Here is a 57,671-nt window from a genome sequence, read left to right on the forward strand (position 1 = left end):
CCATCACATCTGGCAATTAGAAATAACCTTTTCCGAGTGGTAGGCGCGCCAAAGTCACAGGCCCGAAGTTCTTTCCAGGCGATTTCATATCCGTGTTTCCTAAACTGTTTCACGAATGATTTGAATGTGTATCCTTTTCGATCTGGATCTGGCTTACCATCTTTAAGTGGTCCCCACGTTTTAAACTCTTCTACGTTTTCCAAAATGATGACTCTTGGCTTGACGGTGGCCGCCCACCTGAGCGCCACCCAAGCAAGCCCTCTGATTGTCTTATCAACAGGCTTTCCGCCCTTCGCTTTAGAAAAGTGTTTGCAATCAGGAGAGAGCCAGCACAAGCCGACCTTCCTCCCCTTCACCACCTCAACTGGATCAACATCCCATACTGACTCACAATAATGTTCGGTATGCGGGTGATTAGCCTTGTGCATGGCAATGGCGGCCGGATCGTGATTAATTGCTACATCGACATTTAACCCTGTAGCCATCTCAATCCCCGTACTGGCACCGCCACCTCCTGCAAAGTTGTCTACTATGATTTCTCTAAATAAATCCAACTGCATGTATCAGGCTCCTCTCTTCGACGTGGAATGTTCGGAATGCGATTTATTTAGGCTCAATAACTAAAGAAAAATTTCTAAAGTTGTTTTCTTTTATTGTCTTATCAGCAAAGCTCTTAGCCTGTGATTTACTCTTAAATTCCTTTGCGCTTCCTCTGACAAGCGTACGTCCTGGATCACCCTCCCAAGGTGCAATCCAGCAATCTGAATTAGCAAATTTCAAAATGAACATATTTTCAACTCTCCTTTATTTCGCTTGTTTTTCGGAATGTGCAGCCATCAGAATAGTGACAGCTGCTTGGTTTCAAAATTCATGATTAATAGTTCCTCGGCCGGACCGCCTACATTTTGACCGCCAACCGCTTGCTTGAATGCACCATGCCTTTCAATGTTCCAGGTTCCATATAGTTCATCGATCAGTGGATCGTCATAGTATGAAATGATGACTTTCCCTGAAACCTTCGATAGCAGCATTGCCAAGTCCCGATGATCGCTTAATGTAAATCCGCCGGCATAAAACTTCTCCCGGCCAATGTATGGAGGATCAATATAAAACAACGCTTCAGGTGAATCATATTTTTCAATTATTGTTCTGAAGTCTGTGCGCTCGATCATGACACCCTGCATTCTCTTAGCGAAAGACCTGATCTTTTCGCAGGCATTCACGTATCCCATTGCCGGGTTTTGACTCGAGCTGGTACTGTGTCGCCATCCCGTCTTTGGCACTTCCTCTGAATTGCCTTTAGAAATAGCTGAGCGATTTAAATAAAAGAATCTGACCGCTTGCTCAAGAGGATCTCGAGGCATTTCTTCACGCCGGTACTTGTCATATAGCTCCCGGCTATACGGAAGCGCAGCCACTTTCTGAATTAATGCTTCAGTGTTTTCGATAGACTGTAAGATGAAATTGACCACGATACCGTCAATGTCGTTATACACTTCATGATTCGTTCTGCTCTTTTGCGAGATCACATGAGCAGCCCCACCAAACGGCTCAATATAAACCTTGTGTGCTGGCATTTTGCTGATGATATATTCAGCCTGCTTACCTTTTCCACCGAACCAGATCAATGGTGATACAGTTGCCATTCCGGATCCCTCCTCCCTTCGACGTTTCTTGTGTCAGATACTCTATTACTTAAAACTACTACCTTACATACTCCACGAACTCATTTCCTCTTTCTGAAAACTCTCTTACCATGCTGCAAACTAATCCAAATGACATTCCTGAGTGATCTTGACTTTCGATTTTCTCCTTTGCTTCGTCAAGCGTACCATGATTATTTAAGATACTAACTATATCCAAGCAAGCTCCTAATTCCATACCTCGATATAAGTCGTTTAATCTAATAGGAACAATTTGATCCCAGTAGTCCCAGTTATCAGAGGATAAAACTTCCCTTCCTTTTTTCATCCAAATTGCTGATAGTTCAGGGATTTTTTCTTTATGTTCTTTCTCCTGTCTTTCACGATCTTGTTTCCACTCTTCTTGTGCTCTGTCAAACTCTGCTTTACTCTTACCAGTTATTTCTTTGTAGGCTGAATCCATCGTTACTGTATCTGAATATAATGTAACACCGTTGAAATCACCGGATACTAATCTACCTCTATCTCTGTAACTAAGCAATTCATTTACAGCTTTTTCAATAGTGTATCCTAAGAAAAGTTCAACCTGCTCATAATTTTTATCCATAGTACAACCTCCTAATTTTATTTTGTATTCTGAGATTTATTATCCTAAGTGAATAACTTGGGCATCTTCATTTAGAAAGCCCTCTGCTTTGATCCAGTTCTCATTCTGCCAAGGCGCATTCTGTTCGGGATGTTTATTGAAACATTATATGATTGGTTCTCTTTCATCCATTGCCTTTTGTAGTCCAGTAGATTCGAGTGAGATTCCGTTCTCTTCAAGCTTTTCTGTCAGCTGCTGAACACCATCTGACAAAGCGTTAATGTGTTCTTGATTTTTAGCACTTGCTAACATTCCCCAATCTCCACCTGATAGAAATCCTTCTGCATCACCTAGCATCATAACCAAAGCCATTTGCATTTTCTTATTCAAATATATTTGCACGAGATCACTCCCCTTTACGACACATCTTGTATCAGATCCGCTGTAATCCTTTTTGCTCAAGAGCGGCTTTCCACTTAAAGTCGATCAGTTCCCTTTCCACGTTATAAACCATCGATCCCTTAGAGCGGCAGCCGCTGCATCTGTACTTTATCTTCGTGTAGTAAGTTCTTTTAATGTCGTCTACCTTTGTCATGTCACATTGACAGTCGATACATTTCATTTTTCACTTTCCTGCTTTCTCTATATAAAGAATTTATTCCCTTAAAAACTTATAAGAGAGAGGCGCAACCACTGCGCCCCGCTCCATGTAATCATGAAATGATCATGACTCCACCATCATCCATTGTCCCTTTGAGCTCTTCCTCCAGGTATTCACGGATGTTCTTCATGGCTTCGTGTTTCCATGCCCCGCCATCAGCTTCAAAAAGTGCGCACGTTGGGCCATCCTTCATGCGAAAGATAAACTTGCTCTCTGGCTGCTCGATTTCCACAAATGTCCGGCGAGGTGCGAGGGTGATCGGGTTAGGCACTTTTACATTTTCAACCGTTGAAACGCCTGTCTTTGCTACAACGCTTTGACTTACACCGTCATCCCCGACCGTCTTGACCGCCTCCTGCTTGATATTGCCGACCACCTTTAAAGCAAGGTCCCGCTCTTCGTTTTGTACAAAGCAAGACTGCAGCTTAATGTTGAATGTCTCAGAGTCATAAAAGCGATCAAACGTAAATTCAGGCAGCCATGCTACAGAGCTGATGAGCACTTCACGTTCACGGTCATCGTTCAGTTGCTTCAGGATCTCCACTTCCTCTGGGTTTTTAATATGGATGATTAGGTTAGACTCTCTGTCCACATTCTCGTCAATATAGTCGACGACCCCTTTTAACGTATTGATCACAAGCGGAGCGGCTTTCGGGCGTTTAATCAGATGCATACGCTCCGTTGAGTAAACCTGTCCATTATGTTCCGATACCTTGTGGCCTGCCTTGCTGATAATAAACTCCATTGCTTCTTTTAACATTTTTCATTCCTCCAGTAGGGTTATAGTTTTATTTTGATTGCTTTTTCTGAGCGCGGAAGTCAACAACATTCTCTTCCTGCGGTTCTTCATACCCTTGAATCACATTGCCTTTATCGTCAGCCAGGTCACCAGCATCATTGAAGTATGTCTGCCCTTTAATACCGGACTTGAGCTCTGCGCCGATGACTTTACCTTTATCATGTCCGAGGATCAGCGTGGATCCGACTGACTTGGCAGGAGCCAGCTTGCTTTTGACCTGTACATCCGTACTCACAAGTTCGCGTTTCTCATCGGCCGTCATAGACAGCGTGAGTGTGACAGTCCGCTTGGCTTTATGATCTGTATTTGGATCATCGATATTTTCAAGGACCCTCTGAATCTCTCTGTTTAGCTTTTCAGCCGCCGCGCCATCCGCGAAAGAATTAAAATCGATTTTTGTACTCATTATTCAGCCTCCTAAATGATTCACATTTGAAATAAATTAATTCTCTTTAATTGATTAGCAGCAATCGGATTGATCCATAATGATTCTTTTTTCTTTGCACCTGCTTCTGCAGATACGATCCTCTCCTCAAGGTGCCACTCACTTAAGTACCTTGCGTAAAGATCATTTTCATAGCCTGATAGAATCACCGGACCTTGATGGTCGAGTAACACTTCAATTAAGGCTGCATGTCCAGACTCATCCATTTCATGTGCGTAATGACGGTTCGTTCGTGTAGACCGCACGTATGGTGGATCAGCATAAATCAATACATTTTCTCGGTTATAGCGTTGAATTAAATCGAGCGCATCCTGATTTTCGATCTGAGCATCTTTTAACCTGTCAGTGATGGTCATAATGTTTCCAGGTAAGGAAGACCATTGTTTAGCGTTATTTGGGCTATTCGGCGATATCGAAGAGCGCCACCCTGTTATGTCTGAAGTTTTAGCGCCAATGGCCATCCAGCACCTAACTAGGAATCGTCGAGCATCTTCTAGTGGATCCGGATTTGTTTCATAACTGCCTTTATATTCTTCACGGGAGAGCGGAGTGTAACTTATTAATCTGGCAAGCTCTTCAGGATGATCACGAATGACTTTGAATAAATTCACGATTCTACTATCAAGATCATTAATTGTTTCAATCTTCACTGGTTGCTTATTAAAGAAGACCGCTCCGGATCCAAAGAAAGGTTCGAGATACACTTCATGATCTGGCATATGATCAATAATCCAATTGGCCATGCTCCATTTGCTTCCTGGATAATTCAAGATCCGTTTCATTCTCTCGCCTCCCATGCAGTTGATAACCAATCCAGTGTGATCTTATCTCCAGACTTGATCAGGTGCCCCCACTCTTGAATGACTTTATAAGGAATGCTCTTGACCCCTGAGACAGCCGCTTCATTCAGCGATGTCTGCAATGCTTTGTAAGGGAACAGGTACACTTCTTTTAGGGCTGAAAAATAAATGATCAGGAAGCTCATTCCACCCTGTTTGTCCCACTCACTCAGATACTTGATCTGATGAGCTTTGATGTTTTTGAGCGGGAAGCTAGTCTTGCTGTTGGTTTCTTTAGCGTCGAAGCATACCGGCAACTGATCGATTAAGCCGATATAATCCGGTGCGCCTTTTTCCTTGTAAAACCCGCTCAAGATTCGTTTTCCGTCTACCCGGGTCACCTTAACCTCTGGGTGCTGCCGGATCACGATTGCCTGCCCGCGCTGGTGATACATGGCGTTTGCGTGGTCAATGTATAACTCAAGCGTCTTCCCTCTGTTCGAGTGACTCCATGATTTCATTGGTCTCACCTTCTCCCTTGAACATGTCATATAAAATCCACTCCGGATCCTTTCTTCGGAAGTGCTTATATTCAATCACCATTTCAGCCATCAAATTAATGTGACCTGGTAACAGATATTTTTTTAATGCTGTTTCAGATTGATTCGGTTTTACCCACTTTCGGTCATTCATGACAAAATCAATCATGAGCGCGATGCTCTTCACGTCATTTTTCATAGCCCTTTGAAACAGTTGGTTAATTTGCATGTTCTAATCTTCTTTCGAGTGTCTGGAACTTATTGATTTCTTTTCTGAAAGCCAGACAGACGGTGCCGACCGGTCCATTACGCTGTTTGCCGATGATCAGCTCCACAACGCCCTGTGATTCGCTGTCAGCATTGTAATAGTCATCCCGGTAAAGGAACGCCACATTGTCAGCATTCTGCTCCGTTTCGCCGGAGTCCCGGAGATCACTCATCATCGGACGCTTATCCTGTCTTGATTCCACAGCGCGGGATAACTGCGATAACAACACAATTGGGATGTCCAGTTCTTTCGCAATCATTTTCAAGTCCCGGGTAATCGTCCCGACTTCAGCGTTTCGATTCGGTTCCTTTTTATCTGACTTCATCAGCTGCAGGTGATCGATGATGACCACAATATCGCGGCCCGAGTGCTCACGTTTCAGTGCCTTAACATCGGATCGGATGTAAGATGGTGTACAGTGCGATAGGTCGTGGTAATACATATCTTTGCTTGCAAGCTCACCCATCGCGTGACTAAGTCGTTTCCACTCATCGTCATTGATATGACCCGCTCTCAATCTCTGGGCATCAATCCGGCCAGTAGAGGTAATCTGTCTTTCTACCAGGCTTTCATTTTTTGTCTCGAGTGAATAAACAACAGGGATGGCTTGATTGCAATTTGTGATTCCCAACCCCATATTCAGCGCAAAAGCTGTTTTCCCCATCGATGGACGAGCAGCAATAATCGTTAACTCTGAGTTATGCAGTCCGTTTAAGATACGGTCTACGTCCGTAAAGCCTGTCCGGATCCCCGTGACTTCCTCTAAACGATTGGAGCGGGATTCGATGTTGTCAAAGACCTTTAACAGCACATCTTTAATCGACTCACGCTTATTGTCTTTATTCGACTCAATGTCCGTTAGCCGGCTGGTGATCTCCTGTACCTCTGATAAATCCCTTTGTTCAAGTGCCACTCGCCGGAGTTGATCGGCAGCCTGAATCAGCTGTCTATACTGAAATTTCTCCCGGACCAGCTTTTCTTTGAACTTCAGGTTCTCGATTGATGTGGTAGGGTTAAAATACATGAGCTCTGTCAGCCCTGATACCTTTCCAACAGATTCAAGCTTCCCTTCACGAGATAGCCTGTCAGCGACCGTTGAAAGATCAATCGGCTGATTATCTTCTCTCATTGCCGTCATCGTATGTAACAGCACGCGAACCCTCGTTTGATAAATGTGTTCTGCTTTGATCTCCAGTTCATCCAGAAGCCGCGGATCCTGCAGGCAGGCACTAATCAGATCGTCTTCCGCTTCCTTGCTGTAAAGTTCCAAACCCTCTGCGTATGTTGTCATCGAATACCTAGCCCCCTTTTGATTTCCTCAAGTGCTGTTTGACGAGCCGGGTGATTACCGGTAGCTGCCTCTGAACCTTCTGCAAGTTTTTTGTTGATATACTCTTTCGTCTCCGCAAGATCAGGGACATTCAAGCTCGCTCCGGATGGTTTGACTCTAATATCAGCGATCGTCGGGGGAAAGCGGTTATCCAACATGTAACTATCCAACGCCTGTTGTGTCGATTCAAAATCCTGATCCTTCAGCAACCGGTGCCACTGATCCAGCTTGACCTGATCCCAGCCGAATGCCGGGTACACACTGGCGATGGCATTAAAAAGGTCCAACACTTCTCTTTTAGTCATCGAGATTCAAGTCCTCCTCTCCCGGTCTTTTCTTTGGCTGAGCTCTGTACCCGGCAGCTACAGTGGAGCGGCTGTTTTTAAACTCAACATCCAAAGCCTTTACATCATCAAGCGTTTGGACATTCCGATCTGACCATTCAAGTAAAATGCTTTTGATATAGCCCCATGATCTTTTGTTAGCTTCGACCGCTCGCTTACTTGCCTCTATGACTAGCTGCGGAGTAAGATCATCACCCCAATACAACAACTCCTGCATGATGTGAGGAGAAGCCTTTCCTATGTTTTTTTCGTAAAAAGTGAGCGGATTCAGCAATTCCTGTTTTGGTTTTTGGTGTTGGTTTTCAACAGGCTCAGCCTGCCCATTATTATTATTAGAATCTAATGAAGTAATCTTATGGTTATTGCACAGGTCAGATTGACCCGTGGAGAGGTCATTTTGACCTGTCGATAGGTCAATTTGGTCTCTCGTAAGATCATTCAATTTTTGATAATCAATCCGGTACCATTTGGTCTTATCAATCTTCATTTTGTTGTACTGATCGGAAGTGATTAGCACACCTTTGTTTTCAAGATTCTTGATGACGCGCTTGACCGTGCTGGCAGACCAGAAAGGAAATTCCTGATGCCATTCATCGATCTTTTTATAAACCCACTTATGACCGTCCCGCTCATTGTTGCTGTGCTGTAGCCAATAATGGAGCTGCTGTGTAAAAATGGCCTCGTTTAATCCGAGTTTTACAGCTAGGGTGGGAAGAACCTGCAGAGGTGCTTCGTAAATTAATAGTTTTGTCATAACGGATCCCCCAGTTGGGCCGGCAGTCTGCCCAAAAACTTATTGATAAAATACTGTTGTCCTTTTCCAGTGACTTTGGTAGTCATATTCACACTGACAAACCCATCTGAATGTGTAATCGTGGTCTCCTTTATTTGAAAAAGATCCATATCCATTGCTCGCTGCGTTGGACTGTTGAAACTGGCTCCTTTTTTCTTGATCAGGTACCCTTCATCCCTCAGCTGTTTGAATAACCTGTTTTGACCGGTATCGTATCCATTCTGTTTCAATAGCTTGGCGAGGTCCCCGATCAAAATACTGGTGTGAGAAGCTGATACCGCATCAGCAAACAACACTTTTGGTTGATCAATCAGCATCTTTGCCTCTAATGCCTTATAGTTTTTATCTGCGATCTGCAGAGCTCTTTTCATCGTTGCTTCAGGACTATTCCAAAGTTTTTCAAGTTTCAAAAAATATTGGCGGGCTTCTTTCCCTTTTTCATTTCGCTGGATCATCGAGATCTCTTTCGCCATATCCAGTTTTAAGTGATAGTCCTTTGTCTCTTGATGATTTAAAGGGTGTACAAAAAAGTACGGGGTATAGTCGACTTGCTCAACGAATCCATATTCAGTCATTCTAGGAAACCAAATTCTAAAGGGTGTCTCGACTTCTAAAAATTCATGCAGTTCCCTTGCACTGATGAGTATTTCATCGTTTTCGTTGCGAATGGTCTTAATTAATTCATTCATGCAGAAGTACCTCCCGCGAAATTAAAGTTGTCAATCATGCGGGTTATCTGCTACCATGTTCTTGACAGATTTGATATGCAGATAACCCCTGAGCCTTCCAGTTGCACCTGGTGGGCTCATTTATTTTGCTGTTCTAATTCATCACCATTGAATTCATTTAGCTCGATGATAGGCTGCTCTTCAATTGCCTCTGGTGCATAATGAGCGTATTGAGCTCTCTCGATTTTTCGGAATTCAAATGGCACAACCTGCTGAGCCAACAATAGTGCATCGTCCCAGTTATCGCTTTGTGTGATCACCAACATCGACTGATTATGATTCGTTTCAGGTGTAACTTTCCAAACCGTTACTTGTTGTGTTTTCATTTTGTTTTTACCCCCTTAAAATGTTTCAAATAGATCAACCGCTCCTGAACGCTCATGCGGTTCCAAACCCTCTCATTAACCACTCTCTTTAATTTATTGATCATCTTGGCTGGCCTCCTTATCCGAATAATAGATCCAGACTAGCAAGCCAAAACTGTAAAGTGAAAAGATGATAAAGGCGATCCCCAATACACTCATTGATCAGCCGCTCCTTTCTTAACCCTGAATCCACTGGCGGTTTGAAGCAGATAAATATTGTGAAAGATCGGGATGATCGTCACCCATTTTCCGTTTTGCATAAACTGGACTTCTTTTCCCTCTGCCACAGCTGCCCCTGCTTCACTATTTGAGATATAGTCATATCCCTCTTTTGGTTGTGGACCTCCAACACCTATTGGCATGGTGCATCCTCCAATCCTCTGTAAAGCTCATTAAGAGCAGCCTTATAATTTGTCAACCTGACCATCCGGCGGTAATAGCGCGGTGATCTTTTCACTTCCAATAATTCAGTTCGCTTTTGATTCAGGAAAACAAAGTGTTTCCGCGGCTTCGATAGTTCAATCAGTTTTATTTTCTTTAAGCAGTTAGTGACGGTACGGATCATTGACATTCACCTCAGTTCATAGGGATCTCTTTCGTTTGATTAGTAAAGCGGTGGATCAGCAGCATAACTCCTTGTGCTTTTTTAGATACAAGCCAGTTGTTTGGATTGCAACCATGATCAAGCATGTGCTGCCGCTCCGCTCTGGTTGGACGTTTACCTGATTTCACTTACTCACCACCCGCTCTCATATAAATTTCAGCGAAATACTTATCCAAAAAGTCAGCCATTTTCAAAGCATGGAAAGCATAGGTTTCGCCTTTAACTTCCGGATAATAAACAAACCCTCCGTATTTAACATCCAACATTTTTCTGTACTTCGGTTTTGCCAAGATGTTTTCTTTAATCCAGTAAGATTTTTTGCCAGTGCGATCCTCCAAATCTTTCATGGACCACCACTGACCTTTGAGCTCCTGATCCTTTAGTCTTTTCAGTTCGACTTTTTCAATAATGACTAAGTGTTCAGGGACTGCTATCGATACTTGAACTTCAAATTGCTGATTCACAATCTCACCTCCTATAGTTCTGGCGGAGTTTATCCGCCAGACCCTGCTAACTCCTTTTGATCAGAAAGTTTCAAATATGAAACTTTGTGGTCAATAAAAAAGGCATCAGAACTGATATTTAACTCCAAACAGATTCTCCTTATCTCAGAAGCAGAAAAATCCGGGCCATGACCATTAATTTTTTTATTCAAATTAATGCGGTCAATACCCACTCTTGCAGCCAATTCAGCCTGTGTGACGCCAATGTCCTTCAGGTAGAGTTTCAGTTTACTGTAAGGCTCATGATGTCGCTTTTTAGCTGTCATCCATCATTCACCTCCTCTCAGAAGGTTTCATTTGTGAAACTCTTAAGGGTAGATTACCACCCGTAAGTTTCATAGTCAACTACTTTTATTCCCTTTTTTAAATAAAATGTTGTCAAATAAGAAACATTTGTTTATAATTTGATTAACATTAATCGATATTCCTTAAGGAGGAAAAGCAATTGCACTCTATCGGCGCTGTCATAAAGAAAATAAGAACCGAGAGAAAACTTTCACAAGAAGAGTTTGCTAATCGTATAAACAATAAAATGAACATGTCAATTACAAAAGGTATGGTCTCTAAATGGGAAAAAGATTTAATTGAACCTAAAGTAAGTGCTATTAAAGGAATCGTTGCAACCTACGGAGTTTCTATGGATGAGATCCTTGGTGTTGGAGAATACGCACGTAATTCTAAAATCAACGTTATAGCTGCTCATATTGATGATGATGTAACTGAGGAAGAACTTGAAAATATCAAATCTTATATAGAATTTATCAAAAACCAACGAAAGTGACTGATGTCATTGAGATATGAAAAATTATTAGATGAGTACCCTGAACTTATCGTTAAAGAAGATCCAAGAATGCCGGACAAACTACCTGGCTTTATCGTGAACAACTTTATATCGATAAATAAAAACATTTCCTTACCAGCAAAGTATTTTATATTAGCAGAAGAAATCGGACACTATGTAACGACTGAGGGAGATATTTTAAACCTTAACGATATACGTCACATGAAAGCTGAAATTGTAGCAAGGCGATGGGGCTATCACAAAGTACTGTCTTTTGATCACTTAATTGAGTGCTATCAAATGAACATCCTTACTTGTGAAGAGTTGTGTGATCACTTTGAATTGGAACCTGGACATGTAGATCGAGTCCTCAAAGCATATATCGAAAAGTACGGGCTATCAGTTGAATACAAAGGTTATACCATTGAATTTGAGCCTTTAAATATACATAAAAAATTTTAACTTTTTACTGGATTATTTTAATTAATATGGGGAGGTGAGGAAAACAAATGGCCAGTATCACAAAAAGGGGAAAGACCTGGCAATACACTGTGAGCAGATACATTGATGGTAAGTATTCGCCGATCCGTAAAGGCGGATTCAGAGGGGAAAAGGAAGCACGGCTTGCCGCGGCAAAAGTAGAGCTCGATCTTGCTGAGGGTATACAGGAGTCTTATACTCCTGAAGTTTTTGCTGACTACTTCGAACGTTGGTTCCTTGATTACAAATCAAATCGAGCTACAGCTACAAAAAGAAGGTATTTGACTACTCATAACATCATCTTAAGAGAATTTGGCAGAACTAAGATACAGGATATCAATAAACGGAGATACCAAAGATTCTTAAATAATTTTGGCAAAGATCATAGTCGAGAATCTGTACGTAAAGTCAATACTCATATTCGTGCTTGCGTTAAAGAAGCTGTCGATGAGGGAATCATCAGGACTGACTTCACTCGTGGTGTAGAAATTAATGCAATGGTTAAAGCCAAAGCTGCTGAAGATAAGTTTTTAAATTTCTCTGACGCCCAGAAGCTTTTGCATTATCTCCATTCGAACAGATCTAGGAGCCCGCTGTATTATTTGTTGATCTTAGGCTTACAAACAGGCATGAGGTATGGAGAACTTTTAGGTCTAAAAAAATCGGACTTTGACTTTAAAGATAATATCATAAAAGTAAGGCGGACGTTGGATTATAAAGGGGCCGAAGGTTTCGGTCCTTTAAAAAGTGAGCAGCGTGATCTCGAAATGGATGAATGGACGATGAAACTATTTAAAGATGAACTGTTCAAGAATTCTGTTACTTCTCTTGATGGAATGGTATTTTTTAATCCCAGAACCAAGTCGGGGACATTTTCCAATGCATCTCCAAACAAGATTTTAAAAAAGGCATTAATCAAATTAAATATCGAACCAGTTATAACTGTACACGGATTACGACATACTCACATATCTATCTTGCTATACAATGACATAAACGTCCAATACGTCTCAGAACGCGCTGGACACAAAGATACGACAGTGACATTACAAACTTATGCTCATGTTTTAAAAGAGATGGAGAAAAAAGAAAAAACAAAGACACGACAAGTTTTAGACCAAATGACAATGATAGCGCAATGAGTATTACTTTATCATTGATAAACATAGATAAAACACTTTTACTACACATTGCGCTACACTAAATTTTATTAAAACCCTATTTAATAGCATTTTTTAAACTTAAAAAGAATCCCTTCGAGGGCGTACATAACAGCTGATCGCTTATCCAATGAGATAAGCGATTTTTTTATGAAAGGATTTTCTTTAATGCCGCCCTGTCCACCTTCCCAATCGGCGTATACGGAAATTCCTCAACTATCATAATCCCTTTAGGCATCTGGTAACGGGCAACCCTTTTCCTGAGCCACTCCATTAGCTCCTGATCAGTCAACACTGCATCCTGCTTCAATATTATCCAGGCCGCTAAACGTTGACCAAATTCATGATCGGCAATGCCGGTTACCTCTGATTTTAAAACAGATGGGTGCTGCTCCAACATGCTTGTTAATTCTTGAGGATAAACGTTAATCCCGCCTGACACGATCATGTCGTCTGTTCGCCCATACAAAAAATAATAGCCGTTATGATCAACGTAGCCTATGTCACCCGTTTTGATCCATTCATCCGCAGACTTCATGGACCATTTATTTTTTATTAATATCTGTCCTGATTCTCCAGCTAACACTTCATCTTGATTCTCACCCACTACTTTAATACTCGTTCCCGGAATCGCACGGCCAATTGTTTTGCTTGAATATTTAAGATCGTCCGGAGTGGCAATCAGATTCAATCCCGCTTCAGATGTTCCGTACAGATTATACAAAACCGGTCCTAAACGATTTAAAACTTCTTCAGCCAAATGCGGTTTTAACTCCGAACTTCCCGAAGCAATACAGCACAATGACCGCAAAGCCTCCGCGTCCTCGTTTATCAGTCGTTCAATAATCAATGGCACGGCCGGCATAAAATCAACCTCGTATTTCCGTATCAATTTACAGGCTTCCTGTGCGTCGAATCTGCTGCCTAACACGATCTTTTTCCCGAGCGCGATAAACAATAGTAATATAGCAAATCCATAACCGTGATATAACGGCGTCGGAATGTATGCCGTTTTATAGTTAAGTATTTTGAGCCGTTTGATCATCGTAAAAAACGGTGGCAGGAAATTAATAATGGATGGCTGATGGGTGATCTTCTTCGGTCTTCCTGTTGTGCCACCTGTGAGAAGGATGATCCTGCCCGCAGCTGAGTGCGGATTTTCCCGATTCACATCTGATTCTACAATCAAATCCTCAATCACTGATAACTCAAGGCTCGTCCCACTATTCACATTTACAACAGAAGAATCGTATAAAACAAGGTCAAAAGCATGCTCTCGAATATATTGGTGCAGCTGTTTCTCACCCGCATCAGCATGCAATAAATACAAATCCGCTCCAGTACCTGAAACGGCAAAAATGGACTTCGCCATCTCATTTGAATTTCTTCCTATTAAAGCAACTTTTTTACCCTTTGTGATCTGATAATGTCCGTTCAATACATGGCTTAGGGCCAGTGAATCACGATAGAGCTTCAGGTATGAAATTTCGATGCCATGATGGATCAACGCAGTCTTTTGTTTAAATCGTTTTGCCGAAAAGGATAACAGTGCGAGCAGATTGACCCCATGATTTATAACAGACACCAATAAATAAAACCACCCTGCAGGAAACAACAGTCTGATCACGTTCATGCTCCATGCCTCCCCCACTGCCGAATAAATACCGAAGCAAACTGACCGGAAAGGACCCACCACGGCTTGTATATTTTTTTATTGCGAATGATGAGGCTGCCAATGATTTCAGCTGCGTGCTCAGCATGCATGGCGGGCGTATTCCGGTAGGAGACAGTCGGCTCTATCATCGGTGTTCTGACTAGAGGAAAATAGGCTGTCGACGTCCGGATGCCCAGTCTATTCAATTCTATTTCTGAAGATCTGAACCAGGTATCAAAGGCCCCTTTGGAGGATTGATATGCTGCCCAACCCGATAAAGGAGACAGGATCGCATTTATGGTAGAAACATTTATGATATGTCCGTTTGATTTTGCCAACAGCGGCATCAGCTCCAACACGAGCTTCACCGGCGTGAAATAATTAATTGCCATCGTCCGGGTAAAGTCATGGAAGCGATCCTGTGATGCTTCAAGCGACCGGTTAATCGACAAACCGGCATTACTGATCAGCACGTCAAGCCGCTCAAGCTGCAAAAGTTCGTGTGTGACCTTATTCAACTCAGCGTCAACTCTTAAATCCGCAGCCATGATTGTCACGTGTGCCCCTGTTGTCATTAAATCCTTTTTGATGGCTTGAAGTTTGGCTTCACGTCTGGCAATTAAAATAAGATGTACCTCCGCCCCCGCAAAAAGAGTGGCTGTCTGTTCGCCAATCCCGGAACTCGCTCCAGTGATCACAACCGTTTTTCCTTTTAAATGGCTTCGTAATTTCTTTTTATGTATAGGTCTATGAGGAAACATGACCTTCTCGGAAAAATGATAGTCAAACACAAACATTGTCACCTGCTTTTACATCTATGGTAACGGCTATATTCGGCAATCCACTGCAAAAAGCCTGCAAATCCCTTAACATTTATCTTTCATAGAGTCTCACTCATGTCGAAAGGCCATCACTTTCTGTCGCTAACTCATCCATTTATGTCGATCTTCTTCCCATTTACGTCGCTAATCCAACGCTTTAACATCAAATTGTCATTAGCCACTCAACTTCTGTCGTTACATTAAAGATTCATGTCGATCACACGCCACTTTCTGTTCTTAGGTCGCTAACTTCCTTTCTGTCGACCCGCTTCCATCCCGCCGTCGCACTTTCCGAACATCACATAAAAAACCCCCGCACTCCTAAGCGCGGGGGTTCACCTCATTTACTTCTCTTCTTCCACATACGATGCAAGCGTTTGCAGTGCTGCGTCTTCATCAGGTCCTTCTGTGATTAACACAAAGCTTGTACCTGTTCCGAGTGCCAGACTCATGAGGCCCATGATGCTTTTTGCGTTGACCTTTTTGCCATCCTTTTCAATAAATACATCTGACTGAAATTTTGTTGCTTCCTGTACAAACAGGGCAGCAGGCCTCGCCTGCAGTCCTGTTTTTAATCCTACTGTTACTTCCTGTTTTTTCATTAAATTGCCCCCTCTTTATTTAGTCCCTGCCATTTCACCTTTACGCAGTTTTTCTGCGATTTCATCAATCTTTCTTAATCGGTGGTTAATGCCTGATTTACTGACCGTACCACCTGAGACCATTTCGCCCAGTTCCTTCAGCGTGACGTCCTGGTAGGCAACGCGCAGCTCAGCGATTTCACGCAGCTTGTCCGGCAGAATGCCAAGTCCTGCATGCCGTTCGATAAAGCGGATATTTTCCACCTGGCGGAGAGCTGCACCGATTGTTTTATTTAAATTGGCCGTTTCACAATTTACCAGCCGGTTAACGGAATTTCTCATATCCCGGACAATCCGTACATCTTCGAATCTCAGAAGTGCCTGATGAGCACCGATCAGACTGAAAAATTCAGTGATTTTTTCTGCTTCTTTCAGGTAAGTAATAAATCCTTTTTTCCGTTCGATCGTTTTACTGTTTAATCCGAATTGATTCATCAGTTTGGAGAGTGATTCATTATGCTCCTCATAAAGCGTAAAGATCTCCAGATGATAAGAGGATGTCTCCGGATTATTGACGGATCCGCCAGCCAGAAACGCTCCACGGAGATAAGCCCGTTGACAGCATTTTTTGCCGATGACGGATGGGGAAATGGTGTGATTGAGACTGAAGCCTTCTCCAAGTATATTTAAATCCTCCAGGATCTCTTTCGCCTGTTCAGCAATTCTTACAATATATACGTTATTCTTTTTGAGCCTCATTTTCTTTCGCACAAGCAATTCTACCTGAATGGTGTAGCTTTTTTTAATCAGGGTATAAATTCTTCGGGCGATCGCTGCATTTTCAGTCTGGATATTGACAATCAGTGCTCTGTTTGAAAATGACAGCGAGCCATTCATTCTGATTAGCGCGGAAAGTTCGGCTTTTGAACAGCAATCATTTGCTTCAATTTGCGTTAATTCTTTTTTTGTTTCTGACGCAAAAGACATTTTGTTCCCGCCTCTCTATAGCCAAGTCCTTATGCGAGCTGATTTTTCGTTTCAGCAATTAAGCGGACAATAATTTCTGCAACCCGATCCGTATCATGACGGATCAGTCCATTTTTATTCATGATAATTTTATCATAGACCACGTTTAAACCGAGTGCACGAAGTCTCTCGACATCAAACTTTACGGGTTCCGCCATTTCTTTGTCATAAAGTGAGCGGATCTCCTCCGGTACATCTTCATTATTCACAAGAATGTAATCGATAAACCGTTCCCCCATGTGATCGTACAAAGCTTCTATATGATTGGACGCTGTATAATGCAGCGTTTCGCCAGCCTGTGTCATCAGGTTGCAAATATATACCTTTGGCACAGCACTATTGATGACAGCTTCTCCAATTTCCTTCACGAGGAGATTCGGCAGGATACTGGTGTATAAGGAGCCTGGACCAATAATGATCATATCAGCCTCTTCGATCGCTTCGACTGCCTGAGGCAACGCCTTCACGTGTTCCGGTGTTAAATAAACACGGCGGATTTTCTTTCCGCTGAAAGGAATTTTCGATTCTCCCCTGATTACGGTACCATCTTCCATTTCCGCTGATAAAAGCAGACTCTGGTTGGCTGAAGGCAGTACCCGTCCGCGCACATTCAGCACCTTACTCATCTCTTCAATCCCATTGGCAAAGTCTCCAGTGATGGAGGTCATCGCTGCAATAATCAGATTCCCGAGTGAATGCCCGCCAAGTTCGTTTTTACTCGCAAAGCGGTACTGGAACATTTCTTCAACAAGCGGCTCAACATCAGATAAGGCTGCGAGCACATTTCTGATATCGCCCGGAGGAGGGATGTTCAGGTCAGAACGGATCCTCCCTGAGCTGCCTCCATCATCTGCGACGGTCACAATAGCCGTCAAATTAACAGGATACTGCTTCAGTCCGCGCAAAAGAACAGATAGACCCGTTCCTCCTCCGATGACAACAACATTTCCTTTTTGGTAACGCTTTGTTTTCATTTTACTTTTCCTTTATTTCGTTTCTCAATATCACGGTGTGTGATCTGTGTATGGTAATCCTTTGCAAATGCACGTGCCACTTCCTCTGTTAAAGCAACGGAACGGTGCTGGCCGCCTGTACAGCCGATCGCAATCACAAGCTGACTTTTGCCTTCCCGTTTATAGTGAGGCAGCATAAATTGCAGCAGATCAATGGTTTTCTCCAGGAATTTCTGCGTCTCCGTCCACTTCAGTACATAGGTTGAAACCTCTTCATCAAGTCCTGTCTGCGGACGCATATGGTCAATGTAATGCGGGTTTGGCAAAAAGCGGACATCAAAGACAAGATCCGCATCAATCGGAATGCCGTGCTTAAATCCAAATGACATCACATTGACAGTGAATAATGACTTTTTATTTTCAGAGAACTCATTCAGAATCTTCTCTCTCAGCTCACGCGGCTTCAGAGAAGATGTATTATAAATCGTCTGGGCCCGTCCTTTGAGATCTGCCAGCAGCTTTCGTTCCTGTTGAATCCCTTCCATTGGAAGCCCGGCTGTTGCCAGTGGGTGAGAGCGGCGCGTTTCCTTATAGCGGCGGACCAGTGCCTGATCATCCGCATCCAAAAAGAGAATACGCGGCTTCAACTGCTCTTCTTTGTCAAACTGATCAAGCGCTTGAAACAGTGAATCAAAAAATTCACGGCCTCTTAAATCCATCACGACTGCCACCCGGTTCATCTTATCCCCGGACTCTTTCATCAGCTCCAGAAATTTCGGCAGCAGCGTTGGCGGCAGGTTGTCCACACAGAAAAAGCCGAGGTCTTCAAAGCTTTGTACGGCTACTGTTTTCCCTGCGCCCGACATTCCGGTAATAATGACGATTTCCATATCCTTTGACATATCAGCACTCCCCCTCAGCTAGGATCCAAACGGTAAGAAAGCAATTCAAAATCCTTTGTATACGTAAATGTTCCATAGATAACACCCTGGCCGTGAATCACATACTCCAGAATGTGACGGTCACCCTCCGCCATATCAAGCGACTGAATCGCTTCAAACGGCTGCCACTCCAGAATGCCTTCCGGTGATTCCTCTAAAATCAAACCGTCAGCCTCTGTCGCAAGAAACGTGAACATCATCCATTCCGATACGACTTCATTGCCATCTTTTATAATAAACGTGAAAATCCCTTTAATTTCAGGGTTCTTTACGTAAATGCCCGTCTCTTCGCGATATTCACGAATGCAGGCATCCCGTACAGACTCACCAGGCTCCATCTTTCCACCCGGTGCCACCCACCAGTCCCTGCGCGGCTTCTGAAGCAGCAGAGCCTGATTGTCTTTTATATAAACGCAATTCGTTATCCTTTGCATATCATCACCTGCCAACTTTTGCTCATTCATTACATTATACATTTTTTTATGAACCGTCACAACGAGATCGGTCTGTATCATATTGTATTTTTATTCACATTTAATAGAACCGTTTCTTTATATTAAAAGGAATGAAGTCAGATTTTTATGCATCTAACATCGAGATGTCAGGTGCATTTATTCGTTTACAACGCGTTACTTAAACAAAAAAAGGGCACGAACGTCGATCCGTTCGTGCCAAAAAAGTAATTTATACTAAAAGGGGGTCAATTACTTATGGTCTTACTATACCCACAAATTGTTGCATAGCTGTTACAAATGGGTAACGTTTAGATAAAGTTTTGTTTATCTCTTAAGACCCGACTTTTAACGTTTCAGCAAGTTCTTCAACGTAATGCTGGATTGCCTGTGAAGCCACACTTCCGTCTCCCGTTGCAGTAACAATCTGACGAAGCGTTTTATCACGCACATCCCCTGCTGCAAAAATGCCCGGTACATTTGTACGCATCAGCTCATCTGTTTGAATATAGCCTTCATCATTCAGAATGCCAAGATCTGCGAAAGGCTTTGTCAGAGGAACCATTCCAATATAAATGAAAGCTCCGTCTGCCTTGAACTCAGTTTCTGTTCCGTCTTCTGTAGACATAAGCGTAACAGAACCAACCTTACCGTTCTCTTCATTGATTTCCTTCACAGTTGAATTCCAGATGAAATCAATTTTCTCGTTATCAAACGCACGCTGCTGAAGAATCTTCTGAGCGCGAAGCTCATCACGGCGGTGAACGATTGTTACCTTGTTTGCAAAGCGTGTGAGGTAAACGCCCTCTTCAACCGCAGAGTCTCCTCCACCTACTACAACAAGGTCTTTCCCTTTGAAGAAAGCTCCGTCACAAACGGCACAATACGATACACCGCGTCCGCCAAGCTCTTTTTCACCTGGTACGCCAAGCTTTTTATACTCAGCACCTGTTGTGATCAGAATAGCACGCGCTTTGTATTCTTTTTTGCCGGCTTTAATCGTCTTATATTCCTTGCCGTCCTCAATGCCCTTTACATCACCATAGGCATATTCAGCACCAAATTTCTTTGCGTGCTCAAACATTTTATTTGATAAGTCCGGTCCAAGAATGTGATCAAATCCCGGATAGTTCTCAACATCTTCTGTATTCGCCATCTGCCCGCCAGGTACTCCCCGCTCAAGCATTAAAGTAGATAGATTCGCACGTGACGTATAGACCGCAGCTGTCATTCCAGCCGGTCCTGCACCAATAATCACAACGTCATAAATTTTTTCTTCTGTCATGACATGACACTCCTTTTTCGTTCAAATAAAGAGTTTGTTTAATATAGTCCTACCTCATCGTAATCCAGTCAAATTTAAAAATCCACTAATCTGCTTATGGAAGATACGGTTTGATTTCATCGCGATATTTCGCCAGAGCAGCAGCGGAGACATCATACTTCATCGCTACTTCTTTTTGAGATTTCGGGTTACCTTTAACCTTCAACCACACATATTCAACAGCAGCAGCGAGTGCCTGTGCATTTTTGAACGCATAATCATCCTCCGCTGCATGATACATAATATAAAACCACATATAAAACAGGCCTTGATAATCCTTATTTTGAAGGTCATAATGACGCTTCAGTTCCCTCGCAACATCATGTGCCCGATTAAGCGGATGAGTCTGAATATAGGGGTTTTGTAAAAGTCTATAGTATTGAAGTTCCACACCTGTGAAAAATTCGGGTGGTTCTTGTTCAAGGATGTTGATGGAAGACTGTACCTCCTTAAACAATAAGAACATACGCTCTTCAGGGTATAAATCTTCAAGTGTTTCTTCATTATCGGCATAGGGTTTTAATGCCCACGGCTCCTGACCTGCTTTATCAGGCTGATCACTGATCACACGCTTCCATGCATTTTCCGCAACATCCTTATGACCTGAATGCCACGCCGAATGTGACAGCCAGTAATAAAAGCCGCTGTCCCCTTCAAAACCCCGTTTCACAAGACTTTTCAGCCACCCGTAAGCCTGTTCATGACGCCCGACAAGCGCAAACGTAGCCCCAAGCTTGAATCGATGCTCCACCATAAACGGACGGATCCGCTCAAGTGCATCCATTAATTCTTCAAGCTCTTTCGTCCGCTCTTCATAATGATAAAATACCGCAAGATTACATAAAGCATGCAGATTACCAGGATTCCGGTGAAGTACCTCTGTTAATATAGCTGATGCCTGCTCCGTTTCACCCTGATAGAAATAAGCCAGTGCAAGATTATTGTATGCTGACCAGTAGTCTGGAAAACGTTCCACAACACTTTCCAGAAGCTCTACCGCCTGCTCAAACTTTCCTTCAGCAAGATACTTACCAGCCTTCTCCTGATGGACAATCAGTTCATCCTGCTCAAATTCCTCATCAAAGCCTTCTTCATCCTCTAGTGCCAGAAGTTCAAGCAAATCCTCTGCATCTTCCGTAAATTCACCATCAGGTTCCTCAGACAAGTAAACATTTACATGACGGTACGCTTCCTGGAACAAGCCAAGGTGCGCAAAATTATTCGCCATCAAATAATGCACTTCCGTCATGGTCGGATCGACCGCTTCGATCGACTTAAGCCGCTCATTCGATTGCTGAAACTCACCAAGTTCCGTCTCAATCATGGCGATCTGAAGCGGGATCATCGGTTCATCTGGCTCAAGCTCAGCCGCCTTACCTAAATATTTGATTGCCTTATCAAATTGTCCCTTCTGATACACGGCCATGCCCTTTTTATACAGCGTTTCACTTGATTGTGTAAATGGAACAAGTTGTCCTTTTTGATGATCCGATCCTTTTTTCATGTATAGCCTCCGTACGTTGTATTAACTTATCAATTTTAACATATTGACGGGAGGTTTTAAAGGTGATTGATTTTGTCATCTTGTAAAAGTGAGAGAACGGCGGAATAGAGTTAGCATAAGGCGTGTGGAGTGAAGAGCTGGTGAAGATAAGGGTGCGGGGACGGCGCTGCGATCAGGATTACTTCTTAACCTCCACTTATTCATTCGTTTCAGATTTTATATCCTTCTTTCTAAAAATCGTTCCCTTCTTTCTGGAATTTAATTCCTTCAAAGCAATTCCACACACCTTTTATCCCTTCATAACTTTCCAATATTCATTCACTTCGACCATACAATTCCTTCACTTCCGAATTTAATTCCATCAAACCACACACCCCTAATTAGACGCGGAAATACTTGCATTTCCAACTTACGCTGACTCCGCGGCATACTGTTCGATTCTTCCTGGCAAAAGAACATACAACCTTTTCGTAAAATAAAAGATTTCGTAACCGTCACTATGAATCACTATAATACTGTCAAGTCGTTCTGAGAACTCATGCTCTCCCTCAGAAAAAGATGGATGATCCCCCCTTGTCCGCTTTTCTTATTTTCCCTAAAAAAACAAAAGCAAGGAGGACATATCAAAGGGGTGAGGGGCATCCGTAGACTCCTGTGGCGGAAAGGGACAGGTGAAACCATTGTGCGAAGCACAAGGGGTTCACCGCCCGGCCACGGAAAGCGGAGGATGCCCCTCGCCCCGGCTTTAACCATGACCAAAAAAATACCCCCCAATCAACATTGGAGGGCACTTCATCATTTCTTCGGTCTGTTGTGTCGTTCTTCCAACACGCTCATGACATCTGACAGTGGAAGATCCTGTTCTCGCAGCAGCACGAGTGTGTGATAAAGCAGGTCAGCGGTTTCCCACTTCAGCTCTTCTTTATCACGGTTTTTAGCGGCGATGATGACCTCAGAGGCCTCTTCGCCGACCTTTTTCAGGATTTTATCCACGCCTTCTGTGAACAGATACGTCGTGTAAGCACCTTCAGGACGCTCTTCGAAACGCTCTTTAATGAGTGTTTCCAGCGTATCTAGAATACTTGTACCGCCTGCTTTTTCTGTTTCAGAGGTGTAGATTTTTTCATTGAAGCAGGAGCGCTCCCCTGTGTGACATGCCGGTCCTGCAGGTTTCACGCGGACAACGAGTGAATCGCCGTCACAGTCAAGCGTCATGTCCACGATCTTTTGTGTATTGCCGCTTGTCGCTCCTTTATGCCAAAGCTCCTGGCGTGAGCGGCTGTAAAACCACGTTTCGCCGGACTCGATTGATTTTTGCAGTGATTCTTCGTTCATATAGGCAACCGTCAGAACCTCGCCTGAATCGGCATCCTGAACAACTGCTGGAATTAATCCTTTTTCATCGAAGCGAATGCTTCCTGTATTCAAACTCATCGAACATTCACTCCCTCTGATCTCAAGTGTGCTTTAACTTCCTTCACACTCGTTTCTTCGTAATGGAAAATCGATGCGGCTAGGGCAGCATCAGCTTTTCCTTGTTTAAAAATTTCAGTGAAATCTTCCGCACCACCGGCTCCGCCTGACGCGATGACCGGAATCGATACTGCTTCGCTGACCGCTTTCGTCAGCTCCACGTTAAAGCCTTTTTTCCCGCCGTCACTGTCCATGGACGTAAGCAGAATTTCTCCTGCACCAAGTGCTTCCGCTTCCTTTGCCCATTCCACAGCAAATTTATCAACCGGATTGCGGCCGCCGTGTGTATATACGCGCCACGTGCCTGCATTCTCATCCCATTTCGCATCAATCGCTACAACGATACACTGCGTACCGAAATAATCAGCGCCCTCGCGAATCAGTTCCGGTCTGAGTAAAGCGGCAGTATTAAGTGATACCTTATCCGCTCCGGCACGGAGAATCCGCTTCATATCTTCAAGCGCATTAATGCCTCCACCTACGGTAAATGGAATTGCAAGCTCTGACGCGACATTCTGCACGACATCGACCATTGTTTTGCGTCCTTCGTGTGAGGCTGAGATATCTAAAAAGACAAGCTCGTCTGCACCCTGTTCATCATAAGCACGTGCCAGTTCAACGGGATCGCCTGCATCACGCAGTTCAACAAACTGAATCCCTTTGACAACGCGGCCCTCTTTTACATCAAGACATGGGATAATTCGTTTCGTCAGCATTATGAAATCTCCTCAACAGCCTGCTTGACTGTGAATTTATTCGTGTAGATCGCCTTCCCTACGATGGCGCCAGACACGCCGCTGCCTGATACAGCCTGAAGAGTGCGCAGGTCTTCAAGCGAGCTTACACCGCCGGAAGCGATCACCTGAGCTCCCGTCATTTCAGCCATTTCAATAACAGCATCAACGTTTGGTCCACTCAGCATGCCGTCTGTTGCGATATCTGTAAAAATAAATGTGCTTGCGCCGGCTTCAGCCAGCTCTTTCCCCAGATCCACCGCTTTCAGTTCAGATGTTTCCAGCCAGCCGTGCGTTGCCACGTAACCGTCTTTCGCATCAAGTCCAATCGCAATGCGGTCCCCGTATTTTTTCAGCCACTCTTTAACGAGGGCAGGATTTGTCACCGCAAGACTTCCGATGATAACGCGGTCTACACCCTGATCAAGGTAGTGCTTTACATCTTCTTCAGTACGGATTCCGCCACCTACCTGAACGCGGGCCGGAAGCTCTTTGACGACACGGACAACAAATTCATCATTGATCCGCTTGCCGTCTTTGGCGCCGTCAAGGTCCACCATGTGAATCCATTCTGCCCCTTCATCGACAAACTGCTTCGCCATATCAAACGGAGAGTCGCCATAGATCGTCTCCTGATTATAATCCCCTTGCGTTAAGCGGACACATTTCCCGTTTCTCATATCAATCGCTGGATAGATCGTAAAACTCATGCGCGCACCTCCGTCTTTTTCACGTATTCTGTATAGTTGTTTAACAGCGCCATACCAAGGTCCCCGCTTTTCTCAGGGTGGAACTGCATACCGAAAACTGAACCCTTACCGACAACAGCCGGCACTTCTTCAAAATAGTCGCTTGATGCAATCAAGGCTTCGCGTTCCTCTTCAGCAATATAGTAGGAATGCACGAAATAAACGTGCTCCTCCGCCACATTTTCAGTCAGCGGTGAGTCCTGATGAAACTTCAGCTTGTTCCAGCCCATGTGCGGTACCTTGTAGCGTTCACCGTTTGACTCTCCTGAAAAGCGCACAGCTTTCCCTTTTAATAGTCCAAGCCCTTCAAACACGCCATTCTCTTCACTGCCCTCAAACAGCAGCTGCATGCCGAGACAAATACCGAGGATCGGCTTGCCGGCTTCAGCCTGCTCTTTAATGAAATCAGCCAGACCGGTTTCATTCAGGAGCTTCATCGCATCACGAAAGGCGCCGACACCCGGTAAAATGAGGCCGTCTGTTTTAGACAGCTGTTCTTTTTTATCACTGATGATATAAGGAACGTTCAGCCGCTCCAGTGCTTTACTGACGCTGAACAGATTTCCCATACCATAATCTACGATGCCGATCATTTACAACATTCCTTTCGTCGATGGAACTCCTTTAACGCGCGGGTCGATAGAAGTCGCTTCATCAAGTGCACGGCCAAGCGCCTTGAATACCGCTTCAATCATGTGATGCGTGTTGTGACCATAATGTACGTTGACATGCAGATTCATGCGGGCTTCAATCGCCAGCTTCCATAAAAATTCGTGCACGAGCTCCACGTCAAATGAACCGACGCGGTCAGTCGGGAAATCAGCGTTCATCACAAGGTGCGGACGATTACTCAAATCCACTGTGACCTGCGCCAATGCCTCATCCATCGGGACAAATGCATTACCGTAACGCTTGATTCCTTTTTTATCTCCTAAAGCCTCAAGAAGAGCCTGACCAAGCACAATCCCAATATCTTCAGTTGTATGGTGGCCATCGATTTCGACGTCACCACGCCCGTCCACTGTCAGATCAAAATGACCGTGCTTTGTAAACAGGTCAAGCATATGCGTCATAAACGGGACGTCCGTCTGGATCTTTGATACGCCTTCCCCGTCAATTGAAAATTCAAGGGCAATATTCGTTTCATTCGTTTTACGTTTGATGGATGCTGTACGATTGCTGCTCATTCCATTTTCCCCCAGCCAAATTAATATTTCTTCACATTATACCGTGCTTCCACGGCGCGTGCATGCGCTTCTAAACCTTCTAAACGGGCAAAACGCGCCACTTTATCTGCATTTTCCTGAAAAGCGGCTTCACTGTAAAAAATAATGCTCGATTTTTTCACAAAATCATCTACTAAAAGCGGACTTGAAAAACGCGCTGTACCGCTTGTCGGAAGCGTATGGTTCGGGCCAGCGAAATAATCTCCGATCGGCTCAGAGCTGTAACGTCCGACGAAAATGGCACCAGCGTGGCGGATTTGTCCGACCAGTTCCATGCTGTTAGCCGTCTGAATCTCAAGGTGCTCAGGCGCAATCTCATTCACTGCTTCAACTGCCTCATCAAGTGAATCCGCAATGTAGATTGCACTGTGTTCTTCAATCGCTACACGTGCCATTTCCTGACGCGGTAATTCCGCGAGCTGAAGCTCCACTTCCTTTTGAACAGCTTCTGCCAGTTCTTTAGACGTTGTCACAAGATTCGCCTGAGAAAGCTCACCGTGCTCCGCCTGTGACAGCAGATCTGCCGCCACCTCTCTCGGTACAGCCGTTTCATCAGCTAACACCGTGACGTCACTAGGCCCTGCAATCATATCAATATCAACAATACCAAACACTTCACGTTTCGCAAGTGCCACATAAATATTACCCGGTCCTGTAATCTTATCCACCGGCTGAATCGTTTCAGTTCCGTATGCAAGAGCGGCTACTGCCTGTGCGCCGCCAATTTTATAAATCTCACGAACACCTGAAAGACGCGCTGCCGCTAACACACCCGCCGGCACTTTACCGTCTTCTCCTGGTGGCGTCACCATCACAATGCGGCCAACACCTGCCACCTGAGCAGGGATCGCGTTCATTAAAACAGAGGACGGATAAGCCGCCGTACCACCCGGCACATAAATCCCTGCTGCATCAAGAGGGGTTACCTTCTGACCTAAAATCGTGCCGTTTTCGTGCGTGGTCATCCAAGACTGCTGAACCTGACGTTCGTGGAATGACCGGATATTGTTCGCTGCTTCCTGCAGGACAGCAAGTATATCCTCATCCAGCTCACGAAGCGCTTCGTCCACTTCATCCTCTGTTACAGCCAATGACTGTAACTCTGTTTTATCAAATAAACGTGTATAATGGCGGACGGCTGCATCACCTTCCTGTCTCACACGTTCAATAATCTCCTGAACCGCTTTACGCTGCTCTTCTGTTCCGTTATCAAGAGACTGGCGTGTAATCTTCTGATCTTTCAGCTTCTGGATTCTCATCATTAGCAAATCCTTTCTATGATAAACGGTTACTCTGTCACACCGTTCACAACTTTTTCAAGACGGCTCGTCATTTCACTGATCCGGTCGTGCATCAGACGATAGCTGACGGGGTTCGCGATGAGGCGTGAGGTAATATCCACAATATGCTCATATTCAACCAGCCCGTTTTCCTTCAGCGTACGCCCCGTTGATACGATATCCACAATCCGGTCTGTCAACCCGATAATCGGTGCAATTTCAATCGAACCATTCAGCTTAATAATCTCCACCTGTTCCCCCTGCTCGCGGAAATACGAAGAGGCCACATTCGGGTATTTTGTCGCAATCCGGGGCGCTACTTCATTCATTTTCGTATCCGGAAGTCCTGCTACCGCGAGATAACAGTGACTGATTTTCAAATCAAGCAGTTCATACACGTCACGCTCTTCTTCAAGCATCACATCTTTCCCTGCAATGCCAATATCCGCCACGCCGTGCTCCACATATGTTGGAACATCCATCGGCTTCGCTAAAATAAAGCGCAGATTTTCCTCCGGCACTTCAATGATTAATTTGCGTGAATCATCAAACTCAGGCGGTAAATTGTAACCCGCTTCCTTCAGCATCACTACCGCCTCTTCAAAAATACGCCCTTTTGGCATGGCAATCGTTAATTCCTTCATGCCTGATCCCCTGCCTTTCCAATAAACGTATGCACATCACTGAACCCCGCTGTAAAGCGGTCCACATTTGAAACACCCTTAACATCCTGAACGATGACGGCTTTTTGTGCACGTCTGTATTCAGCGGCAAGCTCTACCGCTTCTTTCCGGCGCTCTCCAGAAAATAAAATAAGTGCCGGCTGGTTTTCAGTTTTTTCTGTGTTTAAGGCTTCCATCAGATAATCCATCCGGATCCCAAATCCCGTCGCCCCAACTTCTGCACCAAACTGACGCAGCAGATTATTGTAACGTCCGCCATTTCCAAGCGCGAAGCCGACATTGTCCGCATATACTTCAAACAGCACACCCGTATAATAAGACATGTGGCTGACAAGCGACACATCCATCTTTACATACTCGTCCACACCATAATCACGCAGCACGTCCCATAACTCTTCAAGCTCACGAAGCGCTTCTCTTCCTCCGTTGCCTTCTAAAAGAGCCTCCGCTTTTTCAATCGAACCATCGTTACCCTGAATATGAAGCAGCTTCAGCAGACGCTGTTTATCAATCGAAGATAAAGATAATGACTCCACGTGCTGACGGAAGCCAACATAGTTCTTCTCATACAAATATTTACGCAGCTGTTCTGCACGCTCCTCCGTACCGACAATCTGCAAAAACAGCTCCTGTACGAAGCCGACATGACCGACAGAAATCGTAAAATCCTCTAACCCGGCTGCCTTCAGTGCCGACACTAAAAGGGCAATCGTTTCAGCATCCGCACTCACCGTTGAATCACCGATCAGCTCTACACCAATCTGCTCAAACTCAGCCGGACGCCCACCCTCACGCTGCTGGGCACGGAACAGATTCGCTGCATAAGCAAGACGGAGCGGGTTGCGATCCTTTAACAGCTTCGAAGCCGCCACACGCGCAATCGGCGCCGTCATATCCGGACGAAGCACCAGCGTACGTCCCTGCTGATCCAGCAATTTAAAAAGCTGCTGATCCAAAATCGCAGAAGCCGCGCCAACTGTTTCATCATACTCAAGCGCAGGCGTCTCCATAAATTCATAACCCCACGTCGACAACTCCTGCTCCACCTTCGATCGAATCTCTTGTTTCATTTTATATAAATGAGGAAACGTATCCCTCATTCCAATTGGTTTTTCAAACATAAAAAGCTTTGACATCATCGTTTCAGCCCTTTCATTCACGAAATCTCATCATTCTTTAAGTATACCCGATCTCATTTCAGGAAAACGAAAAGAATACAAAACGCTTTAGTTCGCTAATATGCTAATAAAGTAAAGATATTGTGTAGTTTACTAGGATCCGGGCCACGCGTCAAGAGAATCGGGTCCAGATTACGGCCATTTTCAGAAGAAAAAACGGATCGCGTGGGTGAGTCAAAGGTCATGACTTTGCGAAAGAGAGGCAAAACCTTGAGAAACGGTATGAAAACCTTGTGAAACTCGATTGAAATCTTGCGAAAGAACATCAAGATTTTACGAAACTTCACAAAAATATTTCGAACCACCAGCCGCGAACGAAGGATGTTTAAACACAATTTTTAAATTACTGTCGACATGATTATGCATGGTTTTGTAATCCCTCACCTCTTTCAACTTGTGAATGATGATATAAACTCCTCACTTAGTGGCGGGGACATCCGTAGACTCCTGTGGCGGAAAGGGTCAGGTGAAACCGAGTGTGCGAAGCGCAGGCGGGTTCACCGCCCGGCCACGGAAAGCGTAGGGTGTCCCCGCCACGGTTTTAGTTTTACATGTAAAATAAAAAAGACAGCTCCATAAGGAACTGCCTTCATCATCTATTTAGATCAACGTTTCAATCTCAGCATCTGCCTTAATTTCCTCAAGGTGAGCTGTTACAAGCTCCTGCTGCTCAGACTGCTGCAAGCTTTGTACGATTGTATCGCGAACATCTTCAAGAGCTGGTGCTTCCTGACCCGCTTCCTCTGCCTGTGCAGTTGCCTGGTCATAATACTCCTGAATCTCTTGATCAGTCGGCTCCTCTACCGGTGCCACCTGGTCAATGTATTTTTCAAATTTAATTGATTCTGCCATTTGACCGCGTAATTCTTCAACGGTCATACCCTGCTCTTCAATGGACGTCGTCAGCTGCTCTTCTCCGCCATTTTGCTCAGCGAAGGCTGCGTATTCTTCATCAATTTCTTCTTCTGAAGCTTCAAGACCTGCTTCGTCTGCTTTTTGCAGAAGAATCGTCTGGTCAATCAACAGATTCAGTGCCTGTTCTTTCATTTGGTTTGCAGCTTCTTCAGATGTTGGGTCCTGTCCCTGCATCTGGAACTGCATTTGTGTTCTTTGAAGGACATTATTATAATCAGCACCCAGAATCTCTTCGCCATTAACAGTCGCAACGACTTCATCGTCCGCTACTTTCTGTTCGTCAAGCTTAGCCTGCATCTCTTCCTGTGCAGCCTGTTGCTCTTCAGCAGACTGCTGCTCACCGCCGGCCTGTTCTTCTGTTGCTGCCTCTTCGTTATTTGCTGCTTCATCCTCGCTACAGGCTGCAAGTCCAAGTGCCAATGCGCCTGCTGCAAAAGGTAATAATACTTTTTTGAAATTCATGTTGAAAAAAACTCCTTCCGGAATGTGTATTTCTCTATTTTTTAAGCCTATTGTGCATTGTACATGAGAATCCAAAAAAAGCAAACCCATAACCCTTCTATAATATAATTGAAATCGTTTTGTTACACATTGAGTGGGATGTAGTTGACTAAACCGGGTCTTTGACATCCTTCGCTTTCCACGGCCGCGCGGTGAGCCGGCTAATGCTCCGCATTACGCCGTCTCACCTGTCGCTTCTCTGCCGTAGGAGTCTTCGGATGTCAAAGACCCTTACATTATTAATTTGGAATGGAGTAAATGTGAATCAATAAGTTGGGCCGTTTCATAATTTTATTATGAAATGATTCAAACATAATTTAATAACCAAGCAATACACTCTACAGCTTGGCGTGAACCCTTTCCGCCACAGGAGTCTCCGGATGTCAACGGCCCTTTGTGATTTTTATTACTGTAGATGAAAATAAATATAAAGAAAATAATCCAAATACAATTGAGTATTCAAATGAATTAAGTTAACCTAAATAAAAATTAAGTTGACTTAAAGTAATCTAGTTTACTATACTAATTTTAGATTAACGCAAAGGGGATATACATATGGTTAAGTCACCGCTTCATGGAATGATTTTGGCTTCTTTATTTGCTGCACTGATGGCAATTGGGGCAAATATTACATCGATTGTTCCGATTCTTGTGATTGGAAATGTGCCGGTTACGCTTCAGACGGTGGTTTGTCTGCTTGCGGGCGTGCTGCTAGGTAAAAAATGGGGACCGGTGGCAATGGTGGTTTATCTGCTTATCGGACTTGCCGGAATGCCTGTATTTGCTCAGTGGAGTGGAGGTTTCCGTACATTAATCAGCCCGACTTTTGGATTTATTTTATCTTATATCGTGGTCGCGTGGGTTGTTGGATTAATGGTCGAAAAGAAAAAAACGTTCGCGATGCTTGTAACAGCAACCTTGATCGGCACAGCGATCAACTATTTTATCGGAACGAACTGGATGTATATGGCTTATAAACTCTGGTTCAACGCACCGGACGGCTTCTCATATGCCATCGCATGGGCATGGATGCTGCCAACGATTCCAAAGGACATCATTTTAGCAGTAGTGGCTGCGATTGTATCTGTGAAAGTACTGCAAGCCTTCCCACATACACGTGTACCTGCTAAAACACAGGCGAGCGCATAAAAAAGAGCCCGGAAAATTTATTTTCCGGGCTCTTTTTTTGATTCATCAGGCATCCTGATAATCTGCATTGGATTCCCTCCGGCGAATGCACCGGCTGGAACGTCGCGATGGACAAGCGTTGCTGCAGACACCACCGCACCATCTCCAATCTTCACACCTGGTAAAATCGTGGAGTTAGCTCCAACCATCACGTTATCGCCAATTTCTACGATCCCCAGCCGATACTCACTCACCAGATATTCATGAGCCAGAATGGTTGTATTGTAGCCGATTACTGTATTACGACCGACTTTAATTTTCTCCGGGAAAAGGATATCCGGCATGACCATGAGAGCGAATGCCGTCTTCTCACCGACTTCCATCCGCAACAGTGTGCGGTACATCCAGTTTTTCACCCGAAAAAAAGGTGTGTATCTGGCTGTCTGCAAGATGGCAAAGTTCCATGCCACTTTTACAAAGGGAACCGTTTTGTACAGCTGCCACAAAGAGTTCGAACCCTCTACAGGATATCGATCCGTCCGTCTCATTCGCCGGACTCCAGCACAATTTCCTCTAAATCACTCATGGTTTCAAGCATATAGTCAGGATTGAATTGAAGAAGATATTCTCTTCCTTTTGCTGACCAGGCAACGGCGGCTGTTTTCGTACCTGCATTTTGCCCGCCTTCAATATCGTGATGATTATCTCCAACCATAATCGCTTGCTCAGGCTTTGATCCAAGCAGAGTCAGTGCTTTTTCAAGCGGCTCCGGATGCGGCTTGGCATGCTCCACATCATCAAGACCAATGACCACATCAAAATACGGATCGAGCTTCATCAGTTTTAAGCCTTTATGCACTACGTCATTTCGCTTGGTCGAAACGATCGCAAGTTTAATTCCTTTGTCATGAAGCGCTTTGACCGTCTGCTCAACACCCTCAAACCCTGTGACGAGCTCGTCGTGCATCCGCAGATTATATTCACGGTAAAAAGCCATCATCTCTTCAGTTTTTTCAGGATTCAGCGCATTGAACGAATCAAACAGCGGCGGTCCCATAAATTTCAGCACGTCCTCTTTCCCATACTCACCTGGATAATAATGATCCATGACATGGAGAAAAGACGAAATGATTAAATCGTTTGTGTTGATTAGCGTTCCGTCCAGATCAAATAATACAGTATCAATTTTGCTCATATTGCGGTTCCCTCACTTTTGCTTCGTATCGGTTCCATATTGTTGCCACAATGATCGTCAATAATACAGCTGTTGTCACACGGATGATCACAAGCGGTAAGATCGGAATGCCGAGTGGAATAAAAATCAGCGTATCCTCTACGATCGCGTGACAGGCGACGAGGAAAATGAAGGCAAGTGTTGCATCCTTTTTACTGACCCCATCCTCTTTTACTGCCTTAATCATGACGCCTGCACCGTATGCAAGTCCGATCGTCAGCCCGGCTACAAGGGTCATAGACGTATTCTCTTTCATTCCAAGTCCTCTTGTGACCGGTGCCATCCATTTAGAAAAAACGTCCAGCCATTTTAAATCACGCATAATCTGAATGACAATCATCAGTGGAATAACGATCAATGCGAGCTGAAGAATACCAAATGCCGCTTTCTCCAGTCCAAGCAGTAAAATGCTTCCCCAGCCGCTGACATCCGGATCACCAGGCGGCACCATGCCATACTGCGCAATGTCAGAGCCGCCCTGCCAGACGAGATTAATAATAATCGCAGATGTAAAGGCAAGCCCGAGACGCACGAGTAAAACCACCCAAAGCTTTACCCCAACCTTTAGCGCCACGCCGGTCTCAATGAGCAGATTATGTGAAAATGACAGCATAACAGCAATAATAAACACTTCTTTTACCGTCATTTCCAGTGAAAGAATTCCGGCAATCCCGGCATAAAGATTCAGCAGATTCCCTAAAACGAGCGGAACCGCGGCCTCCCCGCTCAGTCCGAACAATCCCATAAACGGCGCAATTAAGTCTGTGATAAATGGCAGAACCGGCGTAAATTGCAGAACTGTGATCAAAAACGTGATCGGAAAAATGACTTTTCCGAGTGTCCACGTCGTCTGAAGCCCTGCTTTTAGTCCGTCAAGCCACGTCTTTTTCGTCATGTATACCGCCACCTAATTTTGCTTATCTGCGTAACGGGTCGTAATGCCTTTACCGAAACGGCGGTAAAGAAGAATTGCCAGTGCAATGACAATCAGCGCAAAGGATAACGCCTGTGCAATACGGATCGTTTCCGTCAGCATTAAGCTGTCTGTTCTGAGCCCTTCAATAAAGGCCCGGCCAATCGAATACCAGATCACATAAAATAAGAAAATTTCACCGCGTAACGGATTTACTTTTCTAAGAGCAAGCAGCAGAACAAAACCTACGAGACTCCATAAAGATTCATACAGAAACGTCGGATGATAATAAGCAAACGTCCCGTCAATCTCGATATACATCTGATTAATAATCCAGTCGGGGATAAAAAGACCCTCCAGAAAGCTGCGGGATACTTCACCACCGTGGGCCTCCTGGTTGATAAAGTTCCCCCAGCGCCCAAGCAGCTGGCCCAAAATGATACTAGGCGCGGCAATATCAACGATTTTCCAAAAGGATAATCCTTTGATTTTCGCGTAAACAATACCGGTTGCAATCGAACCGATCAGCGCTCCGTGAATCGCAATCCCGCCATTCCAGATTTGAATAATCGCACCTGGATTCTGGGAATAAAAATCCCACTGAAACGCAACATAATAAATCCGCGCTGAAATGATCGCAATCGGAACGGCCCAGATTAGCAGGTCAGCAAACATATCTTTTGGCATACCAAGGCGATCCGCCTCGCGATTAGCAAGTATATATCCAAGAACAATCCCCGTTCCGATAATCAGTCCATACCAGGCAACACTTAATGGGCCGATACTGAACGCAACCGGATCAATGGGCTGTGCAGTAAAAAGCATCTGATTTCCTCCTAAATATCGTCATGATCTCCATCTACAATGATGTCATTTAATCGGTTTGAGAATTGCTCAGCCGCATTCATTCCCATCCGCTTCAAACGGAAATTCATCGCAGCGACTTCAATGATAACGGCCAGGTTTCGTCCGGGACGAACCGGCAGCGTAATTTTCGTGACGTCTGTATCGATAATTCTCATCGTCTCTTCATCCAGACCAAGACGATCGTACTGCTTCGTCTTATCCCAGATTTCAAGATCAATCACCAGCGTCACCCGCTTATGGCTGCGGACAGCACCCGCACCAAACAACGTCATCACATTGATGATGCCGAGTCCGCGGATTTCAAGCAAATGCTCAATCAACTCAGGTGAAGAACCGATCAGCGTATCTGTATCCTCCTGACGAATCTCCACGCTATCATCCGCTACAAGTCGGTGACCACGCTTGACGAGCTCGAGTGCGGTTTCACTTTTACCGACACCGCTCTTCCCTGTGATCAGTACACCGACTCCATAAATATCAACCAGCACACCATGCAGGGCAGTGGATGGCGCAAGCTTACTTTCAAGGAAATTTGTCAGACGGCTTGAGAACCGCGTTGTCTTCACAGGCGTCTTCATCACAGGCACCTGATTACGTTCAGAAGCTTCAATTAACTCAGCCGGAACCTCTATATCGCGGGATAAAATAATCCCCGGTGTATTGTCCGTACAGAGCTGGCCCATCCGATCCTTCTTTTCATCAGTCGAAAGAAGCTCATAAAAAGACATTTCCGTTCGTCCAAGCAGCTGAATCCGCTCAGCCGGATAATAGCTGAAATAACCCGCCATCTCGAGTCCGGGTCTTGAAATATCACTCGTCGTTACAGGACGGTGAATCCCTTCTTCCCCACTGACGAGCTCCAGACCAAATTTTTCAATAATATCATTCGTCGTTACCTTTGGCATAAGAAGCCTCCTTGCATGTTTTCTCACATACTGTCTATTGTAGCACTTTGAAAATTGATTCACTAGATTAGATGACCGAAACATCCTGTGAAAAGGTGTCTGATTTCCACTCGTCATACGATCTTTTTCATGATGCAACTTGATTGACGAGGAGGAACTCTATGGCAACGATTGTTCTTGATGCAGGTCACAGCTACAACACACCGGGTAAAAGAAGTCCGGATGGGATGAGAGAGTTTGCCTTTAACCGGGCTGTCTGCCAGGCTGCAAGAAAGAAGCTCGAATCACAAGGAATACGAACCATCTTGACGCATCGCGATGACCGGGACGTTCCATTAAAAGAGCGGACAGACCTGGCCAATCGCGAAAAAGCAGCGCTGTTTATCTCTATTCACGCCAATGCTTATGGATCAGGAAACTGGAATGACGTCCACGGGATCGAAACGTATATCCACTCAAAAAACGACTCGCAGTCAAGGTCTCTTGCAGAAGCCGTTCACTACTCACTCATTAAAGAGACACGGCGTAAAGACCGCGGCATCAAAACGGCAAATTTTCACGTTCTGAGAGAAACCGTCATGCCTGCGGTGTTAATTGAATGCGGCTTTATGACCAATAGAGAAGAAAAAAAGCTCCTGGCCAGTGAGGATTACCGGACCCTCTGCGGTCACACCATCGCAGCCGCTATCCTTACCTTTATCGGTGTCAAAAAAACACTGTATCTCGTCCAGACAGGTGCATTCAGCTCGATTGAAAATGCGAAAAAGCAGGCACAAGCTTTGAAGAATGCTGGGTTTGATGCAATGATTATGGAGAAATGACCTCTCAATGTCTCACAAGCGGTTTGCTTGAATGATGCACTCTTCATGAATTGTCGGAACGCGAGCAGTACAATCTCTTTTCGACAATTCATACCGCTCTTACAACACATTCGATGCTTCTAGCGACAGAAATCTGCTCGCGATCACCATTAAAACTGAAGCTTGCGACAAGATCGCGCTTGTTTTAAAGGGAGTCGACATAAACAGCCTGGCGGTCGACAGAAAGCCGAGCGCTTTCAACAGAAATGACTCAACGATCAACAATTCGGTCCACAACCCCAAAACAAAACACCTTCTGTTTGTCACGCGAGCAGCGCAATCTCTTTTCTACAATTCATACCGCTCTTACAACACATTCGCTGCTTCTAGCGACAGAAATCTGCTCGCGATCAACATTAAAGCTGAAGCTTACGACAAGATCGCGCTTGTTTTAAAGGGAGTCGACATAAACAGCCTGGCGGTCGACAGAAAGCCAAGTGCTTTCAACAGAAATGACTCAGCGATCAACAATTCGGTCCACAACCCATAAACAAAACACCTTCTGTTTGTCACGCGAGCAGCGCGAGTTCTTTTCGACAATTCATACCGCTCTTACAACACATTCTTTCCTTCTATCAACAGAAATCTGCTCGCGATCAACATTAAAACTGAAGCTTATGACAAGACCGCGCGCTCTTACGACAAGGCCTCGCTTGTTTTAAAGGGAGGCGACATAAACAGCCTGGCGATCAACAGAAAGCGTTGTCGTTACGACAGAAAATTCACGGCTTTTAACAGTAATTTGATAAACCTTACATTCACTAAATAGTGCGTAGCATTTCATGAAGTGTCACATAAAAAAAGGGATCAAACTCAATGTTGAGTTTGATCCCTTTTTTTATGCCACGGTTTCTTTACTGGAGGACGAAAACCTCAGCTTTAACCCTACTGCCAGAATCCCAAGAGCACCAAGCAGACCGATACCGCCTACTGCCCAATAAAAAATCAGCAGGATCCATTTAAAAAACCCGATGATATCCGTATTCCATGTGAAAAGAGCCAGCACTGTAAACAGTACGCCTATTCCAAGCATAGAAGCTCCTACCGTTCCGAACCCGAACCACATGATTCTTTTAATAAACGTTTCCACCCCGATCACCTGCCTTATGTAATTAATCTTACTATACCATCTTAGGCCTCATAAAAAACATTTCTTAAAATAGAAAAAGCCCCTCCGTCAGTCTGGGGGGACGAAAACGGAGGGGCTGTTACGCTGTTAAACCTGGTCATCTTATTAGACGTTTAAACGTCTGATTTGGTTTCATTTTTCCCTTTAGATGAATGTATGCTGATCGTGCCGGTTTTAGCATCGGCTTCAAGCAGTAATTTCGATGCATGTTCCCGATTACGTGTGAAATGTAACTTACGCTGCATCATTTCTTCACGTTCTTCCACATGGTCCATATCATTAAAGTCTACATGGAATTTCCCGAAGTTTGATTTTAATGTACCATCAAGAGAAAGCTCATCCGGAACCGTAATTTCAATCGCTCCTGCAAGCGTGGAAGCATCGATTTTACGGGCGGTTGTGCTTGTCGTTGTTACGCTGATCTTTCCATTTACCGACTGCGCATCAACAGCATCAATCGCTCCTTCAAGAACCACCTTGCCATTCACAGAATCCACATCAATGTAGTCTGCACGTGCGTTCGTGACTTCAATACCGCCATTGGCTGTTTCAAGCTCCGCTTTTTCTACCAGCATATTGGACAGCTCAATTTTTCCGTTAGCGGTTTTCACCTTCACTTTATTAACATTCCCGCCATCACCGTGGAATTTCCCGTTAAACAGACGGATATCCCAGCGGTCATAGTTCGCTTTTGGCACATACAACACTGTATCAAGCTTGATCATTTTCAGATCCGATAAATAGCGGAGCTTTTTGAATTTCGTCTCAAATACAACCTGCTCCTTCAGCTGATTCACCGCTTTTTGCTGATCCTCTGAACGGTACACCTTCACCTCACATTCTGCGCGGACAAAATCCTCATCCCACGGACGGATCGTCACTTTACCATTTGCAATGCTGACCTCAATATCGAGCAGCTCCGTGTTTTCAGATTCAAACACATGCTTGAACTCGAGTGAAGGACCCATATTGAATTCAAGATCCATCCCTTTGACTTTGTCGAAAGCAGTCTGAACAAAATCCATCAGTTTCTCAGTAGACTGATTCACTGATTTCTTCGTTTTCTCAGCGCTTGATTTACTCCCACTCATTTTCGAACCGCCGAACAGATCCTCAAAGTTAAATGGGAAGTCGGTTTTCTTAGACCGCTTCTGCTCCTGATGAGGTTCAGAATAAGAGGATCCGGATTTCTGATGCGTTTGGCCGGACGTTTTCGATTCTTCCTGTGTGCTGTATGAAGACGATGACTCTTTCTTCGGCTCTTTTTCCAGTGCTTCTAAAAGAGTTAATGCCTCTGATGCTGTAATCGTGCCTTTTTCAACCATACTTAAAATGCGTTTACGTTCGTTTTCCATCGTATTTGACACTCTCCTTGTGTTTGAAATTGCCATAACAACTGTGTGGAACGGTCTCTGACTGATTATACGCAGCAGCCCAACGAAAGGTTTCATTTTTTATCAGCATGGCACATTTCAGGGGGTTGGATCACTGCGTTGGCTTCATCCCTAGTATGGCAAAAGAAAACAAATGGGCCACCGGTCTGAAGACTGAGTGGCCCATCATTCTGCGGGCTTATTTTTACGATGAGGTGACTGCTTCACCTGTTCGCTTCGCCATCCGTTCATCCATCCGGCTTCTATCCCGCTCCAGTACAGGCTTCAAATAACTGCCTGTGTAGGATTCCTTCACTTGTGCAATATCTTCAGGTGTTCCTGTGGCAAGTATGGTTCCACCACGGTCGCCACCTTCCGGACCGAGATCAATAATATAATCAGATGCTTTAATGACATCCAGATTATGCTCGATCACCAGAACTGAGTCACCGTTTTCTACAAGGCGCTGTAAAACAGTCAATAGACGGGAAATGTCATCCACGTGCAGCCCCGTTGTCGGTTCATCGAGAATATAAAGGGAACGTCCCGTTGAACGGCGGTGCAATTCGGAGGCCAGCTTTACACGCTGGGCTTCCCCTCCGGATAAAGTCGTAGCAGGCTGACCAAGTGTAATATAACCAAGACCAACATCCACAATCGTCTGAAGCTTACGGCTGATCTTCGGAATATTTTCGAAGAACTTCAGTCCATCCTCCACCGTCATCTCCAGCACATCCGCAATATTTTTGCCCTTGTATTTTACTTCAAGCGTCTCTCTGTTATACCGTTTTCCGTGACAAACCTCACAAGGAACGTATACATCAGGCAGGAAGTGCATTTCAATTTTGATAATTCCGTCTCCGCGGCACGCTTCACATCTTCCGCCTTTGACATTAAAGCTGAAACGTCCTTTTTTGTACCCACGGACCTTTGCTTCGTTCGTTGTGGCAAACACGTCACGAATATCATCGAATACGCCCGTATAAGTCGCTGGATTTGAACGCGGCGTGCGTCCAATTGGAGACTGATCGATATCAATGACTTTATCTAAATGATTAACCCCTTTAATCGATTTATGCTCCCCCGGCTTCACCTTAGATTTATGAAGCTTCTGGGCCAGCGATTTATGGAGAATGCTATTGATCAGCGTACTCTTCCCTGAACCGGAAACACCTGTTACAGATGTGAACAGACCAAGTGGAATCTTCACGTTTATATCCTTCAGGTTGTTCTGTTTAGCACCGGTAATTTCAAGCATTCTTTTCGCTGCAGGCTTTCTTCGTTCAGCAGGCAGCGGAATAAACTTCTCACCGGATAAATACTGGCCTGTCAGCGATTTTTTATTTTTCATCACTTCTTCAGGTGTACCTGCGGCCACAACCTCTCCACCATGGACACCGGCACCAGGTCCGATATCTATCAGATAATCGGCAGCTACCATCGTATCTTCATCATGCTCAACAACAATGAGTGTATTCCCTATGTCACGCATGTTTTTCAGCGTGCTGATCAGACGGTCGTTATCACGCTGATGCAGACCGATGGAAGGCTCATCCAGAATGTAAAGAACGCCTGTCAGCTGGGACCCGATCTGTGTAGCCAGTCTGATCCGCTGCGCTTCCCCGCCAGACAGCGTTCCTGCTGCACGGCTTAACGTTAAATAGTCAAGTCCGACATTTACGAGAAAGCTTAAACGCTCATTAATCTCACGCATAATCAGGCGTGCGATCTGCATTTCTTTTTCCGTTAAGGAAAGACCACTGAAGAATGATCTCGCTTCTTCAATAGAAAAGGCGGTGACATGTCCGATGTGCAGATCGTTCACTTTTACAGCAAGACTCTCACGCTTCAGGCGGTGACCCTCACAGGAAGGACAGTTTTGCTGCGCCATGTACTTTTGCATCTGCTCACGAATATATTCCGAGCTCGTTTCCTTGTAACGGCGCTCCACGTTCGGCAGTACGCCTTCAAAAATAATATTGTTTTCTCTTACCTGACCAAAATCATTTTCATAGCGGAAATAAATTTTATCTTTTCCTGACCCGTAGAGGATTTTATCCATTTTCTTTTTCGGGATCTTTTTAACCGGAATAGTCATATCAATATCGTAATGCTTACATACAGCTTCAAGCATTGAAGGATAATAATTGGAGCTGGTCGGTTCCCACGGAGCGATCGCATGCTCTTTCAGCGTGCGGCTCCAATCAGGAATCACTAGATCGAGATCCACCTCAAGCTTTGTACCGAGTCCATCACAGTCCGGACATGCCCCAAACGGCGAGTTGAACGAGAACATACGCGGCTCAAGTTCATCAATTGAAAAACCGCAGACCGGACAGGCGTGATGCTCATTAAATTTAATTTCCTCTTCCCCGATAATGTCTACAATCACATTCCCATCTGCAAGTCGAAGCGCGGTTTCCAGTGAATCAGCGAGTCGGGATTCAGATCCCTCTTTGACAACGATGCGGTCAATAATCACTTCAATCGTATGTTTTTTATTTTTATCCAGATCGAACTCTTCGCTAATATCACGCATTTCCCCGTTTACACGGACGCGTACGTACCCCTGCTTCTTAATATCTTCCAGTACTTTCGCATGCGTCCCTTTACGTCCTGAAACGAGTGGTGCAAGCACCTGAAGCTTGGTTCTTTCAGGATATTCAAAAATGCGGTCCACCATCTGTTCAATCGTCTGAGATGTGATTTCAATACCGTGGTCCGGACAGAACGGTCTGCCAATCCGTGCAAATAACAGACGCAGATAATCATAAATCTCGGTTACGGTTCCAACTGTGGAACGCGGGTTTCGGCTCGTCGTTTTCTGGTCAATGGAAATCGCCGGTGAAAGTCCTTCGATCGTATCTACATCCGGTTTATCCATCTGTCCAAGAAACTGTCTTGCATAAGCCGAAAGTGATTCCACGTATCGGCGCTGCCCTTCTGCATAAATCGTGTCAAAAGCAAGCGACGATTTCCCCGAGCCGGATAAGCCTGTCATGACGACAAGCTTATCCCTTGGGATTTTGATATCAATATTTTTAAGGTTATGGGCTCTGGCACCCTGTATCGTAATATGGTCTTTCACCATGTTCTGGTCATCCTTCCGCTTTCAATTCTAAAATGAGATCACGAAGCTCTGCAGCCTTTTCGAAGTCAAGCGCCCTTGCTGCTTCCTTCATTTCGATTTCCATAGACTCAATGACTTTTGCCCGTTCAGGCTTGGACAGCTTCTTCATTTTCTCTGCCGGTGACACATACTCTTCGGCTTCCTCGGCAGCATGGGTTGCACGGATGACATCACGGATCGCTTTATTAATGGTTACCGGTGTAATGCCGTGTTCTTCATTATAAGCAATCTGCTTTTCACGACGCCTTGCCGTTTCATCAAGTGCCCGCTGCATGGAATCGGTGATTTTATCAGCATACATAATGACATGTCCATTTGAGTTACGCGCTGCACGGCCAATCGTCTGGATCAGTGAACGGTCTGAGCGCAGAAAGCCTTCTTTATCGGCATCCAGAATGGTAATGAGGGATACCTCAGGAATATCCAATCCTTCCCTTAAGAGGTTGATCCCAATCAGGACATCATATTTACCTACACGCAGGTCACGGATGATTTCAATCCGTTCAAGCGTTTTAATTTCAGAATGCAGATACTGCACCTTAATCCCGATTTCCTTCAGGTAATCAGTCAGATCTTCAGACATCTTCTTCGTCAGGGTGGTTACGAGTGTCCGTTCATTTTTCGCGATCCGCTCCTGGATTTCACCGAGCAGATCATCAATTTGTCCTTCACTCGGACGTACCTCAATGGTCGGATCCAGCAGACCCGTCGGACGGATAATCTGTTCAACCATTTCATTTGTATGTTCAAGCTCATAAGGACCCGGTGTAGCTGAAACATAAATCGCACGGCTGACATGCTTTTCAAACTCTTCGAAACGCAAAGGACGGTTATCCATCGCAGACGGTAGACGGAAACCGTGATCCACCAGCACTTTTTTACGCGCCTGGTCACCGTTAAACATGCCGCGGATCTGTGGGAGTGTCACATGCGACTCATCAATGACAAGCAGGAAATCATCCGGAAAATAATCAAGCAGCGTATAAGGTGTTGCGCCTGCTTCCCGTAATGTCAGGTGACGGGAATAGTTTTCAATGCCTGAACAGAACCCCATCTCTCTCATCATTTCAAGATCGTAACGTGTACGCTGCTCGAGACGCTGCGCTTCCAAAAGCTTATCTTCCTCTCTCAGAACCTTCAGCTGCTCTTCAAGCTCTTTCTCGATGTTTTCAATGGCAATTCTCATCTTTTCTTCACGCGTAACAAAGTGGGAAGCCGGGAAAATCGCAACATGATCACGGTCACCCAAAATCTCGCCAGTCAGTGCATCCACCATGCGTATCCGGTCAATTTCATCTCCGAAAAACTCCACACGGATACAGTGCTCATCATTTTTAGCAGGGAAAATTTCCACTACATCCCCACGGACACGGAAAGTCCCCCGGGTAAAGGCAATGTCATTCCGCTCATACTGAATGTCAACGAGCCTTCTCAGCAGTTGATTCCGTTCTATCTCCATACCGACTCTCAGTGAAACAACCAGCTCCTTATATTCTTCCGGAGAACCGAGGCCGTAAATACAGGAAACTGATGAGATAATGATGACGTCATCCCGTTCAAATAAAGCGGAAGTTGCCGAGTGACGGAGCTTATCGATTTCATCATTAATACTTGCATCTTTTTCTATAAAAGTATCGGTCTGAGGTACATATGCCTCAGGCTGATAGTAATCATAATAGCTGACGAAATATTCTACAGCATTGTTTGGAAAGAACTCTTTAAATTCACTGTATAGCTGTCCTGCCAGCGTTTTATTATGGGCAATGACCAGCGTCGGTTTTTTTACTTCCTGAATGACATTTGAGATGGTAAAGGTTTTTCCTGTACCGGTAGCCCCAAGTAATGTCTGATGGCGTGTCTTTTTTTCCACACCTTCTACCAGTTTTTTGATTGCTACAGGCTGATCGCCCGCAGGTTTGTAAGATGACTGAAGGTCAAATGACTGCACCATAATAAAAACGCCTCCTGTTGTAAATGCAAAAATAACTCTTCTATCTATTCATACCCTTTATCATGAAATGAAACAGGGGAAAATTCAAATTTGTTGTCTCATTCAAGTTTAGCATAGTGGGATATAGAAAAGATAGTAAAAAGGGAACGTATGTTTGATCTTTTACAAACCCGGCCCGTCCTCATCCTCCGCTTTCCGTGGCCGGGCGGTGAACCCACTGTGCTTCGCACATCGGTTTCACCTGTCCCTTTCCGCCACAGGAGTCTGCGGATGAGGACGGGCCTTAAATAGTTTCTTTCCCAAATATATTTATAGAAAAAATTCAGGAATTGATATTTACTAAATTTCGAAATCAGAAAAACATAAAAGCACACATACTTTAGCGCTGTTTCACTAAATCTTGCCATCAGGCCACCCATTTAAACAAAATTAACCCTTTATCCCTTGTTTCGCGGGTTTTGTGGTGCTAATATAAGCTAAATCAGTTAACGGGGTGAAGGAAAATGGGGATTCATCATTATTTTAAGAGCCTGTCGGATATGGAAAAGCTGTACCGCTGTCCGGGGAAGTTTAAATATAATGAGCATACGGTGGCTGCTCATTCATTTAAAGTGACGAAGATTGCTCAGTTTCTCGGTACGGTTGAAGAGCATCATGGCAAACAGGTGAATTGGAAGGATTTATATGAGAAGGCATTAAATCATGATTATCCTGAGATTTTTACAGGGGATATTAAAACGCCGGTGAAGTATGCCTCTGATGAGCTGAACCGGTTATTCAGCCAGGTGGAGGAAGAAATGGCGCATAAGTTTGTTACTGAGGAATTTCCTGAGGAGTACCAGGCGATTTATCTTGAGCGTTTCAAAGAAGGCAAAGACGGCTCACTTGAGGGGAAAATTCTTGCAGTCGCGGATAAGATCGACTTGCTATATGAGTCCTTTGGGGAAATTCAGAAGGGCAATCCTGAACCGATCTTTCTGGAAATTTATCAGGAGGCACTGACAACCATTGTCCGCTATCACGAAATGACGAGTGTTGATTTCTTTTTAAACCGCGTGCTGCCGGATATGCTCGCTGAAAAGTTTATTCCGCACAGCGAGCTGAGCAAGATCACTCAAAATCTTATTGCACCATCACAGTGAGTTCAGTATGATGGACTCATGAGGTGAAACACGATGGAGACTAAAATTCTTCTTGCAATGGTCGCACCAGCTATTTTAGTCATATTATTTACACGCGTTACTTACAGCCGTACCATTGCCATGATTCTGACGGTTGCCCTGATTGCCGCTTCTTCATACAAGGGGTATGTGGAAACGTGGTACGTCGTCATCATTGATGCTGCTTCATTGACTGTGGGGCTTTGGTACGTCAACCGATATATGAAAAAGTACAACGAAAAACAGCGCGGTGCCGTATAGGCCGCGCTGCTTTTTTTATGATGCCTGGTACCTTGAACGATTCTCAATCAGAATCAGACCAAGCTGGTAATGCTGTCCTTCATGAAGGGCTGTCTGTGCGTATCGGACTTCCCCGTCATAATTTAAAATTTCAAGCTTGCAATGAGCAAGATTTTTTTGCAGCGCCGCATACATCTCTGCTTCATTTTTAACGAGCTGACCATTCACTTTATGAATGATCTCCCCTCGAAGCAGCCCCATTTTGGCAGCCGGTGACCCGGGAAGAACTTCGATAATCATCACTCCGCGTTCCTTATCGATGAAATGATACCCGGAATAACGGCATAATGCCCTTGTTCGGAGAACGAGCACAAGACGCCCGATGAAAGCCGTGGCAAATGCCACATAGATCAGAACGGGTGCGTAAATGGAGCCCGCCGCGATCCCCCCGCACAGGAGACCAAGCCAGATGACCTGCGCTGAAATCCGTTTTAAAATACTGTCAGGCAAGTCATGTACAACCGTCAGCTGAAATCCGATGACAGCCGGTAAAATCAGCAATGAGTAGCTGCCGCCGGTTTCAATCAGCGGCCACCATCCAAGTGCAGTGATGGCACCGTCCGGAACCGGAATCAGCAGCGGCACGAGCCACATTCTTTTCGTAAAGAAAGCGCCAGCCTTCATCCCTCTTGGTGTCGTAATAAATCTCGGGGATGTATTTTTGCCTGCATTTAAGCGGATTAGCAATCCTTCACCGACCAGCAACAGAGACATGACAGCCGCTGCGGGCAGCAGAAGTTCTGTTGACGGCGCAGGAAACCACTCCGGCAGCGTCACATTAAAAAACGTAATCGCGACTGCTCCTCCTGCCACAATAGGAAACAGAAACGCTGACGACAGCAATCGGAATTGACCCGTGAGCATAATCAGCAGTGTCAATGCACTGACCGTATAAATCCAGTACAGATTTAACGGAATCCCTGCACCGCTGAGTACAACTGAAAATAGGAGTCCAAGAATCAGTGACAGACCGAAAAATCCAGCCATCTCTATATACCACGGTTTAACAGATGTACGCAGATCTTTCCGTTCACGCTTAACCCGCCAGACACCTGCCAATCCGGCTGCGACTGCTCCTATGTATAAAACCGGATTCAGCAAAATAGACAGCCCAGCCGTTAAAAGTTCTGAAAACCATTGATCAATCAAACTATCCCTCCCGGATTCTGACATAATAAAGGTAGCTTTATTGTATCAGACAAGGAGTGATGCCGCATGAGAATTTCGATACTTATTGATTTTTACCCAGAAAATCGAGTGCTGACTGGAGCTGGTGATCATGATTGGCATTTTCCTGATAGGCTGTAAGCGTCTCTTCTAGCTTTTTCAAAGTAGAAGTATTGACCTCACCCGTTTCTTTTAAGCCGGCGGTTTTTTGAAATTTCATAACCGCTTCCTCTGTTTTTGTATTAAAGTAGCCATCTTTACGGTCAATTTCATACCCGAGCCCCTCTAAAAGTCTCTGCAGGGACGCAATTCGTTCATCATTCATCCCTTTTTTCAGAATAACGGCGGATTGCAGCGGTGAGAGTGAGAAAATATCAGGCTGCACGACTTCAATCGTCGGTTCAATTCCTTTCTTATGAATCCAGCGTTTATCAGGCGTCAGCCATTTCGATACCGTCAGTTTCATCTGACTGCCATCCCCGAGATCAAGCGACTGCTGGACCGTTCCCTTACCAAACGTTTTCGTTCCAATCAGTGTTGTTCCTTCAACTTCTCTCATCGCAGCAGCTAAAATCTCCGCTGCCGACGCACTTCCTCCATCAATCAGGACAACTGCGGGATATTCTTTTTTCTCCTTCGTTTTGGCAGTTAAAGGCTCACGATTTCCGTTTCGCTCCTCGACATACATAAAAGGCTTGCGATCTGTGATAAATGGATCAAGTACTTCTTCCACACTGGATAACAGCCCGCCAGGATTGCCCCTGACATCAAGGATCAGCCCTGTTATCTCCTCTTTTTCAAGTTTTTCAAGCGCTTTTTGAACGTCCTGGCCGGTGCCCTCTGCAAAAGTCGTAATTTCAATGTAGCCTGTTTTCACACCATCCTGTTCAAACACGCTGTGCGATACGGTTTCAATTGGGATATCGTCACGAACAACCGTTACCGTTAATTCCTTTTCACTCTGTCCCCGTTCAATATTTAACTGAACCCTGCTTCCTTTTGGACCGCGTATTTTCGATGTTAATTCGTAAATCGTCAAGCTTGCGACTTCATCCCCGTCCACTTTTTTGATCACATCATTCGGCTTAAGACCTGCTTTTTCAGCCGGGGATTCCTTTAAAGGAGATACCACAACAAATTGTCCGTCCTGCTTCGTAATTTCCGCACCGATTCCGCTAAATGAAGAATGTAATGATTCATTAAACTGCTTTGAAGCGTCCTTGTCCATGTAAACAGAATATGGATCGTTCAACGCCGCCACCATGCCTTTTAAAGCACCATCCATCAGCTTGTCAGCATCTACTTTGTCCACATAGCTTTCCTGAATGATTTTCTGCGCTTTTTCAATTTTTGAAAGCGTGACCTGCTCATCTGTTGTTTCAGGTACCCGTTTCAGCCACATCCGGTCCACTCCGAAAAAAAGACCGGCACCCAGTGCTACACATATAATCATCATGAGCGCTTTCCTCACTTTTCCCCCGCCTTTCAATTGCATTTCTCACCTAGGCTATGACGGCTTGTACGAGGATAGAAGTCTGTCAGTGATTTCAGTCAGCTTTTTCTGATCCACCGGACCGGGAATCCGTTCAAAAACCCGGCCGTCCGGTGTCAATATAATCGTTGTTGGAATGACCGAAATACGGAAAGTCTCCTGAAGGACACCCTCCCTGTCAAGACTTACCGGAAGTGAGAGCCCTTCCTCATCCAAAAATTTTTTCACTGCATCTGCACCCGATTCATCCTTCGTTAAATTGACTGCGATGATCGAAGCCCGTTCCCCTTCTGTCCGGTAAAATGCCTCAAGCTCAGGCATCTCCTCCACACATGGCGGACACCAGCTCGTCCAGAAATTTAAAATAACCGGCTTACCCTTGAGAGTATCACTGGAGATCCACGTACCATTCATCATTTCAAGTTGAAAATCTGGTGCTTTTTCATACGTTTCGGATCCCGACACCGCTTCTGCTTTTTCCGACTGTTTAAATCCAGGCTCCGTCCGATCTTCTACACCCATAAAAAACATCACAAAACAAAGACTCATCATCAAAAGCCAGGCCAGTCCACGTTTTCTCACCGTAACGGTCCCCCTTTTTAGTCATCCTATGCCTTGGAAGAGAGAAAAAGACGGGTAGAGAATTTAGTGGCGTGTGGAAAAATAATAGAGATTATTGACTGCCGGAGTAGAGGAAGTATACCTGAGTGTTATTCTCCAGAGGTTAGTGATGGAATTAATTTCTGGAAAGAAGGGATTTCAGAGATTAATGAAGGAATCCGTCACCTCAAAAGAAGGAATTAGTGAGGCTCCTTGAGGTAGTGAAGGAATTAAATTTTCAAAACGAAGGAATCGATTTCTGGAAAGAAGGGATTAATTTTTCAAAAACCTGAATAAGTTTGCGCAGTGATGGAATCCCGCGCCACCACGCCCCCATACCCCATACGAGTGTCCCTCAGCCAAAAACACAAAAAACCGGAACCACTCAAAGAGTAGTCCCGGTTCATTTAAGAGTATTAGAATCCGATGTATTTACGTGGGTTTACAGCGTTTGATTTTGCTCCGTTCCAGCCGCCTTCATGGATTTCAAAGTGAAGGTGCGAGCCGAATGAAAAACCTGTATTACCCATGCCACCAATGTATTGACCTGGTTCAACATACTGATTGTTTGATACAGCAATACTGCTTAAGTGTGCATAAACAGTTGTAAACTGCTGACCATTAATGTTGTGAGCAATCATAATCATATTTCCATAACCGCCGTTATGACCGGTAGATGCTTCAATCACATAACCGCCAGCTGCTGCCACGATTGGCGTTCCAGTTGGAGCAGCTACGTCAATACCATAATGGTAACGTGGCTGTCCGTTAAGAATGTCGTAACCAAATTCTGATGTTGTTCTTCCAGATGCCGGGCGTACCCAGTCACCTGTTACTGGTGCAGTTTGCGCCGGTGGTTGTGATGTTTGTGAAGAACCGCCACCTGACGTCTGGCTGGCTGCAGCAGCCTGTCTTTCAGCTTCTGCTTTACGCTGTGCTTCAAGCTCTGCCTGGCGCTCAAGTTCACGCTGACGTGCAAGCTCTGCAAGGCGTTCCTGCTCTGCTACAATACGGTTTTCAACATCTGCTGCAAGCTCTTTCAGCTCACTGTCTTTTTCTTCAAGCTTGGACTTTTCTTCTTCAAGCTCAGCCTGTTTTGCTTCAAGGCTTTCCATCAGGTCATTTTTATCTGCTTTTTGACCATCAAGATCTGCTTTCAGATTATCAAGATCCGCTTTTTGTGCTTCAAGATCAGCTAATTGCTGCTGAACTTCAGCTTCTTTTTGCTCAAGTGTTTCTTTATCTTTACGCTGTTCTTCCATGATTTTACGATCTGCATCCACTAGTGTGTTAACCGCTGTGAAACGGTCGATGAAATCACCGAAACTTTCAGCGCCAAGCAGTACGTCAACATAGCTGACTGACCCGCCTGAAATCTGAATTGCACGTGCACGTTCCTGTAGAAGTGCGTCACGCTCTTCGATTTTCTTTTTAAGCTCTTCAATTTCAGTTTGTAATTGAGCGATTTGAGCATTTGTCTCATCAATTTCTGCTGAAACCTGGTTAATTTGTTCTGTTGTGCTGGCAATTTTAGCATCAAGCTCTTTAATTTGAGCTGTTACCGTTTCCTGCTCCGCTACGATTTCTTCGATACGTGAATTCGTTGTTGAAATTTCACCGCTGATCTCTTCACGCTGGTTTTCGATCGTTGAACGTTCTTCTTTTAAGTTATCCAATGACTCAGCACTTGCTGTATTTGAAAAAGCAGGAACGCTGCTTACAACTAACGCTGTTGCTAATGACAAACTGACGAATGACTTTTTCACAATCTGTTCTCCCTTCGAATCTAATACTCTTTTTTTCTATCTTTAAACGCGCAGGAATTTTCTGACGGACATAAAGCTTCCCCATACGCCGATTACGACGCCCATCAGAAGAATTAATGCGTTAATTTGATAAATGAATGGTGAGAAATCAAGCAGCTGGATAAATGAATTCTCCAGTCTTGGTTCCATAAACTGCGTAATGTTGTAATAAAGCAGTGTAACAACGGTAATTGGTAAAATGGAACCGATGATACCCAGCCAGATCCCCTCAAGAATAAATGGAATTCTGACGAACCAGTTGGAGGCTCCAACGAGTTTCATAATCTCAATTTCCGTCTTTCTAGCCATAATGGTGATTTTAATGGTGTTTGAAATCAGGAACATTGCGGTAAACAGTAAACCGAAGATTAAAACGGCACCGACGTTCCGGCTGACTTCAAGGACACTGAACAGCTGATCGATTTTCCCTTCTCCGTACTCGACACTGTATGTGTTATCAAAATTTTCGATCTGTGTAGCCAGACGCTCAGTCTGTCTCGGATCGACTGCTTTGACAACAAATTTGTCGCGGAGCGGATTGTTTTGTTCGAACAATGCCATGTCTTCACCAAAGCTGCTTACTAGACTTGAAAGCTCTTCTTCCTTAGATGAAAAGGTGATCGATTCGACACCGGATAATTCATCCATTTGCTGTTCAAGTGAAGCAATAGCTGTTTCATCAGCTTCCAATTCAACGTAGACATTCATCTCTACATCATTTTCTATATCATCAGCTGCTTTGTTCATATTTAACATAAGCGCAGTGAATACACCGACTAAAAGTAGTGTAACGGTAACGGCACTGATGGATGCGAAAGTCATCCAGCCGTTTCGTGCGAGGCTCTTAAAGCTCTCTCTGAAGTGTCTTGAAATTGTTCTAGTTTTCATAACCGTAGTCCCCCCGCTGTTCATCACGTACAATAACACCATTTTCGATGGCCAGTACTCTGTGACGGATCGTGTTGACTATTTCGCGGTTATGCGTAGCCATTATTATCGTTGTACCTCTCGAATTAATCTCTTCGAACAGGTTCATAATTTCCCATGAAGTCTCCGGATCAAGATTTCCAGTCGGCTCATCGGCAATCACCACTTTTGGTGTATTAACGATGGACCTTGCAATCGATACTCGCTGCTGTTCTCCTCCGGAAAGCTCATCGGGCATCATGCGGGCTTTATGTTTCAAACCAACAAGAGAAAGGACTTCCATAACCTTCTCCTTGATTACCTTTGGCTGTTCCTCAATTACTTCTAAGGCAAATGCGACATTTTCATAAACCGTAAGCTTATTCAAAAGCTTAAAATCCTGAAACACCACACCGATGTTTCTTCTTAAGTAAGGCACTCGCTTATTTTTTAAGCTGCCAATATCAATTCCATTAACGGAAATGGTACCCTTCGTCGGTTTTTCTTCACGGTACATCATTTTAATAAATGTTGATTTACCGGCTCCGGACGGTCCGACAACATAGACAAATTCGCCGGGTTGAATCTTAACATCAAACCCATTTGCAGCCATGATGCCGTTCGGGTATTTCTTGTAAACCTCTTTCATCTCGATCATATCATTACTCACCTTATCGCTGTATTTCATTCTATGATGATCTTCGCCTGGCTGCAGATTCAATTCGACAGCGCCAAAACATTGTATTTATAGGAATAAATAGCTATCTGTCAAACATGGACGGAATAGCTCGAATTTTTGGCACAAGAGTATTATATCATTCTAAGAATTTTTGTTAACGATATTTATATTACATTTATATTTCTTAACTGCAACAAAAAAAGAATCTTTTACCAATTTAGGCAAAAGACTCTTTTATTTTCCATCCTTATTGCTGTTCAGAAAGCCATTGTGCGACAACCTCTGCCTCTTCACCTTCAATTAAATTGCCAGGCATACGGCCTTTACCATTTTGGATGATGTCCAAAATTTCGTCATAACTGTAGCGTGATCCGACTTCTTCCAGGTTCGGGCCGCTACCACCTTCCAGATTATCACCGTGACAGCCGGAACAGTTTTGAACGTAAATTTCGCGCGGATCCAGCTCACCTGAAGATGCTTCTTCTCCTGATCCACTATCGGTCGCTTCCTCTCCACCACCACACGCACCGAGGACGAGGACTGACCCTGCAGCTAATGCTAACCACCATTTCTTCATTTCTTCACCTCATTCTTCAATTATTCACTTTCTTTTATATAAATGAAAGTGAATGGTTCTTTTTCCAAAATAACATTCTATTCCCTTTTAAAACCTTCACCTAAGACTTCGGACGCATCATTTACAATGACAAATGCTTTCGGATCAATCTTTTTAACTACGTTTTTCAACCTTGTAAATTCAGTCTGATCAATGACACACATTAAAATTGGACGCTCGTGATCTGTATAGCCGCCATACGCCGACAGCTTTGTTACACCCCGATCCACTTCATCAAAAATAGCCTGACTGATTTCTTCCTGACGGTTGGTAATAATATGCACCATTTTCGAACGATTTAACCCGACTTGTACCAGATCAATCGTTTTACTCGTTACATAAAGGCCGATCAATGCATATAGTCCCGCCTCAATGTCAAAAACGAGTGCGGCTGCAAGCACAATCATTCCGTCAATAAAAGCAACACACGTCCCAAGACCAAATCCGCTGTACTTATGTATAATCTGTGCGGCAAGGTCTGTTCCACCTGTAGATGCTTTACCTCTAAATACAATTCCTAAACCTATCCCAACGCCAATTCCGCCGAACAATGCACCGAGCAGCGGATCCTCCGTCCAAGGCTCCCAGCTTTCAGTCAGCAGCACGTAAAATGGAAGCACCACTGTGCCTACAGCCGTTTTTAAGCCAAACTGAAGACCAAGAAAGATCAACCCGGCAATAAATAAAGGAATATTAAATGCATACTGAACGTAAGCCGGCCGCCAATCAAACAACCCATTTAAAATGGTACTGATCCCGCTCACTCCGCCGGATGCCACATTATTCGGCAAAAGAAACACGTTAAACGCCACTGCAACAAAAAACGCCCCAATTAAAATATACACAAAATCGAGCACGACAGGCCATTTTCCAGACGCTTTCGGTACTCTCCGATTCCGTTTTTTCATCAATCGTTCATCCTTTCTTCACACGTTCGACAACGTTTTGCAGTATAGCACGAAGTCCGGCCCGTGTGAATGCTGTCAGGATAGAGCGTTAGTGTGGTAAAGGATTGTGGTAGCTGGAGGCACGGGATGGGAATGCGACGGTGCTGAAGCCGGGGAGAGGATGGAAGCGGGATAGCGATGGAGGCGGAGGCGGGGATGAGAGCGGGATAGCGATGGAGGCGGAGGCGGAGATGAGAGCGGGCGTGACGTGCATCAACAGAAACGGTCGTCTTAACAACAGAAACATAACTGCTTAAGACAACTTTTAAGCTCCTTACAACAATTTAACCTGCTCTTTAAACATTATCGCTCTCGGTCTGAAACCGATTGACAGAATCATCACCGCTTACGACCGAAACGCCGGCGCTTACGACAAAGATTAAACTCAACTGTTCAACAACTCACCAGCAAATTAATTAGCCACTCTCAAAAAAAGGCGACGCTAACTAACGTACTAACCGACAGTACAACACAATCAACAAAATTCATCTTCCTTTCAACAGAAACATCCTCTCTTACAACAACTTCTCAGCTCCTTACGACAATTCAGCCTGCTCTTTTAACATTATCACTTCCGCTCCCAGGCCGATCGACAGAAACATCACCGCTTACGACAGAAACGCCCACCTTTTCAACAAATTGAACGCTGCTCACATCTCCCAGTGCAATATGCCTTACTCTATGCCACTCCAACAAGCAAAAGAGCCCAAACAAAATTGGGCTCTCTCATCAAATCATTTAATTCGTAATCTTCGAACGCAGATAAGCATTGATAAACGGATCCAGATCGCCGTCCATTACGCCCTGTACGTTTCCGGATTCGGTACTCGTGCGGTGATCCTTCACCATGGAGTATGGGTGGAAAACGTAAGAGCGGATCTGGCTTCCCCAGCCGATTTCTTTTTGCTCGCCGCGAATATCAGCAAGTTTTTGCTCCTGCTCTTCGATTTTCAACTGGTAAAGCTTAGCTTTCAGCATCTTCATCGCCTGATCCCGGTTTTTAATCTGGGAACGCTCAGACTGACACGATACAACGGAACCAGTTGGAATGTGCGTGATCCGGACCGCTGAATCGGTTGTATTGATGTGCTGACCGCCGGCGCCGCTTGCACGGTACGTATCGACTTTCAGATCCTCTGTGCGGATTTCGATTTCAATTTCATCATTAAATTCCGGCATAATGTCACACGATACAAACGATGTATGACGACGGCCTGATGAATCGAACGGAGAAATCCGGACGAGACGGTGTACACCTTTCTCAGCCTTCAGATAACCGTAAGCGTTATGCCCTTTAAATAAAAGCGTAACTGATTTAATACCGGCTTCATCTCCCGGAAGATAGTCAAGCGTCTCCACCTTGAAGCCACGCTTTTCACCCCAGCGCTGATACATGCGCAAAAGCATAGAACCCCAGTCCTGAGACTCTGTTCCACCTGCACCCGGGTGAAGCTCCAGGATGGCATTGTTTTTATCATAAGGCTCACTCAACAGAAGCTGCAGCTCAAACTCATCAAGCGTCTGTCTGAATTCCTTCAGCTCTGTCACAAGCTCTGCCTTCATATCCTCATCAGGCTCTTCACGAAGCAGTTCAAGCGTTAACTCAAGATTTTCCTGCGTATCAACGAGGTTATGGTAGCCATTTACGACATCTTTTAAGCCGTTCTGTTCACTGATGATGCCCTGTGCTTTTTGCTGGTCATCCCAGAAATCAGGCTCCACCATTAATTCATCAATTTCCGCCAGTCGTGCCTCTTTGTTTTCTAAGTCAAAGAGACCCCCTGAAGTCCGCCAAAACGCTGGCTGTTTTTTCGAGCTCGTTTCTTACATCTGATAATTCCATGTCAAAAGTCCACCTTTATTTTCTATTTTTAAATGCGTGCCCATGAAAGTCCCGTACTTGATGAAGTACGGGACTCTATTGATCATCAATTATTGAATGGCACCGTGACAGTTCTTAAACTTCTTACCGCTGCCGCATGGACATGGATCGTTCCGTCCTACTGTATTTTCACGGCGAACCGGTGCAGGCTTTTTCTTAGTTGCGCCTTCTTCTTTAGGATTAACCGCCTGACCCTTTGCGACTTCCTGACGCTCAAGGTTGCTGCGGATTTCCGCTTTCATAATATACTTGGTTACTTCTTCGTTTACAGACTCTTGCATCGCTTCAAACATCGCGAAGCCTTCATTCTGGTATTCACGAAGCGGATTAATCTGACCGTACGCACGAAGGTGGATTCCCTGACGAAGCTGATCCATCGCATCAATATGATCAATCCATTTCGTATCGAGAGAACGCAGAAGCACTACTTTTTCGAACTCGCGCATTCTTTCGCCAAGCTCTTCCTCACGTGCATCGTAACGCGCCATAACCTTATCCATGATAAACGACTTCATGTCCTCATTCGATTTTCCTTCAAGGTCAGATGCCTTAATTTCACCTTCCGGCAGAAGGTTCGCGAAAATGAAGTGCTCAAGACCTGTCAGATCCCATTTCGCTGTCTCCTCAACCATTGGTGCATGTGCATCGACTGCACCGTGAACCGTAGACTCAATCATTTTCTCAATGATGCCGCGCAGGCTGTCTGAATCCAGAATTTCGTTCCGATCTGTGTAAATGACTTCACGCTGCTGACGAAGCACATCATCATATTCAAGAAGCTGCTTACGCGCATCAAAGTTATTACCCTCAACACGCTTTTGTGCAGATTCAACGGCACGGGTGACCATCTTACTCTGGATCGGCTGCGAATCATCCATACCAAGACGGGTCATCATGTTTTTCATGTTGTCCGACCCGAATCGGCGCATCAGATCATCTTCCATCGAAAGATAGAACTGCGTTACACCGGGATCTCCCTGACGGCCTGAACGTCCACGAAGCTGATTATCGATACGGCGTGATTCATGACGCTCGGTACCGATGACCGCAAGCCCGCCAATTTCCTTTACACCATCACCAAGTTTGATGTCTGTACCACGACCAGCCATGTTTGTAGCAATCGTCACAGCACCACGTTTACCGGCATCAGCAATAATCTCCGCCTCACGACCATGATTTTTCGCATTCAGGACGTTGTGCGGAATGCCTTTTTTCTTCAGCTCATTAGCAATGATTTCAGACGTTTCAATTGCTACTGTTCCGACCAGCACCGGCTGGCCTTTTTCATGACGTGCAGCAATATCTTCAACCGCAGCGGCATATTTCCCTTTGATGGAGGCATAAATAAGATCCGCTTTGTCATCACGAACGATTTCCCGATTTGTTGGGATTACCACAACACGCATATTGTAAATGTTGCGGAATTCCTCTTCTTCCGTTTTCGCAGTACCCGTCATACCGGACAGCTTTTCATACATACGGAAGTAGTTCTGGAACGTGATCGAAGCCATCGTCATCGATTCATTTTGAATCTCAAGACCTTCCTTCGCCTCAATCGCCTGATGAAGACCGTCACTGTAACGGCGGCCCTTCATTAAACGACCCGTAAACTGGTCAACGATCACAACCTTGCCTTCCTCCACGACATAATCTACGTCAGCCTTCATCGACGCATGCGCTTTTAGCGACTGATTAATGTGGTGGTTCAGGGTTACGTGAGCATAGTCAAACAGGTTATCAATACGGAACGCTTTCTCAGCCTTTGTAATTCCATCCTCTGTCAGCTGAACACCCTTCGTTTTTTCATCATACGTATAATCCTCA

General features: G+C 44.7%; 63 protein-coding genes (1 of these 63 running past the window's edge). 7 read left to right on the forward strand and 56 right to left on the reverse strand.

What is annotated here, in order from left to right; genetic code table 11:
* From H7968_RS00005 to H7968_RS00095, 19 genes are all read right to left on the reverse strand, one after another.
* The coding region (locus H7968_RS00005; protein WP_227394207.1) for a DNA cytosine methyltransferase at window positions 1-560 on the reverse strand (560 nt) is incomplete at its 3' end.
* A gap of 43 nt (window positions 561-603) precedes the next feature.
* Window positions 604-789 carry a hypothetical protein gene (locus H7968_RS00010; protein ID WP_227394208.1) on the reverse strand — a complete coding sequence of 62 codons (186 nt, stop codon included), beginning with the start codon at window positions 787-789 and terminating at the stop codon, window positions 604-606.
* Window positions 790-836: 47 nt separating this feature from the next.
* Entirely contained in the window at window positions 837-1,646 is an 810-nt protein-coding gene (locus H7968_RS00015) for a DNA adenine methylase (protein ID WP_227394209.1), read from the reverse strand.
* Between the two features lie 58 nt (window positions 1,647-1,704).
* Window positions 1,705-2,250, reverse strand: a complete 546-nt coding sequence (locus H7968_RS00020) for a hypothetical protein (protein WP_227394210.1) — start codon at window positions 2,248-2,250, stop codon at window positions 1,705-1,707.
* Window positions 2,251-2,394: 144 nt separating this feature from the next.
* Window positions 2,395-2,631, reverse strand: coding sequence for a hypothetical protein (locus H7968_RS00025; protein ID WP_227394211.1), 237 nt, complete (start codon window positions 2,629-2,631; stop codon window positions 2,395-2,397).
* Window positions 2,632-2,942: 311 nt separating this feature from the next.
* A complete protein-coding gene (locus H7968_RS00030) occupies window positions 2,943-3,650 on the reverse strand; it encodes a hypothetical protein (RefSeq protein ID WP_227394212.1) in 708 nt (235 codons plus the stop codon).
* A gap of 28 nt (window positions 3,651-3,678) precedes the next feature.
* Window positions 3,679-4,095, reverse strand: a complete 417-nt coding sequence (locus H7968_RS00035) for a replication terminator protein (protein WP_227394213.1) — start codon at window positions 4,093-4,095, stop codon at window positions 3,679-3,681.
* 20 nt (window positions 4,096-4,115) lie between these two features.
* The gene (locus H7968_RS00040; RefSeq protein ID WP_227394214.1) at window positions 4,116-4,916 is read right to left on the reverse strand and encodes a DNA adenine methylase; all 801 of its coding nucleotides are present in this window, start codon (window positions 4,914-4,916) and stop codon (window positions 4,116-4,118) included.
* Window positions 4,913-5,434, reverse strand: coding sequence for a Holliday junction resolvase RecU (locus H7968_RS00045; RefSeq protein ID WP_227394215.1), 522 nt, complete (start codon window positions 5,432-5,434; stop codon window positions 4,913-4,915). The genes H7968_RS00040 and H7968_RS00045 overlap by 4 nt, the downstream gene beginning before the upstream one ends.
* Entirely contained in the window at window positions 5,394-5,681 is a 288-nt protein-coding gene (locus H7968_RS00050) for a hypothetical protein (RefSeq protein WP_227394216.1), read from the reverse strand. The genes H7968_RS00045 and H7968_RS00050 overlap by 41 nt, the downstream gene beginning before the upstream one ends.
* On the reverse strand, window positions 5,671-7,011 hold the full coding sequence (gene dnaB / locus H7968_RS00055; RefSeq protein WP_227394217.1) for a replicative DNA helicase: 1,341 nt from the start codon (window positions 7,009-7,011) through the stop codon (window positions 5,671-5,673). Before dnaB ends, H7968_RS00050 begins: the two co-directional genes overlap by 11 nt.
* The gene (locus H7968_RS00060; RefSeq protein WP_227394218.1) at window positions 7,008-7,355 is read right to left on the reverse strand and encodes a replicative helicase loader/inhibitor; all 348 of its coding nucleotides are present in this window, start codon (window positions 7,353-7,355) and stop codon (window positions 7,008-7,010) included. The genes dnaB and H7968_RS00060 overlap by 4 nt, the downstream gene beginning before the upstream one ends.
* The gene (locus H7968_RS00065; protein ID WP_227394219.1) at window positions 7,348-8,148 is read right to left on the reverse strand and encodes a DnaD domain-containing protein; all 801 of its coding nucleotides are present in this window, start codon (window positions 8,146-8,148) and stop codon (window positions 7,348-7,350) included. Before H7968_RS00065 ends, H7968_RS00060 begins: the two co-directional genes overlap by 8 nt.
* The gene (locus tag H7968_RS00070; RefSeq protein WP_227394220.1) at window positions 8,145-8,876 is read right to left on the reverse strand and encodes a phage antirepressor KilAC domain-containing protein; all 732 of its coding nucleotides are present in this window, start codon (window positions 8,874-8,876) and stop codon (window positions 8,145-8,147) included. Before H7968_RS00070 ends, H7968_RS00065 begins: the two co-directional genes overlap by 4 nt.
* A gap of 116 nt (window positions 8,877-8,992) precedes the next feature.
* Window positions 8,993-9,241 (reverse strand): hypothetical protein, encoded by a 249-nt coding sequence (locus H7968_RS00075; protein WP_227394221.1) that lies wholly within the window; start codon window positions 9,239-9,241, stop codon window positions 8,993-8,995.
* A 194-nt stretch (window positions 9,242-9,435) separates the two neighbouring features.
* Window positions 9,436-9,642, reverse strand: a complete 207-nt coding sequence (locus tag H7968_RS00080) for a hypothetical protein (RefSeq protein WP_227394222.1) — start codon at window positions 9,640-9,642, stop codon at window positions 9,436-9,438.
* A 214-nt stretch (window positions 9,643-9,856) separates the two neighbouring features.
* The gene (locus H7968_RS00085) at window positions 9,857-10,012 is read right to left on the reverse strand and encodes a DUF6906 family protein (protein ID WP_227394223.1); all 156 of its coding nucleotides are present in this window, start codon (window positions 10,010-10,012) and stop codon (window positions 9,857-9,859) included.
* Window positions 10,013-10,348, reverse strand: a complete 336-nt coding sequence (locus H7968_RS00090; protein WP_227394224.1) for a DUF771 domain-containing protein — start codon at window positions 10,346-10,348, stop codon at window positions 10,013-10,015.
* 29 nt (window positions 10,349-10,377) lie between these two features.
* Entirely contained in the window at window positions 10,378-10,653 is a 276-nt protein-coding gene (locus H7968_RS00095; RefSeq protein WP_227394225.1) for a helix-turn-helix domain-containing protein, read from the reverse strand.
* A gap of 179 nt (window positions 10,654-10,832) precedes the next feature.
* Between H7968_RS00095 and H7968_RS00100 the strand changes: the two genes are divergently transcribed.
* Genes H7968_RS00100 through H7968_RS00110 form a run of 3 tightly spaced genes read left to right on the forward strand, consistent with a single transcriptional unit; the run spans window position 10,833 to window position 12,790 of the window.
* Window positions 10,833-11,168: a helix-turn-helix domain-containing protein gene (locus H7968_RS00100; RefSeq protein ID WP_227394226.1), complete on the forward strand. Its 336-nt coding sequence runs from the start codon at window positions 10,833-10,835 to the stop codon at window positions 11,166-11,168.
* 9 nt (window positions 11,169-11,177) lie between these two features.
* Window positions 11,178-11,630, forward strand: a complete 453-nt coding sequence (locus H7968_RS00105; RefSeq protein ID WP_227394227.1) for an ImmA/IrrE family metallo-endopeptidase — start codon at window positions 11,178-11,180, stop codon at window positions 11,628-11,630.
* A gap of 47 nt (window positions 11,631-11,677) precedes the next feature.
* On the forward strand, window positions 11,678-12,790 hold the full coding sequence (locus H7968_RS00110; protein ID WP_227394228.1) for a site-specific integrase: 1,113 nt from the start codon (window positions 11,678-11,680) through the stop codon (window positions 12,788-12,790).
* A gap of 166 nt (window positions 12,791-12,956) precedes the next feature.
* Here H7968_RS00110 and H7968_RS00115 read toward each other — a convergent pair whose 3' ends face one another.
* From H7968_RS00115 to H7968_RS00200, 18 genes are all read right to left on the reverse strand, one after another.
* Window positions 12,957-14,441: a class I adenylate-forming enzyme family protein gene (locus tag H7968_RS00115; RefSeq protein ID WP_227394229.1), complete on the reverse strand. Its 1,485-nt coding sequence runs from the start codon at window positions 14,439-14,441 to the stop codon at window positions 12,957-12,959.
* Window positions 14,438-15,160, reverse strand: a complete 723-nt coding sequence (locus H7968_RS00120; RefSeq protein WP_319799470.1) for an SDR family NAD(P)-dependent oxidoreductase — start codon at window positions 15,158-15,160, stop codon at window positions 14,438-14,440. Before H7968_RS00120 ends, H7968_RS00115 begins: the two co-directional genes overlap by 4 nt.
* A gap of 467 nt (window positions 15,161-15,627) precedes the next feature.
* The gene (locus H7968_RS00125; RefSeq protein ID WP_227394231.1) at window positions 15,628-15,885 is read right to left on the reverse strand and encodes an HPr family phosphocarrier protein; all 258 of its coding nucleotides are present in this window, start codon (window positions 15,883-15,885) and stop codon (window positions 15,628-15,630) included.
* Between the two features lie 15 nt (window positions 15,886-15,900).
* Window positions 15,901-16,851: a DNA-binding protein WhiA gene (gene whiA, locus H7968_RS00130; RefSeq protein ID WP_227394232.1), complete on the reverse strand. Its 951-nt coding sequence runs from the start codon at window positions 16,849-16,851 to the stop codon at window positions 15,901-15,903.
* Between the two features lie 29 nt (window positions 16,852-16,880).
* Complete coding sequence (locus H7968_RS00135; protein ID WP_227394233.1) at window positions 16,881-17,864, reverse strand: gluconeogenesis factor YvcK family protein; 984 nt, start codon at window positions 17,862-17,864, stop codon at window positions 16,881-16,883.
* Window positions 17,861-18,745 carry an RNase adapter RapZ gene (gene rapZ, locus H7968_RS00140; RefSeq protein WP_227394234.1) on the reverse strand — a complete coding sequence of 295 codons (885 nt, stop codon included), beginning with the start codon at window positions 18,743-18,745 and terminating at the stop codon, window positions 17,861-17,863. Before rapZ ends, H7968_RS00135 begins: the two co-directional genes overlap by 4 nt.
* Before the next feature lie 14 nt (window positions 18,746-18,759).
* Window positions 18,760-19,218 (reverse strand): NUDIX hydrolase, encoded by a 459-nt coding sequence (locus H7968_RS00145; protein WP_134375843.1) that lies wholly within the window; start codon window positions 19,216-19,218, stop codon window positions 18,760-18,762.
* Window positions 19,219-19,570: 352 nt separating this feature from the next.
* Entirely contained in the window at window positions 19,571-20,521 is a 951-nt protein-coding gene (gene trxB, locus H7968_RS00150) for a thioredoxin-disulfide reductase (protein ID WP_134375841.1), read from the reverse strand.
* A gap of 94 nt (window positions 20,522-20,615) precedes the next feature.
* Window positions 20,616-22,064 carry a tetratricopeptide repeat protein gene (locus H7968_RS00155; protein ID WP_227394235.1) on the reverse strand — a complete coding sequence of 483 codons (1,449 nt, stop codon included), beginning with the start codon at window positions 22,062-22,064 and terminating at the stop codon, window positions 20,616-20,618.
* 795 nt (window positions 22,065-22,859) lie between these two features.
* Window positions 22,860-23,498, reverse strand: a complete 639-nt coding sequence (gene hisIE, locus H7968_RS00160; RefSeq protein ID WP_406566334.1) for a bifunctional phosphoribosyl-AMP cyclohydrolase/phosphoribosyl-ATP diphosphatase HisIE — start codon at window positions 23,496-23,498, stop codon at window positions 22,860-22,862.
* On the reverse strand, window positions 23,495-24,253 hold the full coding sequence (gene hisF / locus H7968_RS00165; protein WP_227394236.1) for an imidazole glycerol phosphate synthase subunit HisF: 759 nt from the start codon (window positions 24,251-24,253) through the stop codon (window positions 23,495-23,497). Before hisF ends, hisIE begins: the two co-directional genes overlap by 4 nt.
* A complete protein-coding gene (gene hisA, locus H7968_RS00170; protein ID WP_227394237.1) occupies window positions 24,253-24,981 on the reverse strand; it encodes a 1-(5-phosphoribosyl)-5-[(5-phosphoribosylamino)methylideneamino]imidazole-4-carboxamide isomerase in 729 nt (242 codons plus the stop codon). Before hisA ends, hisF begins: the two co-directional genes overlap by 1 nt.
* Window positions 24,978-25,613, reverse strand: coding sequence for an imidazole glycerol phosphate synthase subunit HisH (hisH, locus tag H7968_RS00175; protein WP_227394238.1), 636 nt, complete (start codon window positions 25,611-25,613; stop codon window positions 24,978-24,980). The genes hisA and hisH overlap by 4 nt, the downstream gene beginning before the upstream one ends.
* Window positions 25,614-26,207 carry an imidazoleglycerol-phosphate dehydratase HisB gene (gene hisB / locus H7968_RS00180; RefSeq protein ID WP_227394239.1) on the reverse strand — a complete coding sequence of 198 codons (594 nt, stop codon included), beginning with the start codon at window positions 26,205-26,207 and terminating at the stop codon, window positions 25,614-25,616.
* Between the two features lie 20 nt (window positions 26,208-26,227).
* The gene (gene hisD / locus H7968_RS00185; RefSeq protein WP_227394240.1) at window positions 26,228-27,505 is read right to left on the reverse strand and encodes a histidinol dehydrogenase; all 1,278 of its coding nucleotides are present in this window, start codon (window positions 27,503-27,505) and stop codon (window positions 26,228-26,230) included.
* Window positions 27,506-27,534: 29 nt separating this feature from the next.
* A complete protein-coding gene (gene hisG, locus H7968_RS00190; protein ID WP_134375834.1) occupies window positions 27,535-28,170 on the reverse strand; it encodes an ATP phosphoribosyltransferase in 636 nt (211 codons plus the stop codon).
* Window positions 28,167-29,345 (reverse strand): ATP phosphoribosyltransferase regulatory subunit, encoded by a 1,179-nt coding sequence (locus tag H7968_RS00195; protein ID WP_227395058.1) that lies wholly within the window; start codon window positions 29,343-29,345, stop codon window positions 28,167-28,169. Before H7968_RS00195 ends, hisG begins: the two co-directional genes overlap by 4 nt.
* Window positions 29,346-29,987: 642 nt before the next feature.
* Window positions 29,988-30,764 carry a SurA N-terminal domain-containing protein gene (locus tag H7968_RS00200; protein ID WP_227394241.1) on the reverse strand — a complete coding sequence of 259 codons (777 nt, stop codon included), beginning with the start codon at window positions 30,762-30,764 and terminating at the stop codon, window positions 29,988-29,990.
* 594 nt (window positions 30,765-31,358) lie between these two features.
* Between H7968_RS00200 and H7968_RS00205 the strand changes: the two genes are divergently transcribed.
* Window positions 31,359-31,952, forward strand: a complete 594-nt coding sequence (locus tag H7968_RS00205) for a biotin transporter BioY (RefSeq protein ID WP_227394242.1) — start codon at window positions 31,359-31,361, stop codon at window positions 31,950-31,952.
* A gap of 17 nt (window positions 31,953-31,969) precedes the next feature.
* On the opposite strand, the gene H7968_RS00210 is transcribed toward H7968_RS00205, so the two are convergent.
* From H7968_RS00210 to hprK, 5 genes are read right to left on the reverse strand one after another with little or no spacing between them, the layout of a single operon-like run.
* A complete protein-coding gene (locus H7968_RS00210) occupies window positions 31,970-32,479 on the reverse strand; it encodes an acyltransferase (RefSeq protein ID WP_227394243.1) in 510 nt (169 codons plus the stop codon).
* Entirely contained in the window at window positions 32,476-33,126 is a 651-nt protein-coding gene (gene ppaX / locus H7968_RS00215; RefSeq protein WP_227394244.1) for a pyrophosphatase PpaX, read from the reverse strand. The genes H7968_RS00210 and ppaX overlap by 4 nt, the downstream gene beginning before the upstream one ends.
* Window positions 33,113-34,060 (reverse strand): nucleoside recognition domain-containing protein, encoded by a 948-nt coding sequence (locus H7968_RS00220; RefSeq protein WP_227394245.1) that lies wholly within the window; start codon window positions 34,058-34,060, stop codon window positions 33,113-33,115. The genes ppaX and H7968_RS00220 overlap by 14 nt, the downstream gene beginning before the upstream one ends.
* A gap of 12 nt (window positions 34,061-34,072) precedes the next feature.
* Window positions 34,073-34,903, reverse strand: coding sequence for a prolipoprotein diacylglyceryl transferase (gene lgt / locus H7968_RS00225; protein WP_227394246.1), 831 nt, complete (start codon window positions 34,901-34,903; stop codon window positions 34,073-34,075).
* A gap of 11 nt (window positions 34,904-34,914) precedes the next feature.
* Window positions 34,915-35,850, reverse strand: coding sequence for an HPr(Ser) kinase/phosphatase (gene hprK, locus H7968_RS00230; protein WP_227394247.1), 936 nt, complete (start codon window positions 35,848-35,850; stop codon window positions 34,915-34,917).
* A gap of 161 nt (window positions 35,851-36,011) precedes the next feature.
* Between hprK and H7968_RS00235 the strand changes: the two genes are divergently transcribed.
* Window positions 36,012-36,671, forward strand: a complete 660-nt coding sequence (locus H7968_RS00235; RefSeq protein ID WP_227394248.1) for an N-acetylmuramoyl-L-alanine amidase — start codon at window positions 36,012-36,014, stop codon at window positions 36,669-36,671.
* Between the two features lie 877 nt (window positions 36,672-37,548).
* Here the strand turns inward: H7968_RS00235 and H7968_RS00240 are convergent.
* The 4 genes from H7968_RS00240 to uvrB form a co-directional block, all read right to left on the reverse strand.
* The gene (locus H7968_RS00240) at window positions 37,549-37,800 is read right to left on the reverse strand and encodes a hypothetical protein (RefSeq protein WP_227394249.1); all 252 of its coding nucleotides are present in this window, start codon (window positions 37,798-37,800) and stop codon (window positions 37,549-37,551) included.
* 152 nt (window positions 37,801-37,952) lie between these two features.
* Entirely contained in the window at window positions 37,953-39,194 is a 1,242-nt protein-coding gene (locus H7968_RS00245; RefSeq protein ID WP_227394250.1) for a DUF4097 family beta strand repeat-containing protein, read from the reverse strand.
* Window positions 39,195-39,417: 223 nt separating this feature from the next.
* Window positions 39,418-42,303, reverse strand: coding sequence for an excinuclease ABC subunit UvrA (gene uvrA / locus H7968_RS00250; protein ID WP_227394251.1), 2,886 nt, complete (start codon window positions 42,301-42,303; stop codon window positions 39,418-39,420).
* A 7-nt stretch (window positions 42,304-42,310) separates the two neighbouring features.
* Complete coding sequence (gene uvrB / locus H7968_RS00255; protein ID WP_227394252.1) at window positions 42,311-44,293, reverse strand: excinuclease ABC subunit UvrB; 1,983 nt, start codon at window positions 44,291-44,293, stop codon at window positions 42,311-42,313.
* A 503-nt stretch (window positions 44,294-44,796) separates the two neighbouring features.
* Between uvrB and H7968_RS00260 the strand changes: the two genes are divergently transcribed.
* Both H7968_RS00260 and H7968_RS00265 read left to right on the forward strand, forming a co-directional pair.
* The gene (locus H7968_RS00260; protein WP_227394253.1) at window positions 44,797-45,435 is read left to right on the forward strand and encodes an HD domain-containing protein; all 639 of its coding nucleotides are present in this window, start codon (window positions 44,797-44,799) and stop codon (window positions 45,433-45,435) included.
* Window positions 45,436-45,468: 33 nt separating this feature from the next.
* Window positions 45,469-45,714 (forward strand): CsbA family protein, encoded by a 246-nt coding sequence (locus H7968_RS00265; RefSeq protein ID WP_227394254.1) that lies wholly within the window; start codon window positions 45,469-45,471, stop codon window positions 45,712-45,714.
* A 15-nt stretch (window positions 45,715-45,729) separates the two neighbouring features.
* Here the strand turns inward: H7968_RS00265 and H7968_RS00270 are convergent, their stop codons facing one another.
* The 10 genes from H7968_RS00270 to secA all read right to left on the reverse strand — a co-directional run.
* On the reverse strand, window positions 45,730-46,902 hold the full coding sequence (locus H7968_RS00270) for a PDZ domain-containing protein (protein WP_227394255.1): 1,173 nt from the start codon (window positions 46,900-46,902) through the stop codon (window positions 45,730-45,732).
* Between the two features lie 82 nt (window positions 46,903-46,984).
* On the reverse strand, window positions 46,985-48,376 hold the full coding sequence (locus tag H7968_RS00275; protein WP_227394256.1) for a S41 family peptidase: 1,392 nt from the start codon (window positions 48,374-48,376) through the stop codon (window positions 46,985-46,987).
* A 51-nt stretch (window positions 48,377-48,427) separates the two neighbouring features.
* Window positions 48,428-48,994: a TlpA family protein disulfide reductase gene (locus tag H7968_RS00280; RefSeq protein ID WP_227394257.1), complete on the reverse strand. Its 567-nt coding sequence runs from the start codon at window positions 48,992-48,994 to the stop codon at window positions 48,428-48,430.
* Window positions 48,995-49,428: 434 nt separating this feature from the next.
* Window positions 49,429-50,778: a murein hydrolase activator EnvC family protein gene (locus H7968_RS00285; RefSeq protein WP_227394258.1), complete on the reverse strand. Its 1,350-nt coding sequence runs from the start codon at window positions 50,776-50,778 to the stop codon at window positions 49,429-49,431.
* A gap of 42 nt (window positions 50,779-50,820) precedes the next feature.
* Window positions 50,821-51,705, reverse strand: a complete 885-nt coding sequence (gene ftsX, locus H7968_RS00290; RefSeq protein ID WP_227394259.1) for a permease-like cell division protein FtsX — start codon at window positions 51,703-51,705, stop codon at window positions 50,821-50,823.
* A complete protein-coding gene (ftsE, locus tag H7968_RS00295; RefSeq protein ID WP_227394260.1) occupies window positions 51,695-52,381 on the reverse strand; it encodes a cell division ATP-binding protein FtsE in 687 nt (228 codons plus the stop codon). The genes ftsX and ftsE overlap by 11 nt, the downstream gene beginning before the upstream one ends.
* A 268-nt stretch (window positions 52,382-52,649) precedes the next feature.
* The gene (gene cccB / locus H7968_RS00300) at window positions 52,650-52,979 is read right to left on the reverse strand and encodes a cytochrome c551 (RefSeq protein ID WP_227394261.1); all 330 of its coding nucleotides are present in this window, start codon (window positions 52,977-52,979) and stop codon (window positions 52,650-52,652) included.
* Between the two features lie 77 nt (window positions 52,980-53,056).
* Window positions 53,057-53,926, reverse strand: a complete 870-nt coding sequence (locus H7968_RS00305) for a YitT family protein (RefSeq protein WP_227394262.1) — start codon at window positions 53,924-53,926, stop codon at window positions 53,057-53,059.
* 777 nt (window positions 53,927-54,703) lie between these two features.
* A protein-coding gene (gene prfB, locus H7968_RS00310) for a peptide chain release factor 2 (protein WP_227394263.1) occupies window positions 54,704-55,808 on the reverse strand; the annotation gives its coding sequence in 2 pieces (ribosomal slippage) (window positions 54,704-55,735 and window positions 55,737-55,808; 1,104 coding nt in all).
* A gap of 89 nt (window positions 55,809-55,897) precedes the next feature.
* Window positions 55,898-57,671, reverse strand: partial view of a preprotein translocase subunit SecA gene (gene secA / locus H7968_RS00315; protein WP_227394264.1) — the 3' portion only. Its footprint extends 740 nt past the window's final position; 1,774 of the gene's 2,514 nt are visible here — the last part of the coding sequence; its start codon lies off the right edge, out of view — the gene reads right to left on this strand; its stop codon occupies window positions 55,898-55,900.

The sequence above is a fragment of the Jeotgalibacillus aurantiacus genome (assembly GCF_020595125.1).
GTDB lineage: Bacteria > Bacillota > Bacilli > Bacillales > Jeotgalibacillaceae > Jeotgalibacillus > Jeotgalibacillus aurantiacus.

Coding starts and splice junctions, on each gene's coding strand:
- H7968_RS00010 (WP_227394208.1), bottom strand. CDS start 789: ATGTTCATTTTGAAATTTGCTAATTCAGATTGCTGGATTGCACCTTGG.
- H7968_RS00015 (WP_227394209.1), bottom strand. CDS start 1,646: ATGGCAACTGTATCACCATTGATCTGGTTCGGTGGAAAAGGTAAGCAG.
- H7968_RS00020 (WP_227394210.1), bottom strand. CDS start 2,250: ATGGATAAAAATTATGAGCAGGTTGAACTTTTCTTAGGATACACTATT.
- H7968_RS00030 (WP_227394212.1), bottom strand. CDS start 3,650: ATGTTAAAAGAAGCAATGGAGTTTATTATCAGCAAGGCAGGCCACAAG.
- H7968_RS00035 (WP_227394213.1), bottom strand. CDS start 4,095: ATGAGTACAAAAATCGATTTTAATTCTTTCGCGGATGGCGCGGCGGCT.
- H7968_RS00040 (WP_227394214.1), bottom strand. CDS start 4,916: ATGAAACGGATCTTGAATTATCCAGGAAGCAAATGGAGCATGGCCAAT.
- H7968_RS00045 (WP_227394215.1), bottom strand. CDS start 5,434: ATGAAATCATGGAGTCACTCGAACAGAGGGAAGACGCTTGAGTTATAC.
- H7968_RS00050 (WP_227394216.1), bottom strand. CDS start 5,681: ATGCAAATTAACCAACTGTTTCAAAGGGCTATGAAAAATGACGTGAAG.
- dnaB (WP_227394217.1), bottom strand. CDS start 7,011: ATGACAACATACGCAGAGGGTTTGGAACTTTACAGCAAGGAAGCGGAA.
- H7968_RS00060 (WP_227394218.1), bottom strand. CDS start 7,355: ATGACTAAAAGAGAAGTGTTGGACCTTTTTAATGCCATCGCCAGTGTG.
- H7968_RS00065 (WP_227394219.1), bottom strand. CDS start 8,148: ATGACAAAACTATTAATTTACGAAGCACCTCTGCAGGTTCTTCCCACC.
- H7968_RS00070 (WP_227394220.1), bottom strand. CDS start 8,876: ATGAATGAATTAATTAAGACCATTCGCAACGAAAACGATGAAATACTC.
- H7968_RS00075 (WP_227394221.1), bottom strand. CDS start 9,241: ATGAAAACACAACAAGTAACGGTTTGGAAAGTTACACCTGAAACGAAT.
- H7968_RS00080 (WP_227394222.1), bottom strand. CDS start 9,642: ATGCCAATAGGTGTTGGAGGTCCACAACCAAAAGAGGGATATGACTAT.
- H7968_RS00095 (WP_227394225.1), bottom strand. CDS start 10,653: ATGACAGCTAAAAAGCGACATCATGAGCCTTACAGTAAACTGAAACTC.
- H7968_RS00110 (WP_227394228.1), top strand. CDS start 11,678: ATGGCCAGTATCACAAAAAGGGGAAAGACCTGGCAATACACTGTGAGC.
- H7968_RS00115 (WP_227394229.1), bottom strand. CDS start 14,441: ATGAACGTGATCAGACTGTTGTTTCCTGCAGGGTGGTTTTATTTATTG.
- H7968_RS00125 (WP_227394231.1), bottom strand. CDS start 15,885: ATGAAAAAACAGGAAGTAACAGTAGGATTAAAAACAGGACTGCAGGCG.
- whiA (WP_227394232.1), bottom strand. CDS start 16,851: ATGTCTTTTGCGTCAGAAACAAAAAAAGAATTAACGCAAATTGAAGCA.
- H7968_RS00135 (WP_227394233.1), bottom strand. CDS start 17,864: ATGAAAACAAAGCGTTACCAAAAAGGAAATGTTGTTGTCATCGGAGGA.
- rapZ (WP_227394234.1), bottom strand. CDS start 18,745: ATGTCAAAGGATATGGAAATCGTCATTATTACCGGAATGTCGGGCGCA.
- H7968_RS00145 (WP_134375843.1), bottom strand. CDS start 19,218: ATGCAAAGGATAACGAATTGCGTTTATATAAAAGACAATCAGGCTCTG.
- trxB (WP_134375841.1), bottom strand. CDS start 20,521: ATGACAGAAGAAAAAATTTATGACGTTGTGATTATTGGTGCAGGACCG.
- H7968_RS00155 (WP_227394235.1), bottom strand. CDS start 22,064: ATGAAAAAAGGATCGGATCATCAAAAAGGACAACTTGTTCCATTTACA.
- hisIE (WP_406566334.1), bottom strand. CDS start 23,498: ATGAGTTTGAATACAGGAAGCATTCGCTTCGATGAAAAAGGATTAATT.
- hisF (WP_227394236.1), bottom strand. CDS start 24,253: ATGCTGACGAAACGAATTATCCCATGTCTTGATGTAAAAGAGGGCCGC.
- hisA (WP_227394237.1), bottom strand. CDS start 24,981: ATGAGTTTTACGATCTATCCAGCGATTGATATGAGAAACGGGAAATGT.
- hisH (WP_227394238.1), bottom strand. CDS start 25,613: ATGATCGGCATCGTAGATTATGGTATGGGAAATCTGTTCAGCGTCAGT.
- hisB (WP_227394239.1), bottom strand. CDS start 26,207: ATGAGCAGCAATCGTACAGCATCCATCAAACGTAAAACGAATGAAACG.
- hisD (WP_227394240.1), bottom strand. CDS start 27,505: ATGAGAATCCAGAAGCTGAAAGATCAGAAGATTACACGCCAGTCTCTT.
- hisG (WP_134375834.1), bottom strand. CDS start 28,170: ATGAAGGAATTAACGATTGCCATGCCAAAAGGGCGTATTTTTGAAGAG.
- H7968_RS00195 (WP_227395058.1), bottom strand. CDS start 29,345: ATGTCAAAGCTTTTTATGTTTGAAAAACCAATTGGAATGAGGGATACG.
- H7968_RS00200 (WP_227394241.1), bottom strand. CDS start 30,764: ATGAATTTCAAAAAAGTATTATTACCTTTTGCAGCAGGCGCATTGGCA.
- H7968_RS00205 (WP_227394242.1), top strand. CDS start 31,359: ATGGTTAAGTCACCGCTTCATGGAATGATTTTGGCTTCTTTATTTGCT.
- H7968_RS00210 (WP_227394243.1), bottom strand. CDS start 32,479: ATGAGACGGACGGATCGATATCCTGTAGAGGGTTCGAACTCTTTGTGG.
- ppaX (WP_227394244.1), bottom strand. CDS start 33,126: ATGAGCAAAATTGATACTGTATTATTTGATCTGGACGGAACGCTAATC.
- H7968_RS00220 (WP_227394245.1), bottom strand. CDS start 34,060: ATGACGAAAAAGACGTGGCTTGACGGACTAAAAGCAGGGCTTCAGACG.
- lgt (WP_227394246.1), bottom strand. CDS start 34,903: ATGCTTTTTACTGCACAGCCCATTGATCCGGTTGCGTTCAGTATCGGC.
- hprK (WP_227394247.1), bottom strand. CDS start 35,850: ATGCCAAAGGTAACGACGAATGATATTATTGAAAAATTTGGTCTGGAG.
- H7968_RS00235 (WP_227394248.1), top strand. CDS start 36,012: ATGGCAACGATTGTTCTTGATGCAGGTCACAGCTACAACACACCGGGT.
- H7968_RS00245 (WP_227394250.1), bottom strand. CDS start 39,194: ATGGAAAACGAACGTAAACGCATTTTAAGTATGGTTGAAAAAGGCACG.
- uvrA (WP_227394251.1), bottom strand. CDS start 42,303: ATGGTGAAAGACCATATTACGATACAGGGTGCCAGAGCCCATAACCTT.
- uvrB (WP_227394252.1), bottom strand. CDS start 44,293: ATGGTGCAGTCATTTGACCTTCAGTCATCTTACAAACCTGCGGGCGAT.
- H7968_RS00260 (WP_227394253.1), top strand. CDS start 44,797: ATGGGGATTCATCATTATTTTAAGAGCCTGTCGGATATGGAAAAGCTG.
- H7968_RS00265 (WP_227394254.1), top strand. CDS start 45,469: ATGGAGACTAAAATTCTTCTTGCAATGGTCGCACCAGCTATTTTAGTC.
- H7968_RS00275 (WP_227394256.1), bottom strand. CDS start 48,376: ATGATGATTATATGTGTAGCACTGGGTGCCGGTCTTTTTTTCGGAGTG.
- ftsX (WP_227394259.1), bottom strand. CDS start 51,705: ATGAAAACTAGAACAATTTCAAGACACTTCAGAGAGAGCTTTAAGAGC.
- ftsE (WP_227394260.1), bottom strand. CDS start 52,381: ATGATCGAGATGAAAGAGGTTTACAAGAAATACCCGAACGGCATCATG.
- cccB (WP_227394261.1), bottom strand. CDS start 52,979: ATGAAGAAATGGTGGTTAGCATTAGCTGCAGGGTCAGTCCTCGTCCTC.
- H7968_RS00305 (WP_227394262.1), bottom strand. CDS start 53,926: ATGAAAAAACGGAATCGGAGAGTACCGAAAGCGTCTGGAAAATGGCCT.